Annotated in this window: 37 protein-coding genes and 3 pseudogenes; 16 read left to right on the top strand and 24 right to left on the bottom strand. The window is 70.1% G+C overall.

Annotation, left to right across the window (positions count from 1 at the left end; all coding sequences use genetic code 11):
* Window positions 1–320: 320 nt before the first annotated feature.
* The 5 genes and pseudogenes from QWM81_RS25890 to QWM81_RS25910 all read right to left on the bottom strand — a co-directional run.
* Window positions 321–2,006: a ribonuclease J gene (locus QWM81_RS25890; RefSeq protein ID WP_290114769.1), complete on the bottom strand. Its 1,686-nt coding sequence runs from the start codon at window positions 2,004–2,006 to the stop codon at window positions 321–323.
* A 112-nt stretch (window positions 2,007–2,118) separates the two neighbouring features.
* The gene (gene dapA, locus QWM81_RS25895; protein WP_290114770.1) at window positions 2,119–3,018 is read right to left on the bottom strand and encodes a 4-hydroxy-tetrahydrodipicolinate synthase; all 900 of its coding nucleotides are present in this window, start codon (window positions 3,016–3,018) and stop codon (window positions 2,119–2,121) included.
* 199 nt (window positions 3,019–3,217) lie between these two features.
* Window positions 3,218–3,667 (bottom strand): annotated as a pseudogene (gene thyX, locus QWM81_RS25900) (FAD-dependent thymidylate synthase); the annotation flags it as partial.
* A gap of 3 nt (window positions 3,668–3,670) precedes the next feature.
* Window positions 3,671–4,597, bottom strand: a pseudogene (locus tag QWM81_RS25905) (HNH endonuclease); the annotation flags it as partial.
* A pseudogene (locus QWM81_RS25910) lies at window positions 4,577–4,867 on the bottom strand (FAD-dependent thymidylate synthase); the annotation flags it as partial. The pseudogenes QWM81_RS25910 and QWM81_RS25905, both read right to left, overlap by 21 nt.
* A gap of 186 nt (window positions 4,868–5,053) precedes the next feature.
* Here QWM81_RS25910 and QWM81_RS25915 point away from each other — a divergent pair.
* Window positions 5,054–5,296, top strand: coding sequence for a hypothetical protein (locus QWM81_RS25915; RefSeq protein WP_290114771.1), 243 nt, complete (start codon window positions 5,054–5,056; stop codon window positions 5,294–5,296).
* A gap of 117 nt (window positions 5,297–5,413) precedes the next feature.
* Entirely contained in the window at window positions 5,414–5,962 is a 549-nt protein-coding gene (locus QWM81_RS25920) for an SCO5741 family PH domain-containing membrane protein (protein ID WP_290114772.1), read from the top strand.
* Between the two features lie 61 nt (window positions 5,963–6,023).
* Here QWM81_RS25920 and QWM81_RS25925 read toward each other — a convergent pair whose 3' ends face one another.
* From QWM81_RS25925 to eccD, 6 genes are all read right to left on the bottom strand, one after another.
* Window positions 6,024–6,479, bottom strand: a complete 456-nt coding sequence (locus QWM81_RS25925) for a tetratricopeptide repeat protein (RefSeq protein WP_290114773.1) — start codon at window positions 6,477–6,479, stop codon at window positions 6,024–6,026.
* Window positions 6,479–7,234, bottom strand: coding sequence for a 4-hydroxy-tetrahydrodipicolinate reductase (gene dapB / locus QWM81_RS25930; protein ID WP_290114775.1), 756 nt, complete (start codon window positions 7,232–7,234; stop codon window positions 6,479–6,481). The genes QWM81_RS25925 and dapB overlap by 1 nt, the downstream gene beginning before the upstream one ends.
* 23 nt (window positions 7,235–7,257) lie before the next feature.
* Window positions 7,258–8,637, bottom strand: coding sequence for a M16 family metallopeptidase (locus QWM81_RS25935; protein WP_290114776.1), 1,380 nt, complete (start codon window positions 8,635–8,637; stop codon window positions 7,258–7,260).
* Window positions 8,634–10,853, bottom strand: coding sequence for a polyribonucleotide nucleotidyltransferase (locus tag QWM81_RS25940; protein ID WP_290114777.1), 2,220 nt, complete (start codon window positions 10,851–10,853; stop codon window positions 8,634–8,636). The genes QWM81_RS25935 and QWM81_RS25940 overlap by 4 nt, the downstream gene beginning before the upstream one ends.
* 299 nt (window positions 10,854–11,152) lie before the next feature.
* A complete protein-coding gene (gene rpsO / locus QWM81_RS25945; protein ID WP_006346214.1) occupies window positions 11,153–11,443 on the bottom strand; it encodes a 30S ribosomal protein S15 in 291 nt (96 codons plus the stop codon).
* A gap of 156 nt (window positions 11,444–11,599) precedes the next feature.
* Window positions 11,600–13,084 (bottom strand): type VII secretion integral membrane protein EccD, encoded by a 1,485-nt coding sequence (gene eccD / locus QWM81_RS25950; protein ID WP_290114778.1) that lies wholly within the window; start codon window positions 13,082–13,084, stop codon window positions 11,600–11,602.
* A gap of 248 nt (window positions 13,085–13,332) precedes the next feature.
* On the opposite strand from eccD, the gene eccCa reads away from it, so the two are divergent.
* The 5 genes from eccCa (at window position 13,333) to QWM81_RS25975 (ending at window position 21,474) form a co-directional block, all read left to right on the top strand.
* Complete coding sequence (gene eccCa, locus QWM81_RS25955) at window positions 13,333–17,307, top strand: type VII secretion protein EccCa (protein WP_290114780.1); 3,975 nt, start codon at window positions 13,333–13,335, stop codon at window positions 17,305–17,307.
* Window positions 17,304–17,951 carry a hypothetical protein gene (locus tag QWM81_RS25960; RefSeq protein ID WP_290114782.1) on the top strand — a complete coding sequence of 216 codons (648 nt, stop codon included), beginning with the start codon at window positions 17,304–17,306 and terminating at the stop codon, window positions 17,949–17,951. Before eccCa ends, QWM81_RS25960 begins: the two co-directional genes overlap by 4 nt.
* A 66-nt stretch (window positions 17,952–18,017) precedes the next feature.
* The gene (locus tag QWM81_RS25965; protein WP_290114783.1) at window positions 18,018–18,515 is read left to right on the top strand and encodes a hypothetical protein; all 498 of its coding nucleotides are present in this window, start codon (window positions 18,018–18,020) and stop codon (window positions 18,513–18,515) included.
* 6 nt (window positions 18,516–18,521) lie between these two features.
* Window positions 18,522–20,825 (top strand): DUF6571 family protein, encoded by a 2,304-nt coding sequence (locus QWM81_RS25970; RefSeq protein ID WP_290114784.1) that lies wholly within the window; start codon window positions 18,522–18,524, stop codon window positions 20,823–20,825.
* Between the two features lie 85 nt (window positions 20,826–20,910).
* Entirely contained in the window at window positions 20,911–21,474 is a 564-nt protein-coding gene (locus tag QWM81_RS25975; RefSeq protein ID WP_290114785.1) for a hypothetical protein, read from the top strand.
* 626 nt (window positions 21,475–22,100) lie between these two features.
* On the opposite strand, the gene QWM81_RS25980 is transcribed toward QWM81_RS25975, so the two are convergent.
* The 7 genes from QWM81_RS25980 to eccB all read right to left on the bottom strand — a co-directional run bounded on the left by QWM81_RS25980 (window position 22,101) and on the right by eccB (window position 29,279).
* Window positions 22,101–22,403, bottom strand: coding sequence for a WXG100 family type VII secretion target (locus QWM81_RS25980; protein WP_290114786.1), 303 nt, complete (start codon window positions 22,401–22,403; stop codon window positions 22,101–22,103).
* Window positions 22,404–22,472: 69 nt separating this feature from the next.
* On the bottom strand, window positions 22,473–22,829 hold the full coding sequence (locus tag QWM81_RS25985; RefSeq protein ID WP_290114787.1) for a WXG100 family type VII secretion target: 357 nt from the start codon (window positions 22,827–22,829) through the stop codon (window positions 22,473–22,475).
* A 104-nt stretch (window positions 22,830–22,933) separates the two neighbouring features.
* Window positions 22,934–24,064, bottom strand: a complete 1,131-nt coding sequence (locus QWM81_RS25990; protein WP_353938348.1) for a S8 family serine peptidase — start codon at window positions 24,062–24,064, stop codon at window positions 22,934–22,936.
* 163 nt (window positions 24,065–24,227) lie between these two features.
* A complete protein-coding gene (locus QWM81_RS25995; protein WP_290114790.1) occupies window positions 24,228–25,919 on the bottom strand; it encodes a hypothetical protein in 1,692 nt (563 codons plus the stop codon).
* Complete coding sequence (locus tag QWM81_RS26000; RefSeq protein WP_290114792.1) at window positions 25,916–26,359, bottom strand: DUF2563 family protein; 444 nt, start codon at window positions 26,357–26,359, stop codon at window positions 25,916–25,918. The genes QWM81_RS25995 and QWM81_RS26000 overlap by 4 nt, the downstream gene beginning before the upstream one ends.
* A gap of 139 nt (window positions 26,360–26,498) precedes the next feature.
* Window positions 26,499–27,740 carry a type VII secretion-associated serine protease mycosin gene (gene mycP / locus QWM81_RS26005; RefSeq protein WP_290114793.1) on the bottom strand — a complete coding sequence of 414 codons (1,242 nt, stop codon included), beginning with the start codon at window positions 27,738–27,740 and terminating at the stop codon, window positions 26,499–26,501.
* Window positions 27,741–27,752: 12 nt separating this feature from the next.
* On the bottom strand, window positions 27,753–29,279 hold the full coding sequence (gene eccB, locus QWM81_RS26010) for a type VII secretion protein EccB (RefSeq protein ID WP_290114795.1): 1,527 nt from the start codon (window positions 29,277–29,279) through the stop codon (window positions 27,753–27,755).
* Between the two features lie 180 nt (window positions 29,280–29,459).
* On the opposite strand from eccB, the gene eccE reads away from it, so the two are divergent.
* The 9 genes from eccE (at window position 29,460) to QWM81_RS26055 (ending at window position 41,116) form a co-directional block, all read left to right on the top strand.
* The gene (eccE, locus tag QWM81_RS26015; protein ID WP_290114797.1) at window positions 29,460–30,794 is read left to right on the top strand and encodes a type VII secretion protein EccE; all 1,335 of its coding nucleotides are present in this window, start codon (window positions 29,460–29,462) and stop codon (window positions 30,792–30,794) included.
* The gene (locus QWM81_RS26020; protein WP_290114799.1) at window positions 30,794–31,510 is read left to right on the top strand and encodes a hypothetical protein; all 717 of its coding nucleotides are present in this window, start codon (window positions 30,794–30,796) and stop codon (window positions 31,508–31,510) included. The genes eccE and QWM81_RS26020 overlap by 1 nt, the downstream gene beginning before the upstream one ends.
* A 216-nt stretch (window positions 31,511–31,726) precedes the next feature.
* Entirely contained in the window at window positions 31,727–31,960 is a 234-nt protein-coding gene (locus QWM81_RS26025) for a DUF397 domain-containing protein (RefSeq protein WP_290114800.1), read from the top strand.
* 410 nt (window positions 31,961–32,370) lie between these two features.
* Window positions 32,371–35,289 (top strand): SCO5717 family growth-regulating ATPase, encoded by a 2,919-nt coding sequence (locus tag QWM81_RS26030; RefSeq protein WP_290114801.1) that lies wholly within the window; start codon window positions 32,371–32,373, stop codon window positions 35,287–35,289.
* A gap of 169 nt (window positions 35,290–35,458) precedes the next feature.
* Window positions 35,459–37,276, top strand: a complete 1,818-nt coding sequence (locus QWM81_RS26035) for an ABC transporter substrate-binding protein (protein ID WP_290114802.1) — start codon at window positions 35,459–35,461, stop codon at window positions 37,274–37,276.
* Window positions 37,277–37,279: 3 nt separating this feature from the next.
* A complete protein-coding gene (locus QWM81_RS26040; RefSeq protein WP_290114804.1) occupies window positions 37,280–38,308 on the top strand; it encodes an ABC transporter permease in 1,029 nt (342 codons plus the stop codon).
* The gene (locus QWM81_RS26045; RefSeq protein WP_290114805.1) at window positions 38,305–39,195 is read left to right on the top strand and encodes an ABC transporter permease; all 891 of its coding nucleotides are present in this window, start codon (window positions 38,305–38,307) and stop codon (window positions 39,193–39,195) included. Before QWM81_RS26040 ends, QWM81_RS26045 begins: the two co-directional genes overlap by 4 nt.
* Window positions 39,192–40,151 carry an ABC transporter ATP-binding protein gene (locus QWM81_RS26050; protein WP_290114806.1) on the top strand — a complete coding sequence of 320 codons (960 nt, stop codon included), beginning with the start codon at window positions 39,192–39,194 and terminating at the stop codon, window positions 40,149–40,151. The genes QWM81_RS26045 and QWM81_RS26050 overlap by 4 nt, the downstream gene beginning before the upstream one ends.
* Window positions 40,148–41,116: an ABC transporter ATP-binding protein gene (locus QWM81_RS26055; protein WP_290114807.1), complete on the top strand. Its 969-nt coding sequence runs from the start codon at window positions 40,148–40,150 to the stop codon at window positions 41,114–41,116. The genes QWM81_RS26050 and QWM81_RS26055 overlap by 4 nt, the downstream gene beginning before the upstream one ends.
* Window positions 41,117–41,587: 471 nt before the next feature.
* Here the strand turns inward: QWM81_RS26055 and QWM81_RS26060 are convergent, their stop codons facing one another.
* From QWM81_RS26060 to infB, 6 genes are all read right to left on the bottom strand, one after another.
* Window positions 41,588–42,532 (bottom strand): bifunctional riboflavin kinase/FAD synthetase, encoded by a 945-nt coding sequence (locus QWM81_RS26060; RefSeq protein WP_290114809.1) that lies wholly within the window; start codon window positions 42,530–42,532, stop codon window positions 41,588–41,590.
* Between the two features lie 41 nt (window positions 42,533–42,573).
* Window positions 42,574–46,272 (bottom strand): S1 family peptidase, encoded by a 3,699-nt coding sequence (locus QWM81_RS26065; protein WP_290114810.1) that lies wholly within the window; start codon window positions 46,270–46,272, stop codon window positions 42,574–42,576.
* A 425-nt stretch (window positions 46,273–46,697) separates the two neighbouring features.
* The gene (gene truB / locus QWM81_RS26070) at window positions 46,698–47,597 is read right to left on the bottom strand and encodes a tRNA pseudouridine(55) synthase TruB (protein ID WP_290114812.1); all 900 of its coding nucleotides are present in this window, start codon (window positions 47,595–47,597) and stop codon (window positions 46,698–46,700) included.
* Window positions 47,594–48,046, bottom strand: coding sequence for a 30S ribosome-binding factor RbfA (gene rbfA, locus QWM81_RS26075; protein ID WP_290114813.1), 453 nt, complete (start codon window positions 48,044–48,046; stop codon window positions 47,594–47,596). Before rbfA ends, truB begins: the two co-directional genes overlap by 4 nt.
* A 51-nt stretch (window positions 48,047–48,097) precedes the next feature.
* The gene (locus tag QWM81_RS26080) at window positions 48,098–48,391 is read right to left on the bottom strand and encodes a DUF503 domain-containing protein (protein ID WP_290114814.1); all 294 of its coding nucleotides are present in this window, start codon (window positions 48,389–48,391) and stop codon (window positions 48,098–48,100) included.
* A gap of 139 nt (window positions 48,392–48,530) precedes the next feature.
* A partial coding sequence (gene infB, locus QWM81_RS26085) for a translation initiation factor IF-2 (protein ID WP_290114815.1) occupies window positions 48,531–51,219 on the bottom strand: 2,689 nt, incomplete at its 5' end.

Raw genomic sequence — 51,219 nt, forward strand, 5'->3', positions numbered from 1 at the left:
GGACGCTTCCTTTGTACTCACCCTCTCGGGCTTTCCTCCGGGCGCTTCCCTTCGGTATTTCGTGTTTCCAACCCTACCAGATCCGTTTTCCGTTCCGTTTCCGGTCGGATTTTGTTTCCGGTGGCCGTTGGAGGGCCCTTTGCCTTTCGGCTGATCCCGACTTTATCAGAGTTCCTGAGTCGGATTTTCCGGTCTTCCTGGGCACCCTGTCAGGCACACAGTGGTGCCGGGTTCCCGTCAGGCGGAGCCGTAAACGTACTGGAGCGGGGCGCCCCGATGCAAATCGAGGAGCCCCGCCCCGTAAGGAAGCTGGTGGAGCGTCAGACTTCGACGACCACCGGGAGGATCATCGGGCGCCGGCGGTAGGTGTCCGAGACCCACTTGCCGATCGTGCGGCGGATCAGCTGCTGGAGCTGGTGCGGCTCCGCGACGCCGTCCGCGGCCGACTTGGCCAGGGCCTCGTGGACCTTCGGGATGACCGCGTCGAACGCGGCGTCCTCGATGCCGGAGCCGCGGGCCTGGATGTGCGGGCCGCCGGTGATCTTGCCGGTCGTGGAGTCGACGACCACGAACACCGAGATGATGCCCTCCTCGCCGAGGATGCGCCGGTCCTTCAGGGAGGTCTCGGTGACATCGCCGACGGACAGGCCGTCGACGTACACGTACCCCGCCTGGACCTTGCCGACGATCTTGGCCTTGCCGCCGACGAGGTCGACCACGACACCGTCCTCGGCGATGACGATGCGGTCCTTGGGGACCCCCGTCAGCGCGCCGAGCTCGGCGTTGGCGCGCAGGTGGCGCCATTCGCCGTGGACCGGCATGAGGTTCCTCGGCTTGCAGATGTTGTAGAAGTACAGCAGCTCGCCGGCCGAGGCGTGGCCCGAGACGTGGACCTTGGCGTTGCCCTTGTGGACGACGTTGGCGCCCCAGCGCGTGAGCCCGTTGATCACGCGGTAGACCGCGTTCTCGTTGCCCGGGATCAGGGACGACGCCAGGATGACGGTGTCGCCCTGCACGATCCGGATCTGGTGGTCGCGGTTGGCCATCCTGGACAGGGCGGCCATCGGCTCGCCCTGCGAGCCCGTACAGACGAGCACGACCTCTTCGTCCGGAAGGTCGTCGAGGGTCTTGACGTCGACGACCAGGCCGGGCGGGACGCGCAGATAGCCCAGGTCGCGGGCGATGCCCATGTTCCGGACCATCGAGCGGCCGACGAAGGCGACGCGGCGGCCGAACTCGTGGGCCGCGTCGAGGATCTGCTGGATGCGGTGCACATGGCTGGCGAAGCTGGCCACGATGATCCGCTTCTGGGCGCCCGCGAAGACCGTGCGCATGACGTTGGAGATGTCACGCTCGTGCGGGGTGAAGCCCGGGACCTCGGCGTTCGTGGAGTCCGACAGGAGGAGGTCGATGCCCTCCTCGCTGAGGCGCGCGAAAGCGTGCAGGTCGGTGAGGCGGTTGTCCAGCGGGAGCTGGTCCATCTTGAAGTCGCCCGTGTGCACGACCATGCCCGCGGGGGTGCGGATGGCGACGGCCAGGGCGTCCGGGATGGAGTGGTTGACCGCGACGAATTCGCAGTCGAAGGGGCCCAGGCGCTCGCGGTCGCCTTCCGACACCTCAAGGGTGTACGGGCGGATGCGGTGCTCCTGGAGCTTGGCCTCGATCAGGGCGAGGGTGAGCTTGGAGCCGATGAGCGGGATGTCGGGCTTCAGCCGGAGCAGGAAGGGGACGCCGCCGATGTGGTCCTCGTGGCCGTGCGTGAGCACGATGCCCTCGACGTCGTTCAGGCGGTCCCTGATGCTGGTGAAGTCCGGCAGGATCAGGTCGATGCCGGGCTGCTCCTCCTCGGGGAAGAGCACGCCGCAGTCGACGATCAGCAGGCGGCCGTCGTACTCGAAGACGGTCATGTTGCGGCCGATCTCGCCGAGGCCACCGAGCGGGGTGACGCGCAGGCCGCCCTGGGGCAGCTTCGGGGGCGCGCCCAGTTCAGGATGCGGATGACTCAAAAGACTCTCCTCACCACACGCGCCACGTACCAGTGAGGCACGTGGCGCGCATGACATTCGTGCACTTGCTGTCGTCGGATGTTTCGTTCGTATTCAGTTATGAAGTCCGTGGCTACAGCTGTACCCCGCCCGCGGCGAGGTCGATCTTGAGCTGAGCGGTTTCCTCCGGTGAGAGCTCCACCAGCGGCAGGCGCAGGGGCCCCGCGGGAAGGCCCTGGAGGGCGAGGGCGGCCTTGGTGGTGATCACGCCCTGCGTACGGAACATGCCGGTGAAGACCGGCAGCAGCCGCTGGTGGACCTCAGTTGCCTTCTGGACGTCACCGGTGAGGTGGGCGTCGAGCAGGGCGCGGAGCTCCGGGGTGACGACGTGGCCGACGACGGAGACGAAGCCGACCGCGCCGACGGAGAGCAGCGGCAGGTTGAGCATGTCGTCGCCGGAGTACCAGGCGAGGCCGCTGCGGGCGATGGCCCAGCTGGCGCGGCCGAGGTCGCCCTTGGCGTCCTTGTTGGCGACGATGCGCGGGTGGGCGGCGAGACGGACGATCGTCTCGGTGTCGATCGGGACGCCACTGCGGCCGGGAATGTCGTACAGCATCACCGGCAGGCCGGTGGCGTCCGCGATCGCGGTGAAGTGCCGGTACAGGCCCTCCTGAGGGGGCTTGTTGTAGTACGGCGTCACCGCGAGCAGGCCGTGTGCGCCGGCGCGCTCGGCGCTGCGGGCCAGTTCGATGGAGTGGTGGGTGTCGTTGGTGCCGATGCCGGCGACGACGTGGGCGCGGTCGCCGACCGCCTCCAGGACCGCCCGTACGAGCTGGTCTTTCTCCGCGTCGCTGGTGGTCGGGGACTCGCCGGTGGTGCCGTTGACGACCAGGCCGTCGTTGCCTGCGTCCACCAGGTGGGCGGCGAGCCGCTGGGCGCCGTCGAGGTCGAGTGCGCCGTCCGCCGTGAAGGGCGTGACCATCGCGGTGAGCACCCGCCCGAAGGGGGTCTGCGGAGTGGAGATCGGAGCCATGGGTAACACGCTACTCGTTGCACAGCGCGTGCGGTCCCCTCGGGGGACGCTGAGGGAGGTGGAGCCCGGCACTGCCTGCTCGGGGGTTCAAGCAGTGCCGGGTCCGTCTGATCAGCCTAGATGAACTTCTCGAAACGTCGCAATACGGACACTTCGGGCGGGCGATCCGGACATCTGTGCCTGCCCGTGCTCGTACGGCTCAGGGCGCTACGCGACCGTTGGCGTTGAAGGCGGCGTACGTGAGCGGCATCAGGCGCGCCCAGTGCTCCTCCATTTTCTCGCCGACCATCTCGATCTCCCGCTGCGGGAAGGACGGGACCTTGGCCAGCTCATGCTGCGTACGAAGGCCCAGGAAGTGCATCAGCGAGCGCGCGTTGCAGGTGGCGTACATCGAGGAGAAGAGGCCGACGGGGAGCACCGCGCGGGCGACCTCGCGGGCGACGCCGGCGGCGAGCATCTCCTGGTACGCCTCGTACGCCTGGACGTAGGAGGCCTCCATCGTGCGCTCGACGAGCTTTTGCTGGTCCTCGGTGCCCTCCACGAAGATGTACTTGCCCGGGCGGCCCTCTTGGACCAGTTTGCGCGAGGCGTCCGGGACGTAGAAGAAGGGCTGGAGTTCCCGGTAGCGGCCGGACTCCTCGTTGTACGAGTTGTGTACGACGATCCCGTTGGCCAGGAAGTTGTGCCACGGTCCCTCGACGGAGAGGTCGTACGTCATTTCCTCGCCGTCCTCGACGATCGAGACAATCGCGTCGGGTCGGGCGACGGCGATCTTGCCTCCACGCCGCGCGAGCGCCTGTTCCTGTGCGCTCTTCTCCGCGTGGCAGCTCTCACACGCCGGCGCCAGGTTGCTCTCGTCGAGAGCACGGGACATGTCCCCGGCCACCGGAACCACGTGGTCAAGGGCGAGTTCCGACCGGGGGAAGCCACCGCCACACAGATGGCAGACGTCAACGTCCTTGATCAGCCGTTCGCGCTGCATGGACGTCCATACGCCGATGCCGCGCCGCAGGCTCGGCGGGACCAGGGCTTCGGAGGGCCGCGCAGCGGTGGCCGCCGCCATCACCGCGTCCTCGACGGTCAGCTCCCCGGCTTTGCGCCAGCCCTCCGGGGTCAGCACCGCATGGTCGACGGTGGAGCGGAGCACCTTCCCGCTCTCCGTGGTGATCTTGATGAGCGGCTTCACGCCCGACTGGATGACGTCGACGATGCGGGCTCGGCTCGCCACGAGGGTGTCCTCGTCGTAACACCGGACGTGGTTGCGCCGGACGGACTCCAGCTTGCGGATCCGCGTGCTCGGGTGCAGGGCCCGGAACTCGACGACGGCGGACTCAGCTGCTTCCCGTTCCTCGTAGAGCCCCAGGTAGTGGTTCTCGTCACCCCGACGGACCTGGGCCATCCACTTTCCGGCCCGCGCGTGCCAGGTTACGCCGCCGGCGGAGGCCGGAAGGCGGTCCTCGACGCCCAGGTGCCACAGCTTGTACAGCTCGGCGATCGTCCTGCGTCGGAGGTTGCCCGCCTCGCTCTCCAGCGTGATCTCCGTGTCGCCGGCGATGCACCAGCCCACCCGGTGCCGCATGAACTCGCGGAAGACGAAGATCGGGGCGCTGATGAAGAACGTCATCGAGTTGTGCTCGAACGGGCTGCCGTGCCGGTCCCGCATCAGATAGTTGATCAGCCCCTTGGAGCGCTCCGGGTCCTTCGTCAGCTCCTCGAGGGACTGCTCGCCGGCCGTGGAGACACGGGCGGCCCACAGGACGTCGGAATCCGCGGCGCTGTGCTTCACCAGCTCGACGGTCACATCGCTGCGGAAGCTGGGCTTGAGGTCTTCGGAGGGGGTGTCGGACACCGGCGGGGCCTTCCAATCGCATCACTCGGGCGGCGCCCACTCTACGGCCCGGCACTGACAGCGCTTGACCGGACGAGGGCCGGAGACATTGTTCGATCATTCCGGGGAATTCGGGCACCAATCCGTTGCTTCGTGCGTCTGTCCCGTTAGCAGCGTCCACCACGAGATTCCAAGGAGGGTTCTCACATGTTCCGCCGGCGTGAGGCAGTCCCGTTCGCGTTCGTCGCCGAGGCCGACCGCTTCCGCAGTAACGTCACTCCCCCAGCTCGGCAGCGTCCCAGCGTTTCCGAGGTCGCGGGCCGTACGCTGGTCGGGCTGACCGTCGTGGCCGGACTGGTCGGGTCGCTGCTCTTCGGCCTTCCGGCGATGGAGTCGGGCCCCGCCACCTCGGGTCACAGTCAGCAGTCCGAGGCATCCAACGGGCGTTGACGCCCCGAGGGGTGCAAGGCCACCCCGATGGCCACCCTGGGGTGGCCGGTCGTCGAACCGCTGGGTAGCCTCACCCGGCACAGCCCTGTCGAGCGTGCGTATGAGTGAGGTTCTGTCGTGCCCCTGCCCTTCCTGACGGCCGACCGCGGTTTCGACACCAGCGAGGACGTCGCTCTGCCATTCGACGACCACGACCAGTGGCGCCGTCCGTACCGTCCCGGCCCCTGGCGGGTCGGGGCGGCGGCGCTGGTGCTGCTGCTCGCCTCCTTCGTGCTCCTGGCCGCCATGGTCACCGCGCTGGCGGGAACGGCGTCGGGTGCCGGGCTGTGTCTGGCGCTGGCCGTGCTGATGATCGTCGCCGCGCTGCGGCTGCTGCGCGCCGGGGCGTGGGTGAGCCGGCACGGTGTGCGCCGCGCCGGGTTCCTCCGGACGGCCACGCTGCCGTGGGCGCAGATCAAGGACGTACGCACGGTGCAGCAGCCCGTGCGGTGGCTCGGGCTGCCGCGCACCGTGCAGGGGCAGGCTCTGGTCCTCGTACGCCGGGGTGGCGGGCAGCTGGTGCTGCTCACCGACCGCAACGCGGACTTCCTGGCGCGGGTGGAGGCCTTCGACCGGGCGGCCGATGCGGTGGAGGCGTGGAGCGCGGAGTACGCGGCCGGTTCCTGACCGCTTCCAGGGCCTGTCGTTTGGATCAGGCCGGAGCTCGGCAAGATCCGAACGACAGGCGCTAGTTCCCGACCGGTTGGCGGCCCTCGTGGAGGGCGATCGCGCGCTGCATGGCCTTGCGGGCGCGCGGGGTGTCGCGGGCGTCGTGGTAGGCGACCGCGAGCCGGAACCAGCAGCGCCAGTCGTCCGGTGTGTCCTCGGTCTCCTCGCGCCGCTTGGCGAAGACGGCGTCGGCCGAGTCGCGGTCGATGCGGCCGCCGGGGGTGCGCTTCAACTCGTCGACCGGCAGGCCGCCTTCGGCTTCCAGCTCGGCGGCGAGGCGGTTGGCCTTGGTGACGAACCGGGTGTTCTTCCAGAGGAACCAGACGCCGATGACCGGCAGGATGAGGACCGCGCCGCCGAAGGTCACGGTGAGCGCGGTGCCGTGCTGGATCAGCATCACCCCACGGCTGCCGACCAGGACGAAGTAGACGACCAGGACGGCTGCCGTGATGACGTAGGTGACCTTCGCGCGCATCAGCCCAGGTCCAGGAAGTTTTCCAGGCCGAAGGTGAGGCCCGGGGTGGTCACCACACGGCGCACGCCCAGCAGGATCCCCGGCATGAAGCTGCTGTGGTGCAGCGAGTCGTGGCGGATCGTGAGCGTTTCGCCCTCGCCACCGAGCAGCACCTCCTGGTGGGCCAGCAGGCCCCTCAGGCGCACGGCGTGGACGGGCACGCCCTGGACGTCCGCGCCGCGCGCGCCGTCCAGGGCCGTCGTCGTCGCGTCGGGCTGCGGGGCGCAGCCGGCTTCGGCGCGGGCGGCGGCGATCAGCTGGGCGGTGCGGGTGGCGGTGCCGGAGGGGGCGTCCACCTTGTTGGGGTGGTGGAGCTCGACCACCTCGACCGACTCGAAGTACGGCGCGGCGATCTGGGCGAACTTCATGGTGAGGACGGCGCCGATGGAGAAGTTCGGCGCGATGAGGACGCCCGTGTCGGGCGAGTCGTCCAGCCAGGTGGTGAGCTGGGTGAGGCGGTCCTCGGTCCAGCCGGTGGTGCCGACGACCGCGTGGATGCCATGGCGTACGCAGAAGTCGAGGTTGCCCATCACGGAGGCGGGCGTCGTCAGTTCGACGGCGACCTGGGCGCCGGCCTCGGCGAGGGTCTCCAGCTTGTCGCCCCGGCCGATCGCCGCGACCAGTTCCATGTCGTCGGCGGCCTCGATGGCGCGTACGGCTTCGGAGCCGATGCGTCCCTTGGCGCCGATGACCGCGACCCGCAGCTTGCTGCTCATGCTCGTACTTCCTTCGGTTCCGATCACGCGACCGTTTCGTGGAGGCGGTCCGCCTGCTTGTCCTTCAGGGGGCCGATCACCGACAGCGACGGGCGCTGTCCAAGGAGCTCGCCGGCCACTTCTCGTACGTCGTCGGGGGTGACCGCCGCCATGTGGGCGAGCATGTCGTCGACCGACATCTGGTCGCCCCAGCACAGCTCGCTCTTGCCGATGCGGTTCATCAGGGCGCCGGTGTCCTCCAGGCCGAGGACGGTGGAGCCGGCGAGCTGGCCGATCGCGCGCCGGACCTCGTCGTCGGTGAGGCCTTCGCGCGCGACGCGGTCCAGCTCGTCCCGGCAGATCTTCAGCACGTCGTGGACCTGGCTGGGGCGGCAGCCCGCGTAGACGCCGAACAGGCCGCAGTCGGCGAAGCCGGACGTGTAGGAGTACACGCTGTAGGCCAGGCCGCGCTTCTCCCGGACCTCCTGGAAGAGGCGCGAGGACATACCCCCGCCGAGGGCCGTGTTGAGGACGCCCAGCGCCCAGCGGCGGTCGTCGGTGCGGGCGAGGCCCGGCACGCCGAGGACGACGTGGGCCTGCTCGGTCCTGCGGCTTTGCAGCTCGACGCGGCCGGCCGTACGGATGGTCCGGCGGCCCTCGCGCGGGGCGACGGGGACCGCGTCCGTACGCGTGAGGGCGCCGGCCTTGTCGAAGGCGCGGCGGACCTGGCGTACGACCGTGGCGTGGTCGACGTTGCCCGCGGCGGCGACGACCAGGTGCGTCGGGTCGTAGTGCTTCTTGTAGAAGCGGCGGACGCGGTCGGCGGAGAGCGCCTCGATGGTGTCGACGGTGCCGAGGACCGGGCGGCCCAGGGGGGTGTCGCCGAACATGGTCTTGGCGAAGAGGTCATGGACGACGTCGCCCGGGTCGTCCTCGGTCATCGCGATCTCTTCGAGGATGACGCCGCGCTCGGCGTCGACGTCCTCCTGGCGGATCAGCGAGCCGGTGAGCATGTCGCACACCACGTCGATGGCGAGCGGCAGGTCGGTGTCGAGCACGCGCGCGTAGTAGCAGGTGTACTCCTTCGCCGTGAAGGCGTTCATCTCGCCGCCGACCGCGTCGATGGCGGAGGAGATGTCGAGGGCGGACCGCTTGTGGGTGCCCTTGAAGAGGAGGTGCTCCAGGTAGTGCGTGGCGCCGTTGAGGGCGGGCGTCTCGTCGCGGGAGCCGACATGCGCCCAGATGCCGAAGGTGGCGGAGCGTACGGAGGGCAGGGTCTCGGTGACGACGCGCAGCCCGCCGGGCAGGGTCGTGCGGCGGACGGTGCCGATGCCGTCCTTGCCCGTGAGGAGCGTTTGGGTACGGGCGACGGCCCGCGCCTCCGAGGAGGTGCGGGCCGTCGCCTGCGAACTACGGGACGTCACTGGTCGGTGTCGTCCTTCTCGCCCTCGGCAGCGTCCTCGTCCGCCATCACGGGGATGAGGGAGAGCTTGCCGCGCTGGTCGATCTCGGCGATCTCGACCTGGACCTTGGCGCCGACCGCGAGCACGTCCTCGACGTTCTCCACGCGCTTGCCACCGGCGAGCTTGCGGATCTGCGAGATGTGCAGCAGGCCGTCCTTGCCGGGCATCAGGGAGACGAACGCGCCGAAGGTGGTGGTCTTGACGACCGTACCCAGGTAGCGCTCGCCGACCTCCGGCATGGTCGGGTTGGCGATGCTGTTGATCGTGGCGCGGGCGGCCTCGGCCTGCGAGCCGACCTGGGCACCGATGTAGATGGTGCCGTCGTCCTCGATCGTGATCTCGGCGCCGGTGTCCTCCTGGATCTGGTTGATCATCTTGCCCTTGGGGCCGATGACCTCACCGATCTTGTCCACGGGGATCTTGACGGTGATGATCCGCGGGGCGTTGGGGGACATCTCGTCCGGCGTGTCGATCGCTTCCATCATCACATCGAGGATGTGGAGGCGGGCGTCGCGGGCCTGCTTGAGGGCCGCGGCCAGGACGGAGGCCGGGATGCCGTCCAGCTTGGTGTCGAGCTGGAGGGCGGTGACGAACTCCTTCGTACCGGCGACCTTGAAGTCCATGTCGCCGAAGGCGTCCTCGGCACCGAGGATGTCGGTGAGCGCGACGTAGTGCGTCTTGCCGTCGACCTCCTCGGAGATCAGGCCCATGGCGATGCCGGCGACGGGGGCCTTCAGCGGCACACCGGCGTTCAGCAGCGACATGGTCGAGGCGCAGACCGAACCCATGGACGTCGAGCCGTTGGAGCCGAGGGCCTCGGACACCTGACGGATCGCGTACGGGAACTCCTCGCGCGTCGGCAGAACCGGCACGATCGCGCGCTCGGCGAGCGCGCCATGGCCGATCTCGCGGCGCTTCGGCGAACCGACGCGGCCGGTCTCACCGACGGAGTACGGCGGGAAGTTGTAGTTGTGCATGTAGCGCTTGCGGGTCACCGGGGAGAGGGTGTCCAGCTGCTGCTCCATGCGGAGCATGTTGAGGGTGGTGACGCCCAGGATCTGGGTCTCGCCACGCTCGAAGAGCGCCGAGCCGTGCACGCGCGGGATGGCCTCGACCTCGGCCGCGAGCGTACGGATGTCGGTCAGGCCACGGCCGTCGATGCGGACCTTGTCCTTGATGACGCGCTCGCGGACCAGCTTCTTGGTCAGCGCCCGGTACGCGGCGGAGATCTCCTTCTCGCGGCCCTCGAACTGCGGGAGCAGCTTCTCGGCGGCGATCTCCTTGACGCGGTCCAGCTCGGCCTCGCGCTCCTGCTTGCCGGCGATGGTGAGCGCGGCGGAGAGCTCGGTCTTGACCGCGGTCGTCAGCGCCTCCAGGACGTCGTCCTGGTAGTCGAGGAAGACCGGGAACTCGCCGACCGGCTTGGCGGCCTTGGCGGCGAGGTCCGACTGGGCCTTGCAGAGGACCTTGATGAAGGGCTTCGCGGCCTCGAGACCGGCGGCGACGACCTCCTCGGTGGGGGCCTCGGCGCCGTCCTTGACGAGCTGGATGGTCTTCTCGGTGGCCTCGGCCTCGACCATCATGATCGCGACGTCGCCGTCCTCCAGGACGCGGCCGGCGACCACCATGTCGAAGACGGCGTCCTCGAGCTCGGTGTGCGTCGGGAACGCGACCCACTGGCCCTTGATCAGCGCGACACGGGTGCCGCCGATGGGGCCGGAGAAGGGCAGGCCGGCCAGCTGCGTGGAGCAGGAGGCGGCGTTGATCGCGACCACGTCGTACAGGTGGTCGGGGTTGAGCGCCATGATCGTCTCGACGATCTGGATCTCGTTGCGCAGGCCCTTCTTGAAGGAGGGGCGCAGCGGCCGGTCGATCAGGCGGCAGGTGAGGACGGCGTCCTCGGAGGGGCGGCCCTCACGGCGGAAGAAGGAGCCGGGGATCTTTCCGGCCGCGTACATCCGCTCCTCGACGTCCACCGTCAGGGGGAAGAAGTCGAGCTGGTCCTTGGGCTTCTTGGAAGCGGTGGTGGCCGACAGCACCATGGTGTCGTCGTCCAGGTACGCCACGGCGGAGCCGGCGGCCTGCTTGGCCAGGCGGCCCGTCTCGAAGCGAATGGTGCGGGTGCCGAAGGAGCCGTTGTCGATGACGGCCTCGGCGTAGTGGGTCTCGTTCTCCACCAAAGGAATTCTCCGTTGCTTGTCGTCTTTGCGTCCCGTTGCGCCCGTGTGGCGAGGGGACGGGGCGGAGAAGTGCACCGTGTGTGCGGGGCCGGTCTTCGATCGAAGCGCCCGGGGTGGTCTCTCCCGGGGGCCACTACCGAGGACCGGCGGCGGCGCCGGGGCACCTCTCCAGTATGTGATTGTCGCTTTTCCGTTATTGCGTTGTGTAAGCCAGCCTACAAAGGGGAGGCAACACTGCGCATGTACAGCAAAGGGAGCGGCCCCCTGGTTGTGGGAACCGCTCCCTTCACGGCGTCTTACTTGGCGCCGCCGGCCGCACCGCGGCGGATGCCGAGGCGGTCGACCAGCGTACGGAAGCGCTGGATGTCCTTCTTGGCCAGGTACTGCAGCAGGCGGCGGCGCTGGCCGACCAGGATCAGCAGACCACGGCGGGAGTGGTGGTCGTGCTTGTGGGTCTTGAGGTGCTCGGTCAGGTCCGAGATGCGGCGGGAGAGCATCGCGACCTGGACCTCGGGGGAGCCGGTGTCGCCCTCCTTGGTGCCGAACTCGGCCATGATCTGCTTCTTCGTAGCGGCGTCGAGAGACACTCGGTACTCCTCTTGGTGTTCGATGCGCCCGCGAGTGCCCCTGGTCTTGTTCTCAGGGGAGCTTCCGTGACTCGGAGGCGAAGGCGCGATGGGCGCTGCTCCCAGATGCTCCGGGAGCGCGTACACAAACGGCCGTTACACAGCGTACCAGTCCGCTCAGGAGGTCAGCGCACGGATTGAGTGGTACACGTCGAAGACGGCGAGGCACAGAGGGATGAGTGTCAAGAGGACGAACGTCTCGGCGATCTCCAGGAAGCGGCCCCAGAAGGGGGTGACGCCCTTGCGCGGCACGATCAGGCCGATGGCGGTGAGCAGCGCCGCGACGCCGGCGACCGCGGCGGCGAGCCACACCGTACGGATGTCGAGGGCCGTGGCGTCGCGCCACAGCTCCGGCGGAGGGTTGAGGCACAGGCCGAGCCCGAGCAGGACGAGGGCGCCGAGGCCGGCGGCGAGCGAGCAGCCGACCTGGGCGGTGTAGCGGAAGAGGTGGGCGCGCATGAGCATGGCGATGCCCGTGGCCAGGGCGAGCAGCTGCCCCCATACGTTGTCGGAGAACCCGAGCACGGCCGCGGCGCCCACCGCCACCAGTGCGCAGCCGCCGACGAGGCCGACCAGCAGCTCGTGGCCCCGCCTGGTCTGGGCGGCGATGCGCTCGGCGTCCACCGGTCCTTGCGGCTCGTGGTCGGTCCCGTAGTCACCGATGGTGGTGCGGGGCGGCTCGAAACCGATGGGCAGCCGGGCGAAGCGGGTGGAGAGGCCCGGAAGGAAGGCGAGTGCGCCCACGGCGAGCGGGGCACACACGGCGGCCGTCTCGGCCGGATCCATCCTCGTGGTGATGGCGACGAACGACACCAGCAGACCGGTACCGGCGGCGAAGAGGAAGGCGACGAAGGGGCCGTCGCCGCTGGGGGCGACGATCGTCAGGACCACCGAGGTGACCAGCACGGCGGCGCAGGCGAGCAGGAACTGCAGCTTGCCGGTGCCCTGCCCCTCGGCCAGCGGCAGCAGGCCGGTACCGGCGACCGCGGCGTTCGCCATCGCACCGATGCCCAGCGCGACGGACGAGCCACGGTCGTCGTACACACGGGCGCGCACGCCCGCCAGCGCGAGCAGCAGGACACCGCTGACGGCGGCCAGGACGCCCGGCAGGCCGTGCATGTCGTGCCGGGGGTCGGCCGTCCACAGCACGAATGCGAGCAGTACCAGCAGGACCGAGCCGCCGAAGAGGCCGGCGCCGCGCATCAGCTCGTCGGTCCACAGGGTGCGGTCACGCACGACGGCCGAGGCGACGGCGTCGGAGACGTCGTCGAAGACGGCCGGGGGCAGCGACTCGGCGAACGGCCGCAGCGACAGCAGCTCGCCGTCGAGGATGCGCTGGGCGGCCAGGGAGCGTGCCCCGTCGAGCACGGTGCCGTCGCGGCGTACCAGGTGATAGCCGACCGGAGCACCGGGTGCCGGGCTCTGCCCGGACAGGCGCAGGATCTCGGGGTAGAGGTCGGCGACGGGAATGTCCTCGGGCAGCGCCACGTCGACGCGGCCGTCGGGCGCGACGACGGTGACCCGGCAGAAGCCCGTTCCGCCAGTGGACGGAGTCGCGGGAGCCGGGTGGCCGGTTCCGGTGGCCGCGGCTGAGGCCGTCATACTCACCTGCTGCTTCCCCTCGTGAATGCTCATGGATCGTCGGCCTGGCGCAGCGCTCCGAATGACCCCGTCAAGCGCTCCGAATGACCCGTTTATTTGCGCTGGTTCACGGGTGCGCCAACACGTCGCGCCACCCTACCGCCCGCCCGTCACCCCCTACGCAAGTAGGATCCCTCACCGCGGATGGAGCCCGTCGCCACGGGGGCGCCGATAGGAACATTTCCGTCCGGCAAGGGAATTGGTGAGCTGTGAGTCAGATCGTCGTCAAGCGCCCACCACGGGCCCTGCCGTCACATGTACCGGGCGATCCGGTCCAGCTACAGCCTCCGCCCGAGCTCCCGAGAGGGCAGCAGGAGGGCGTTCTGATGCAGTTGCTGCCGACACTCGGCATGGGTGGTTCGGTCGTCTTCTTCTTCATGACCCCGAACCCCGCGATGCGCATCATGGGCATGGTGATGATCGCGTCGACGGTCGCCATGGCCATCGCGATGATCGTGCGGTACCGGCGCGGGACCCAGGGACAACTGGCCGACCTGCGGCGCGACTACCTCAAGTACCTGACTCAGACCAGGCGCGCGGTGCTGAGGACCGCGCGCCTTCAGCGTGACGCGCAGTTCTATCTCCACCCGTCCCCGGAGCAGCTGTGGGCCCTGGTCGCCGAGGGCAGCCGGGTGTGGGAGCGGCGCGTCGGTGACGACGACTTCGGGCAGGTACGCATCGGGCTGGGCAGCCAGCAGCTCGCCACACCGCTCATCGCCCCCGACACCGCACCGGTCGACGAGCTGGAGCCGCTCACCGCCGGGGCGATGCAGCAGTTCCTCACGGCCCACGGCACGCTGGAAGGCCTGCCCATGGCGGTGTCCCTGCGCGCCTTTTACCACGTGACCGTGGGTGGTGACGAGGAGTCCGCCCGTTCCGCCACCCGCGCGATGGTCGGTTCGCTGGCGTCGCTGCACTCCCCCGAGGACCTGGTCATCGCCGTCGCCACCGGGAGCGGCACAGCCCCGCAGTGGGAATGGGCGAAGTGGCTTCCGCACGTCCAGGCTCCGGGTGCCGGCGACGGGGCGGGGAGCCGGCGTCTGATCACCACGGACGCACGGGACCTGCAGGACATGCTGGCCGGGCGCCTCGAAGGCCGTCCCCGCTTCCAGGGCGGCGGGCATCCGCTGCTGGACCAGCCGCACATCGTTGTCGTACTCGACGGGCAGTCCATCCCTCCGATGTCGGCGCTCGCCGCGGCCGAGGGCATCCAAGGCGTGACGATCATCGAGCTGGTGCCGGGTCAGATCGCCGGGGCGCGCGGTGGCCTGTCCATGACCGTGCACCCCGACAGCCTGCGGCTGGAGGCGAGCCACGGCATGGTGTACGACGGGGCGCCGGACCGGCTGAGTATCGAAGCCGCCGAAGCCCTCGCCCGCCAGCTGGCTCCGCTGCGCGTCGCCTCGGGCGCGGATGACGACGAACCGCTGCTCGCGAACCTGGACTTCACCGACCTGCTCAACCTGGGCGACGCCGCATCGGTCGACGTCAGCCGCACCTGGCGGCCCAGGTCGCAGTCGGAGCGGCTGCGGGTGCCGATCGGTGTCGGCGAGGACGGCTCTCCGGTGATGCTGGACCTCAAGGAGGCGGCGCAGGAGGGCATGGGCCCGCACGGTCTGTGCGTGGGCGCCACCGGTTCCGGTAAGTCCGAGCTCCTGCGCACGCTCGTGCTCGGCCTGGCCGTCACGCACTCCTCCGAGACCCTGAACTTCGTCCTCGCGGACTTCAAGGGCGGTGCCACCTTCGCGGGCATGTCCCAGATGCCGCACGTCGCCGCGGTGATCACCAACCTCGCGGACGACCTGACGCTGGTGGACCGCATGGGCGACTCCATCCGCGGTGAGCTCAACCGCCGCCAGGAGATGCTGCGCGACGCGGGCAATTACGCCAACATCCACGACTACGAGAAGGCGCGTGCCGCTGGGGCTCCGCTGCAGCCGATCCCGTCACTGGTTCTGGTCATCGACGAGTTCAGCGAACTCCTCACCGCCATGCCGGACTTCATCGAGATGTTCGTGCAGATCGGCCGTATCGGCCGTTCGCTCGGGGTCCATCTGCTGCTGGCCTCGCAGCGTCTGGAAGAGGGGCGGCTGCGCGGCCTGGAGACGTATCTGTCGTACCGGATCGGCCTGCGGACCTTCTCCGCTGCCGAGTCCCGTGCGGCGATCGGCGTCCCGGACGCCTACTCGCTGCCCAATGTCCCCGGCTCCGGATATCTGAAGTTCGGTACGGACGAGATGGTGCGGTTCAAGGCGGCTTACGTCTCGGGGGTGTACCGCTCGAACCAGCGGGCCACCGTGTCCGGTGGTCCGCTCCCCGTGGACCGCAGGCCGGTGCCGTTCACCGCGGCGCCCGTGCCGGTCCGTTACGCCGAGCCGGCCGCCCAGTCGCGCGTCCCCGAGGCCCGGGCCGCGGAGGACGACGCGCTGGCCGACTCCGTACTCGACGTCATCGTGCGGCGGCTGGAGGGCCGCGGCGCGGAGGCCCATCAGGTGTGGCTGCCGCCGCTGGACAACCCGCCGCCGCTGGACGAGATCCTGCCCGGCCTCGCGGGCGTGGAGGGCCGCGGGCTGACGCAGCCGGGGTACGAGGGCGCGGGCCGCCTCGTCGTCCCGCTGGGCGTGGTCGACAAGCCCTTCGAGCAGCGCCGGGACGTGCTGTACCGGGACTTCTCCGGTGCGGCCGGCCATATGCAGATCGTCGGCGGCCCGCAGTCGGGCAAGTCGACGCTGCTGCGTACCCTCATCGCGGGTTTCGCACTGACCCACACGCCACTGGAGGTGCAGTTCTACGGCCTCGACTTCGGTGGTGGCGGCCTGTCGGCGATCGCCGACCTGCCGCACGTGGGCGGGGTGGCGTCGCGCCTCGATCCGGAGAAGGTGCGGCGTACGGTCGCCGAGGTGTACGGCATCCTGTCGCGGCGCGAGGAGTTCTTCCGCAGCGCCGGCATCGACTCCATCGCCACGTACCGCAGGCTCCGCGCCCGCGGCGAAATCTCGGTGACGGACCAGCCCTGGGGCGACGTCTTCCTCGTCATCGACGGCTGGGGCAACTTCCGCGCGGATTACGAAGGCCTCGAACCGGCGGTCCTGGACATGGCGGCGCGCGGCCTCGGCTACGGCATCCACGTGATCCTGACGGCGTCGCGTTCGATGGAGGTGCGCTCCAACATCAAGGACCACCTGATGAACCGGCTGGAGCTGCGTCTGGGCGACACCATGGACTCGGAGGTGGACCGCAAGATCGCCGTCAATGTTCCGAGCGGTGTACCGGGCCGCGGTCTCATCCCGGAGAAGCTGCACTTCATGGCTGCTGTGCCGCGCATCGACAGTATCAACTCCGACAGCGACCTGGCCGAGGCCACGGCCTCGATGGTGCAGGAGATCAGCCGCCACTGGACCGGCCCGGCTGCCCCGAAGGTACGTCTGCTGCCCCGCGACCTGCCGGTGCAGCACCTTCCCGCGGGGTTCGCGGAACCGCAGCGGGGCGTGGCGTTCGCCATCGACGAGAACAACCTGGAGCCGGTCTTCGTCAACTTCGACCGCGACCCGTTCTTCCTGGTGTTCGGTGAGAGCGAGTCGGGCAAGTCGAACATGCTGCGGCTGCTCATCAAGCAGGTGTGCGAGCGGTACGACGGGGACTCCGCGAAGTTCTTCGTGATCGACAACCGGCGTGCGCTGCTGGACGTGACGCCGCCCTCGCATCTGGCGGAGTACGTCCCCATGTCCAACAACATGGATCACCATGTGGACGCGCTCGCCGATCTGATGCAGCGCCGCACCCCCTCCGCCGACGTCACGGCCCAGCAACTGCGGGACCGCAGCTGGTGGCGCGGCCCCTCGGTGTACGTGGTGGTCGACGACTACGACCTGGTGTCCACGTCGAGCGGCAACCCGCTGGCCAAGCTCACGGAGCACCTGCCGTTCGCGCGTGACGTGGGCGTCCGCTTCATCATCGCCCGCAGTTCGGCGGGGGCGAGCCGCGCCTCGTACGAACCGTTCATGCAGCGGATGATGGAGCTCGGCGCGCAAGGCGTACTCCTCTCCGGTGACCCGCAGGAAGGCGACGTACTCGGCGGCGTGCGGATGCGGCCGATGCCGGCGGGGCGGGGCTTCTTCGTCTCACGGCAGCGGGGCAACCCGCTGGTGCAGACGGGCCTCATGCCGACGGAGCTGTACGGATGATCGGCGCGGCGGTCTTCGCAGGGGCGTTCGCGGTGGCGTTCCTCGCGTTCGCACTGTTCGTCGACCCGCGCAAGCTGTGGTGGCGCTTCCGGGCGCGGCACTTCGACAACCCCGAGGCGCACGAGCCGTCGGCGGCGTCGTTCATGTGGCGCCGGGTGACGCTGGCGGCGCTCGGTGTGTTCCTGGGCTGGCAGGTGATCGGCATGCTGCGGCTCGCGGGCGTCTTCGAGACGGGCCCGGATCACGCGGAGGTCCTGGATCGGGTGGAGTACGCGGCGCTGAACCTGGAGACGGAGGACGGCGAAGGGCGCCACAAGTGGCCCGGCGGTGGCGAGGGCGCGTGGGACGAGTTCATCAATCCGAGGCTCAAGGGTCCGGAGCGCGAGGACCCGGTCGCGTCGCTGGTGGACGGCGAGGACGCTGGCGGCGACGGGCACTCGGAGGCGAGCCGGGAAGGCGGAACCGGGTCGCAGTCCGGCAGCGAGCCGGACACCAGGGGCTCGTTCGTCGAGCGGTATGACATCGACGGGATCTGCCTCACAGTGACGGCGACGCCGCTGCCGGGGCAGTCCGAGATGGATCACGCGATCGACAACCTGAGGTACAGCGTGAGAACCGACGTGGTGGACAGCCCTTGCGAATAGTCACGGTGCATCGCCTAGGTTGATGCGGCATTGAATCCATCGGTATACGGGGGAGGAGCCCTGCGGATGGCTTGGGACGAATGGGAGCAGTTGAAGGCGTCGGCGGCCGAGAAGGACTCGGCGCGGATGCAGTTGAACGGGCTGCCGCCCGAGGACAGGCCCAACGCGGGCGGCCCGCAGGGCGATCTCCAGGTGCATCAGAAGGATCTGGCAGCGATCGGTGACCATGCCTTCAAGCTGTACAACCGGCTGTGGAAGGAGGCCCGCGTCACCAGTACGGACTCCGCGGGAACCGATCTGCACTCACAAGGCTTCGCCCTCGGCAAGGCGCTGCAACACGTGTCGACGCGATGGGACAGGCAGCTCGGTTCGGTGATGGACGCGTGCGCGCTGATCTCGAACCATATGGACTTCACCAAGAACGCGCATGCCGGCGACGAAATCTTCATCGAGCGGCATGTGAGCAGCATCCACACGCTCGACGCGGGCTTCGACGACAACTGGGCGAAGCCGGGCGAGAAGAACAAAATTTACGGGCCGAAGGACAAGAAGGACAAGGACTGACTCCTGATGGACTTCGAAGCCCTGCACTCCGCCAACTTCAAGCTGCTCGACGACACGGTCAGTGACTGGTCGAGCATGCTGACCAAACTGGAAGAACTGAAAAAGGACGCCGAAGAGGGCCTTCACGGACAGGCCAGAAGAGCGAGCTGGGCCGGCTACAACGCCACTGTCTCGCGAGAGTTCATCGGCAAGACCGCCGGGGAGTTCGGTGACGCCGTCACCCAGGCGACGTCCATCCGGAACATCATGCAGGACACCCGCGACGAGCTGAAGACGCAGCAGCGCCTGCTCAAGGAGGCCATCGAGCGCGGGCGGGGCAAGAACCTCACCGTGTCGCCGAACGGCGGTGGCTTCACCGTCCGCGAGAACCCTGACAAGAAGGCTCCCAACGGGCAGGCGGACGTGGACGCCCTGCGTAACGAGCTGCAGGGGATCCTCGACAAGGCGACCGAGATCGACAGCACCGCGTCGACCTCCCTCAAGGCGCTGGTGGACCTCACGGACCACGGCTTCTCGGACGCCACGTACAAGGACCGTGACCAGGCGGCCAACGCCGTGAAGGAAGCCGAACGCCTGGCCGCCCTGGCGAAAAAGAAGCCGGAGGACCTGACGCCGGAGGACTTCGACGCTCTGAAGTCGGGCCTGGAGAAGCACTCGGGCGATGCGATCTTCGCGGAGCACTTCGCGACCACGCTCGGGCCGAAGGGGACGCTCAACTTCTGGGCAGGGATCAACGATCCTCATGCCGCGTACCAGGTCGGCCACGAGCGTGTGGACCAGTACGACGACCTCCAGAAGCACCTGAGCCTCACGCTTGCGACGGCTACTCAAGCGGACTCGCCCGAGATGTCGAGGTGGAAGTACGACATGGTCAACCTCGGCGACCAGCCCGTCTCCAGGAACAGCACCAGTATGGGCTTTCAGGTCATGAGCAACCTGATGCGGTGGGGCAACTACGACGACCAGTTCCTGACAAGCTACGGCTCCAAGCTGATCGAGACCGAGAAGAAGCTCAGCGACAACGGGCGCCAGGTACCGATGGCCTGGCAGCCCATGGGCATGGACCCGTACCTGAACCGGACGGGCACCGATTCCGGCTCCGACCCCATGACCGGCTTCATGAAGGCCCTCGCCAACAGCCCGGGTGCCGCCACCGAATTCTTCAACGCGGACTTCGTCACCAAGGACGAGGACCACGACTTCGAGCGCGACACGGACGGCAACGGCAAGAACGGCAAGGTGGGTCTGAGTAACTTCCAGTACCTCTTCGAGGAGCGCGACTGGCCCCAGGAGCTGGATGGCAAGGGCAAGGACAGCATCGAGGGCCGCAACAACTTGGCTATGGCGCTGGAGGCGGCGACGACCGGCCATCCTGCAGGGGAACTGCCCACGGCGGACACGCCGCCGCACAACAGCCAGCAGAGCGCTCTGATGGAGAGCCTGGTGCAATCCATTTCCGACAACAACAAGCGGCTGACAGACCACGGCTACATGTCCGACAGCATCGGTCAGATCGCTTCCGAGTATCTACCGGACATCAACAGGGCAACGACAGAGACAAATGCCAGCCCAGACGCCACTGATTCCGAGAAGGCGGCCCGCGGCAGGATCGAGAGGCTGTTCCCCATTGCCGGCACCGAAGCCGTCATGGACCACCGAGACGTCACGCGTTTCTTGCTCACGGTGGGCCAGGATCCCGGAGGATACGCGGCCGTCGAAGTCGGCCAGAAAGCCTATATGGCGAACCTGATGGACTATCACCTGAATCCTGGTCTCCCTGAGTCGCAGCGTTTCTCCAACGATCACCAACTTGTGGTGAGGGAGATCTCCCACGCGTCGGGCGAGGTCTCCGCGACCCTGAACGTCGGTCGCCAAGAGGCGACTGCCGGACCCGCGGCGGAAGCCGACAAGAAGTACGAGCAGTCCGTGGCTCAGTGGAAGAATGGAATCTCGGGTGGGGTCGGAACCGGTATCGGTGTCGGCGTTTCTTTCATTGCCAGCCCCGTTGTGGGTGCCGCCGTCGGAGGCGCTACGACAACCGTGAGCAGCTTGATTCTCGAGGAGTTGTTCCAGGACGCCGAAGGCAACGCCAAGGACGCCGCCGGCGGTCAGATGGGCAAGGACTGGGAGAACGGACTCGAGAAGAACATCAAGCACACCGCCGGGGCCGCCGACGCAGCCGCGAAGGCCCACGGTCTCCCCAATCAGGGAGACATTGCGGAATACGCCCGTGCAGGAGTCCGTGACGGCTACGACTTTGGCGGCAACTTCGCCGACCGGGTAGCTCCGGAGCTTCAAACCAACATCTGATCCGGCCGGAGTCGATGAGCGGCATCGCGTCGTCCTCCCTGTCGGCAGGACGACGCGTTTTTTCGATGTGATTCAGGAGACCTCGGTGAAAGACACGTTGCCAATGCGCAGTACACGCTTCTTGAGAGCCGCCCCCGTTGCGATCGCCGCATTCGTGGCGACCGGCATCCTGACCGGATGCTCACAGGAACAGGGAGGAGAAGCAAGGGAATACACGGTTCCGTCCTCGCTGTGCGGCGTCCCGGTAGCGGCTGATCTGCTGTCTCCCTTCCTACCACCGGGCTCGGCCGTATCAGCAAATGAGGAAGACCCCGTCGGAGGGGTCAAGCGCTGCGAGATCACCGTCGACGACGAACCGGCGGTGACGGCTAGCATGGAGTGGAGAGAGAAGAACGAGAGACTGTCAGAGGTGGCACTCGATCACGAGCGAGTGGACTTGACCAAGTACGAATCAAGCGGCACGTACCTGTACTCAGCCACCGGTGCCGTCGGCAGGGTCGACGGATGCAGAAATCCAAAGTTCACGGGCGATATGTTCACCGTAGTGGAGACCCACGGGGCCGAGTACAAGGACAAGGAAGCGATGAGAAAACTCATCGTCGCCTATACGGGTTCGGTGCAGAAGGGCGATGAATGCCATCGCGCCTGAGACACGTTCCCGTTCCCTAGCCTCTGCGCGGCACGCACGGCCCGAACGCTCGTGCTGGGTGGGATGGCGGCGTCCACCAAGGCTGGTCCATCTGCGCTGCGGAGCAGACGAGCAACACCCATGCGACGCTCTGGGCCAGCGATCCCCACAGCCGCGAAACGGCCCACAGCAGCCGTGCTCGCGCCCGAGGAAGAAATCAATCCCTTGCGGGCTGACGGACGCGGCAGACGTCAGGACACCGGCTCCGCTGGCGGTCCGGGACGTGGTGGTCTTCGGCTCGGCGGCCGGCGGACTGGCCGCCCTCCGTGTGACGGACGGAAAGCAGAAGTGGACGACTTCCCTCTACTCGCCGCCGATGCCGCTCCGGCCAACACATCTTCACGTACTCGGAAAAGGACTTCGGCTCGTACACGTACTCGGGAGACGGCAATCGCGTCTTCGTCGCGCACGCCGGCTCCGTCGCCGCCCTCCCCGCCAGGCCCTGATCCGGCCCAGCGGTGTACGGAACCCGGCGTGGGAAGTTGGACCGCCAGCCTTGGCCTTCGCGAAAGTGCCGAGCATGAGAGAAAGGGTGGGCACCCCTCGCGCGTGCCCACCCCCGAACTCCTTCGTACGGCTTTCGGTGCCTAGGCGAAGTAGCTGGCGGCCTTCTTGTCGCCACCCATGTAGTCGCCGCCTGCCCTCGCAACGACTTGGCCGATCTGCATGAGGGCCTGGTGGATGTCGGCAGCCTCCTTGTCCCACTTCGCCTGTTCCTGGACATAGGCAGTGTGCGCCTCGCCCTCCCAGCCGGCGGCAACGCTGGCCATGGCCGTCTTGATGTCCCGCAGGTCCTCCTCCAGCTTCTTGGCCTGGTTACCGAGTGTGGTCGCCGCCATGTCGAGGCCGTCGTACTTGACGACGAGCTCGTCTCCCGAGTTCATGCCCATGATTTCCTCATCTCACCTGTCGTTGTCATTCGGCTTTTCGCTTGCCGGGATCGAGTGCGCCCAGTGGCTCTAAAGCCTGCTGATGCTCGACTGCGGAGCAGCGGCACTGGTGCCGGCACCGAGGTCGACGTTGATGCTCTGCACAGCGGCACGGACGTCATCCTCCGTGCCGTCCTTGATCTTCCTTGAGGTGCTCATCGCCTCGAGGAACTTCGCCAGGATGTTGCCGAGACGCACCATTGAGGTGTTGATTTCCTGCTGCTTCGTGTTGAAGGCTCCGGCGCCGATACCCTTCCACTGGCCCTCAAGGCTGTCGATCGTGCCCTGAATCTGCTGGAGCTGGCCCTTGATCGAGTTGAACTTCTCGAAGAGGTGCTTCTCGAGCTGGATTACCTGCTGGTCTGAAAGCCGCTGGCCCTGTGACACGGTTGCGTTTCCCTTCTGAACTACTGTGGTGGCTTGCTGAGTTGTGATTCACCAAGTGGTGAGAGGTGGAGGTCTGAACGGGCTTTGGGAGCCGGGCCGTTTGGTCAGGCGCTGCGACGCTTCCGTACGGCAGCGAAGGCTCCACCACCGATCACCACCGCGGCGGCGATGGCGCCCAATACCCATCCGGGCAGGCCGCTGTGGTCCATGGACTTCGAGCTGGAGCCTGCCACGATGGCGCCGGAGTCGGGCTTGCCCTGGGGGGCTTGTGACGAAGCTGGTGCAGAGGAGGTGGGGGTTCCGTTGGCAGGGATGTCGCCCCCCGTCTTCTCGTTGGTGAGCGGGCTGACGTCGGGTGCGCCAGGGTCGCCCTTCTTGTCCAGAATGATCTGGCCGGGGCGGATGAGACCGTGGCCGAGGTAGACACTCCGGGTGCCCTTCGCCCAGTCCCGGCCAGCTGTGTCAATCATCGTGCGAAGAACCTGGTTGGCGGTCCAATCAGGGTGCGCAGACCAGATGAGCGCAGCGGACGCGGAGGCGATGGCGGTAGCCGAACTCGTTCCTCCGTCGCCACCGCAGTACTTCGCGAATGTCTCGTCGCACCAACCGGGAATGTCGTCACCCGGGGCAGCAAGGTCCACGTTGTCGCCGTGCTGGGAGTAGTGGGAAACCGTGCCCTTGTTGTCGGCGGAGGCAACACCTACTACATCATCATACGCCGCAGGGTACTGCGGCTTGTTGCCTTGTTCGGCATTGTTGCCGGCAGCCGCAAAGAACAGTTTGCCCTTCTTATGGGCGTACTTGACGGCTGCCCGCTCTTCCATGCTCGAGTAGTCGCTGCCCATCGACATGCTGATGATCTGGGCGTCGCTGTCCGCTGCAGCTCTGATCGCCTCCGCGACGTCCTGCCCGTTCACACGGCGGTTCTTCTGGTAGTCCGCGTTGGAAACACGCATCGGGACGATTTTCACCCCCGGTGCCAGTCCTTGCAGGCCCTTGCCGTGTCCCGCGCCGGCGATCAACTCCGCCATGGTGGTCCCGTGGCCGCTGTAGTCGTCTGTTTCCTCGCCCTCGGTCTCCGTGGTGTCAAGGCCCTTGAGAATCCGACCCTTAAGGGAAGGAATGGAAGGGTTCACGCCGCTGTCAATGACAACAACCTTGATGCCTTCGCCTGTGGTCACCTTCCACAGTTCATCGGCGTGCATCGCATCCAGGTACCACTGCTTCGGTCGCATGTCATCAGCGACTGCTACCGGCGTCATGCCCCACAGGCCCATAGACGAGATACAGGCCGCTACCACCGAGCCGACACCCCCTCGTCGCACGGCAGGAGACCCCCTGCGCTTCCACGCTTGGCCCACTACTGACGCCATCCCGGCTTCCGAACCTTCCCTGTACCTAGTCGATCACGGGAGGAACAGCGTTGCGGCGCCGTGCTTCCCAGGTCTCTTTTTCTTCCGTCAGGTAGTCAGGACGCGACGAATCCGCGCGCTCCTGCTCCTCGTTCTCGGGTGTGTCACGCCCCTTCGATCCGTTTACGAAACCAGAGCCTCCCTGTGTGAAGCCACCAGCGCCGGGACGGGAACCGGTCACGCTGGCACGAGGCATCCCCACCACTCCGTTCGACCCAGCGGTGACCCGGGCGCCGGGACGGGAATCGGTCTCCGCCGGGTTCGCCCCGATGACGCCCCGCTGACCGACCCGGCTCCCCGAGGTGTGGCCCGCCGTCGTCGCGTCCGAACCGATGACCTTCCCCTGCGGGACCCGGGGGCCGGACGTCTGGCCTGTATGACGCTGCGGCTTGCCACCAAAGATGCCGTCCACCCGGCCCGCACGCGACGTTCCTGTGGACCTTCCGGCGTCGGCCCGGCCGGCAAGGGGCGACGCGCCACTGGTGCGGCCTGCGACTGGGCCCGTGCCCGTTGTGACGGGGCCCGTCGCACCCGCGCGGCCCATCGGAGGCTGGCCACCCTGGCCACCTGGACGCCCCGTGGCAGGGCTGGTTCGTGACGTATCCGCACGGCCTACCGGGGGGGATCCACTCGGGCCAGTCGTTCGTGGTGCACCAGGCTTTCCCAGGGCACGCGACGCCGCTTCCCGGACAGGAGGCAAACCGGTTACGGGCGGCACAGGAGCAGTCGGAGTCGGAGCCGGCCCGGTGGGGGACGGGACCGGCGTGGGGGCGGGGGGCGTGGTGGTCGGCGGGGGCTGGAGTGTGACGCTGTCGATCTTCACAGACGTGCTCGGTTGCGGAGTCGGGGCCACGGTGCCGATGGATTCGTTGCGAGCCGAACCGTCCGTCCCATGGGAGGCGACAACGGACTCCGGAGCGAATGCCCGGGCCGATCTCTCCACCGGTACCGCGCCCGAGGAAGCCTCGCCTTGCGGTGGCCGATAGCTCGCCGACGGCGCCGGCACGTCCGCCTTCAACGTGCGGTTGAACTTCGGCGGTTCCGCCGCCGCCAAGGACTGCTCCGACACCGCGTAGTACGACGCCAGTTTGTACATCTGGTTGATGGCTTCCTGGCGGTCCTTCTCGACCTGCACCGCCTTGTCGTACTCCGCCTTGTTGGCGGCACGCTCCTCCGGCGGGATGGTCTCGGGCTTCCGCTTGACCGCCCGGTCGTCGCGCGGTGGCATCTTCACGGAGGCAAGACCGGTGCCGGCCACGGTGATCTGGGTGCCGGCCACGTCAGCGAACGTGGCGAGGTCCCGTGCGTGTTTGGCGAGTTCCCGGCCGAACGACCGGAACTCCTCGCCCGACTCTCCCTGCCAGTCCACCTTGTCGACGTAGGACTGCAGCTCTCGCGCGGCGTCCTTGAGCGCGTCGCGGGCGTTCCACAGGGCCGTTCCCGCGTTTTCCAGGTCCGCCGGGTTGGTGTTCTCGACGAGGCCGATCAGCTCGTTGAGCTCTTTGTGTTCGAAGTTGCTGCTCGCGTAAATCCCGGGTCCCTTGGAGTCCCCGAAAAAGCTGCTCATGGCCGACGTGACCTTCCTGGTCAGGTCGGTCACCCCGAGCTGCACGTGCACGCGCGCCAGGTCCTGCTCGTGCTGTTTGTTGGGGCTCGCCTCCGGCGCGTTCTCGGTCATCGGTATACCCCGCCGTCTGAAGAGTGGTCATGGGAGCTCGGCGCCTGCGGTTTGTCGGTCGGCTTCTCGCGCGCTTCCTCGGCCGCATGCCGCTGGTCGACACGCGCCTTGATCTCCGCGAACCGGCGCCTCACGTCCTCGTCCACGTTGTCGAAGCCGACGTCGGCAGCGTGCACAGCGATGGTGAGCATCTCAATCTGATCACCGAGGGACTGAGACAGCGAGACGAGCGACTGATGGACGCGGTGGTACTGCGTGTACAGCGCGTGCGCCTCCGGGAACTCCTTGGATCCTCCGTTGGTCAGCGACGCGGGAGAGATCGTCTGGGCCGACACCTTGGTCTTGCCCGCCGCCCCGTTCTCCAACTCGGTCAGCAGCGTGTTCACACGCTGCTGGAACCGCCTCAGGGCGCCCACTCCGCGCTCGAGGTCACTCGCCATAGCCGCCCCCGTAACCCACTACCTCGAGCACGATGCTCAGTCCTCCCCGTTTGCTTTAGCCGACACGCAGTGTCGCAGTCACTTTAGTCACTGGCCATGACAGTCCCAAGCGCCTTACCTGTCACGTCATTTCCCTGTCCTACGGTTGCGAGCGCGCGAGCCGTCTTGCGCGGCGGCGGGAGTCGCGCAGGGCGACTGCGGTGCCGGTGATCACCGCCGCCAGGACTCCGGCGCCCATCACCACGTACGTCGCGAGGCGGGCGTTGCGCTCGTCCGGGGTTTCGCCGAGGTGGAGTTCGGCCGGGGTGGGGGCCTCGGCGCGGCTGAGGCCCTCGTGGGGGACCGGCGCTTCGATGGGTTTGTCGTCCTCGGTCAGGGCGCGGACGGGGTCGACGACGCCCCAGCCCACGAGGCGGTCGTGCCCGGCCACCGACCGCTCGGCGGTCTGCTGGATCTGGGCGACGATCTGCTCCTGCGTCCAGTTCTTGTGCTTGCTCTTGATGAGGGCCGCGATGCCGGCGACGTACGGAGCGGAGAAGCTGGTGCCGTTGTCGGCGCAGTGGCCTCCCCCGGGCACGGTGGAGACCATGTCCACGCCCGGCGCCGCGATACCGACGAATTCGCCCGACTGGGAGAAGGGCGCTCGCTCGTTGTTGCGGTCGGAGGAGGCCACGGCGAGGACGCCGTCGAACGAGGCGGGGTAGGTCTCCTTGACGTTGCCGCCCAGCCCGTCGTTGCCCGCCGAGGCCACGACCACGATCTCCGCCGCCAGGGCCTCGTTCACGGCCTGCTTCAGCGCGGGCGCGGGCTCCACGGCGTTGGCCGTGTCCTGCGAGATGTTGATGACGTCGGCTTCTTCGTCGATCGCGTGCCTGATGGCTGTCGCGAGGGTCTCGGCGGTGCCGTGTCCCTCCGCGTCGTTCTGCTGGATGGGAATGATCGTGGCGTCGGGGGCCAGGCCCACGAAACCGGTGCCCTTGGCGGGGCGGGCGGCGATGATGCCGGCGACCTTGGTGCCGTGGCCCACGGTGTCCGTGGTGCCGTTCTCCTTGCCGCGCTCGATCTTGTTGCCGCTGTCGTCCTTGATGTCCTTGGGGAGCAGGTTCACGCCGCTCTCGGTGTCCACCGCTCTGGTCAACTGCGGGTTCTTGATGTCGACACCGGTGTCGATGACCGCGACCCGCACACCCTTGCCGGTGGACTGCTTCCAGAGCTCGTCCAGCAGGACCCGTTGCAGCGACCAGGGGCGGCCTTCGTACGGCTTGCCCGGGAAGGTGCACTGGGTGCTTCCGTCCGCGGCGGCGGGCGTCGCGGAGAGGGTGACGAGGGTGAGGGCGGTGACGGCCGTGGTGGTGAGCAGGCGTCGGTAGGTGTGGTTCATTTCGTCCGGCCCTCAGGAGCCCTGCGGCTGGCGCGCCGCACCGGTCGACAGGCGCGGCCCGGTCGGCAGGAAGGTGGACCAGGCGGCGGGGATGGGCTGCGGATCGACGTCCTTGTAGCCGAGCCGGTTCTGGGCCTGCTGCGCCTCCTGCTGCCGTGCCCGCTTCTCCTCCTTGGAGCCGGAGGAGCCGATTCCGGAGTCGTCCGTGGCGCTGTCGCCGTTGGACTGCATGGCGTAGCGCAGTCCGGTGTCGGTGACCAGGAAGAGGAACCCGGTGTCCGTCGTGGATCCCTTGAACTGGCGGAACAGCTGCCCTGATCCCGGGCTGACGTAGGCGCTGCTCGACCCGGTCGGCAGGGGGGCGGGGAAGTCCCTGCCCGCCCACGTACTGAGCGTCGTGGACCCGTTGTCCCCGTCGACCTCGCGCAGGACGTTGCACACGGTGTTGCGGCTTCCCTCCGCGGTGCCGGCGTCGTTGACGGGCTTCGGCGCGGACCGGGGCCACTTCTTGTCCTGCCCGAAGGCCTCGCCCGGCTCGAAGGCTCCGGCGCTGACGGACGTCGCCTGGCCGGCTTGCCCGAGCCCGATCAGCTCCCGGCTGTTGAGCAGGAGTTTCGCCGTGAAGTCGGACACGGGGGCGACCCGGCCCCGCAGCACGACGTACTGCTGCTTCCTGGTCCCGTCCGTCGCGGTGAGGACCATGCCCACCTTGTTGTCCGAGGGTTCCAGGAGTCCCGGCACGTTGGCGGGCGCCCCGACCTCGCCGGGGATGGTGGGGAAGGAGATGGTGTCGCCCTCGTGGAGGGTGTCCAGCCAGCCGGCGGACACCCGCTGCGCGGCGCGGCCCTGGCCGACGAGCTGGCGCAGGAGCAGTTCGTCCTTCTCCACCGGGTACGCCGTGCCCTCGGCGTCGATCACGTAACGGGTCTTGTCCGGACCCTCGACGTAAAGGAGCTCTCCGCCACGCAGGCGGTTGGCGCCCTCGGTCTTGTCCTCCTCGCGCTCGGCGAGGACGAACGCGGCCTTCTGGATGGCGCGGCCACCCTCCCCCGGGCGCTCGCAGACCGCCCACCGCTTGGTGGAGCCGGCTTCCTTGGGGTCGGGCAGCCGGTCGGGGGCGTAGGGGATACCGAGAGTCGCGCCGTGCGGAATCTTGCCGCTGTCGAGCACCGACTCGTCGACATTGATCACTTTGCCCTTGTCGGGGTTCAGCAGGAGTTTCGCCGACGACATGTTGAGAACCGGGTGGAGCTGCGTCTTGCCGCCGGTCTTCAGAACCACATACCGGGTGGTGGATTTGCTGGCGATGATGACGTTCTCGCCAGGCGTGTCCCACTTCTGCGGCGCTACCGGCTTGAACATGCCCCAGGCCGCGAAGACCGCGAGAACCACCACCCCCACGATGGCTCCGGGCACCACCGCGCGCAGAGGGCGAGGCGCACCCTCCTCCGAGCCGGTGGCATTCGGCTGCACGAACTGCGCGATCAGTCTCCGCTTTGCGAAGGTGTAGGCGTTGAGTTCGTCCCGTCGTGATGCCATTTGTCCGCTGCCCCTCATCCCCTCTGAGCGACCAGGTTCCCACACGCCTCACAACGCCCTGTGGTCGCGCCGCCCCTACTATGCCTGCCGGCGCCCGCTTCCCTCCGCTCAGGTAGGGTGATCGCCCGATCAACGCCCATGGATATTTGGTGATTGCGGACTCGAGGGGGCAACGCGGCGATGGGTACGGCGACGCGCGCGCGAAATGGGCGTAGATCCGAAGGAGCCTCTGACACTTCCCGGCGGCAACGCGGTAACGCCCGTGTGACACCCCAGGTACAGGGACCGCCCGCAACGACGACCCTGCGTCCGCTGTCGCGTACCAGCCACATCGGCCCCTTCCAACTACGGCAATTGGTGGCCGTGGAGGTGGCGTTGGCGCTGGCCGCGGTCGGTCTCGTCCTCGGGGGCCTCTGGGTGGTCCCGGCGTGCGCCGTGGCCTGCGTGCTGCTGGTCCTCGCCGTCGTTCGCCGCCGGGGGCAGGCGTTGCAGGACTGGCTTTCCACGGCGCTCGCGCTCCGTGCGCGCAAGCGCAACTCGACCGCTTCGGCTCCGGACGTTGACCCGTCGCTGGCCGCCGTGACGGAGAGCCTGCCGGGCTTCCGGCCCTTCCCCTGCGTCGACCGCAACCGCCGCACCGTCGGAATGCTCGGCGACGGCACCTTTCTGACGGCGGTGGTACGGATCGAGGCCAGCGGCTCCGCGCTGCGCCCCGCGTCCGGCGCCCGCGCGCTGCCGCTGTCGTTGTTGGGCGGCGCCCTGGCGGTGGACGACATCGTCCTGGAGTCGGTGCAGTTGGTCCAGCAGGTGCGACCGGCCCCCGCGCCGCATCTGCCCCAGCAGGCCGTGGCCCGGCTCTCGTACGCCCCGCTCCAGGAGCGGTCCGCAGCGCCCGCGCTGCGCATGACGTGGGTGGCGGTGAAGCTCGATCCGGAGCTGTGCCCCGAAGCCATCGCGGCACGCGGCGGAGGGATCGAGGGTGCGCAGCGCTGTCTGGTACGGATGGCCGACCATATCGCCAGCCGTATGACCGGGGCCGGTTTCCAGGCCGTGGTCCTGGACCAGGAGGAGCTGAACTCCACCGTGGCGACCGCGGCGTGCGCGAGTCCGCGGCTGGCCGCCCGAGCACCGCGGTCAGGGGCGACGCCGCAGCGACGTACCACCGAGACCTCACGGGTCTGGCGGTGTGACGACCGCTGGCACACCACGTACGCCGTCGGCCGCTGGCCGGAATTGGGACGAGCGGCGTCTCCCCTCCCCAAGCTGGTCTCCCTGCTCACCTCGGTCCCCGCGTACGCGACCACCGTCAGCTTCACACTGCGGCGCGGAACGCATCAAGGAGCCATGAACCTGCTCAGTCACATACGGATCACCGGTGGCTCCGACACCGAACTCGTCGGCGTGCGGCACGCGTTGGAGCAGGCCGCCCGGTCGGCCAAGGTCGGCCTGGTGCGACTGGACCGTGAGCAATTGCCCGGTGTGCTGGCGACACTGCCGCTGGGGGGTGCGCGCTGATGGCTCCGCTCACCGCCGCAGGGGGCCTGCGCGGCCTGTTCGGTCCCGGCCACGCGGGCCATACCGTGATCACGGACGATCTGGGTGCCCTGTCGCTGCCGGTCGGGGACGACGGCGTGGTGATCGGCGAGGACGCGGAGGGCCGTCCGCAGCTGGTGGGCTTTCACCGCTCGACGCCGTACGACGTGCTCCTGATCGGCGGCCTGTGGACGGCTCAGGTGCTGGCGCTGCGTGCGGCGGCCACCGGGGCGCGGGTCGCGGTGGAGACGGGGCGCGCGCAGGAGTGGAGTGTGCTCGCGCAGTCCGCCGGCGCCGGCCTGGAGTGCGTCACCCTGCACGACGTGGGCCGCGTACCGCCCATGGGGGCGACCGTGGGCAGCCCGGTCGTCGTGGTACGGGACTGCGGCATGCGGCCGCCCCGTGGCCGCGTGGTGTCGTCGCCATGGCAGTCGGTACTGACGCTGCTGCCCTATCTGAGCCCGGTGGCGCCCCGGTTGATGCGGACGTCGACGCTGGTGGGTGTCCAGCGCGTGTCGCCTCAGGAGGCGCAGCAGATCGGCCGGATCCTGGGGCTGTCGCACGTCGAGACGGAGGCACTGCCGACGCTGGCGGACGGTGTCACGCTGTGGTGTGCCGGGCGTGAGCGGCAGTGGGTGATGACGAGTGCCACGGACGCGGAGTCGGGTCTGCTGGGCATGCCCCGACGGATGGACTGACCTCTCCCGCGTATCACTCCCACGGGTGGCCTGGCGTACGCCGCGGAGGCGCGGGCGCGCGCGCCCCAAGGGCGTACAGCTCGGCCGAAGTGCCCCACGTACCGGGGCTGAGCTGGCCTAGGATGCTGTGGTGACGCCGAGCGACGTACAACTACGCGGCGCCACGGGGCGTTTGGCCCACGCCCGTACATCGAGCTGCGATCGAAGGGAACCGTCATGGGGAGCGCACAGGAGAAGGACGAGCTGTACGCGCTCGACATTTCCGATGTCGAGTGGCACGGCGCCCCTGGCACCAGCGCCGACGAGGAGCGTGTCGAGATCGCGTATCTCCCGGGTGGAGCCGTCGCGATGCGCTCCTCCCTGGATCCGGACACCGTTCTGCGGTACACGGAAGCGGAGTGGCGGGCGTTCGTGCTCGGGGCGCGTGACGGCGAGTTCGACCTGCGCTGAGGTGTCCGGAGCGCTGCCCGAGCGCTGACACCGTGCGGTCCAGCGGGCCTTGGGGTCCGCCTTCGAGCCCCGGTCATGGCACTGCCGGGTCGTGTCCGGATTGTTGGGCAGCACCCTCCGGGCCCACATCGCACCCTTCTTCGTGCCGACTTGTACGGAATTGCACAGCCGGAGTTTTCACGCTCCGCCGCACCTGTGTCACCTCAGGGCAGGGCGTGACGTACGGGACAGCCGACGACCACAGGCGGGCCTGCCGGACCGGCGGTGTTGGCGATTAGGGTGGGTGGAGGGCACGGCAAAACCCGCGGGCGTGTTCGCCGCGCCCTTACGGGGCAGAGCCGGGCCGATCGGAACAAACGGTGGCCCCACCCATGACGGCACAAGGGTGCTCGACCACACCAGGAGGCAAAGTGAACGGCGATCGGGACGACATCCACGGGAACTGGAACATTCCCGTCGACGAGTCCGACGCGGAGCCCGCCGAGCTGACGGGTGAGTTCACCATCGACTACACCCCGCCTGCCTGGTACACGCAGAACGCGTCGGCCGACACGTCGGCCGACACGTCGGGCAACACCGGTCAGCACATGCCTCCGCCTCCGCAGGGGCCGCCGGTGGTGCCCGCGCAGCCGGTCGCCGACAACGCTCCGGTGCCGCCCGTACCCGCGCCCGCCCCTGCACCCGCTCCTGCCCAGCCGGTCGCGCCCGCGCCGCCCGAAGCGCCCGCGCCGCTCAGCGGGAGCGCGGCCGGTGACGGTCCCGACGCGTCGCAGCCCTTCGGGGGCGGTGACGTGGAGAGCGGGGCCACCATGCGGTTCTCTCCCGCCGCGCTGAAGCGTGAGATGGCGGAGGTCGCGCAGCGGGAGGCGGCGAAGTCCGCGGAGGCTTCCGAGACTCCGGCCGGGGAGTCCGAGGGAGGCGACGAGGCCAACGGCGCTGCCCCCGCCGAGACCGCCCAGCAGTCCGTCGAGGGTGCCCAGGCCGACGACGTGGATTCCGGTGCGTCGGCCGTCGACGGGGATGCCGCCGCCGGGGACGGGTCCGAGGGGCCCGAGGGCGCCGAAGCGCGAACGGACGGCGACACCGCCTCCGTTACGCAGGACGAGTCGCCCGAGTCGGTGGGCGCGGCTGCCGACGCGGACGCGGTGGCTGACGCGGCGCCCCAGGACGGCACGCCGCAGGACGCCACGCCCCAGGACGCCGCGTCCACGGGCGGGGCGGCTCAGCCCTGGGGGCCGGCGCCGGGGGCGGGCTTGCCCCCGTTGCCGCCCGCGTTCCAGCCGGCCACGCCGCCGGCGGCGTCGCAGTGGTCCGCCCCTGGTCCGGCACCGGAGCAGTCGGCTCCGCCCGCGCCCGCGTGGCCCGCGCAGGGCGCGCCGCTGCCTCCGCAGGCGGCGGACCCGAACTCCGCGCCACAGGGCGGGTACGGCTTCCCGCACCCCGGCCAGCCCGCGCAGCAGCAGCCTCCACAGCAGCCGCAGCCGCAGCCCCAGCCGGGCCCCCAGCACGGCGGATACGGGTTCCCGCACCCCCAAACCCAGCCCGGCCCCGGTGGCGCGCTGCCGCCGCAGGCACCCGCGCCGCAGGGCGGGTACGGCTTCCCCCAGCCCCAGCCCGGTCAGCCGCAGGGCGGGTACGGCTTCCCGCACCCCGGCCAGCCGGCGCAGCTGCAGCCTCCACAGCAGCCGCAGCCGCAGCCCCAGCCGGGCCCCCAGCCCGGCGGGTACGGCTTCCCGCAGCAGTCCCAGCCGCAGCAGCCGCCCCACCCGCAGCCCCCGCACCCCCAGCAGCCCCAGCCGCCCGTCGATCCGCGCGTCGGCGGTGCGTGGCCCACGTCGGTCACGCACGACCAGCGTGAGCGTTCCGTGCCGGGCGCGCCGCTCGGTTACACGGCGGCCGTCGAGCTGTCCTCCGACCGCCTCCTGCGCAACAACAAGCAGAAGGCCAAGTCCAGCCGGAACCCCTCCCCCGCCGCCCGCTTCAAGCTCGGCGGCAAGAAGGAGGAGGCCGAGCGGCAGCGCAAGCTGGAGCTGATCCGTACGCCGGTGCTGTCCTGTTACCGCATCGCGGTCATCTCCCTCAAGGGCGGCGTCGGCAAGACCACGACGACCACCGCCCTGGGCGCCACCCTGGCCACCGAGCGGCAGGACAAGATCCTGGCGATCGACGCCAACCCGGACGCCGGTACGCTCGGCCGCCGCGTGCGCCGCGAGACCGGCGCCACCATCCGTGACCTCGTCCAGGCGATCCCGTACCTCAACTCGTACATGGACATCCGCCGCTTCACCTCGCAGGCGCCCTCCGGTCTGGAGATCATCGCCAACGACGTGGACCCGGCCGTCTCGACCACGTTCAACGACGAGGACTACCGGCGGGCGATCGACGTCCTGGGCAAGCAGTACCCGATCATCCTCACCGACTCCGGCACCGGTCTCCTCTACAGCGCCATGCGCGGTGTGCTGGACCTCGCCGACCAGCTCATCATCATCTCCACGCCGTCCGTGGACGGTGCGTCCAGTGCGTCCACGACGCTCGACTGGCTGTCGGCCCACGGGTACGCCCAGCTGGTGCAGCGCTCGATCACGGTGATCTCGGGTGTCCGCGAGACGGGCAAGATGATCAAGGTCGAGGACATCGTGCAGCACTTCGAGACCCGCTGCCGCGGGGTCGTGGTGGTGCCGTTCGACGAGCACCTGGCGGCGGGCGCCGAGGTGGACCTCGACATGATGCGGCCCAAGACGCGCGAGGCGTACTTCAACCTCTCCGCGATGGTGGCCGAGGACTTCGTACGGGCGCAGCAGGCGCAGGGGCTGTGGACCGGCGACGGGCACGGCGGCATGCCGCCGCAGATGGCGCCCCCGGTGCCGGGCCAGCATATGCCGGGCCAGCAGCCGGTGCCTGGCCAGCCGATGCCCGGTCAGCAGCCGATGCCGGGTCAGCAGCCGTACCCGCCCCAGCAGGCCCCGGCGCCGTACCCGCAGCAGCCCCAGCACCCGCATGTTCCTCAGCAGCCCGTGCCGGGCCAGCCGTACCCGCCGCAGGCAGCCCCCGGCCAGCCCGGCGTACCGCCGCAGGGGTGGCACCAGCAGCAGCCCGGCCAGCCCCTACAGCCGGGCCAGTCCCCGCAACCGGCACAGCCAGCACAGCCCGCACCGCCCGGCCAGCCCATGCCCCCCGCGGCACAGCCCGGCCAGCCCGCACAGCCCCCGTACCCCGGCCAGCCCGCACAGCCCCCGCAGCCCGGCCGGCCCGATCCGCAGGCCCCCGCCCCGCCCCCCGGCTGGCCTCAGCAGCAGCCTCCGCAGGCACCGCCGGCCTCTCAGCAGTAACGCGACAGAGGACTGGACCAATGAGGGCCCGCACCGCCACCACGGTGCGGGCCTTCGGCGTATTCCCGCAGCACACAACGGGTTTGACGCATCGTTGACGGGGCCCGCCACCGCTGATAAACCTTCGCTTCACCAGCTGGCGCCCCAAGATCGACGCGAGGTCAACCTCATGGTCACCATGGCTCCACACCGCTCCCTCCGCCTGCTTCTCGCCTCAGCCATCGCCTCAGGTATCGCTGCCACCTCCCTGACCGCCGGCCACCCGGCACAGGCGGACGAGGGTGACAAGGCCGTCCTCACCGTCGCCGTCTCGCAGAGCGTGGACTCCCTGAGCCCCTTCCTCGCGCAGCGGCTGGTCTCCACCAGCATCCACCGGCTCACCTACGAGTACCTGACGAACTACGACGTCAAGGACGCCCGTCCCATCCCCGGCCTCGCCACCGCGTGGAAGGCGTCCCCGGACAAGCTGACGTGGACGTACACCATCCGTACGAACTCCACCTGGTCCGACGGCAAGAAGGCCACGGCCGAGGACGCCGCCTGGACCTTCAACAAGATGATGACGGACGACAACGCCGCCACCGCCAACGGCAGCTACACCGCCAACTTCGAGAAGGTCACCGCGCCCGACCCCCGGACGCTGGTCATCAAGCTGAAGAAGCCGCAGGCGACCATGACGGCGCTCGACGTGCCGATCGTGCCCAAGCACATCTGGGAGACGGTCGGGGACTTCTCCAAGTTCAACAACGACAAGCAGTTCCCGATCGTCGGCAACGGCCCGTTCATCATCACCGACTACAGGGTCGACCAGTATGTGAGGCTCAAGCCGAACAAGACCTTCTGGCGCGGGGCGCCGAAGTTCGACGAGCTGGTGCTCAGGTACTACAAGGACGGTGACGCGGCGGTCGCCGCCCTCCGCAAGGGTGAGGTGTCCTTCGTACCGAACCTGACCCCCGCCCAGGCCGCGTCCCTCAAGTCCGCCGAGGACATCAAGGTCAATGACGCGCCCGGCCGCCGTTTCTACGCCCTCGCCACCAACCCGGGGGCACGCTCCAAGGACGGCAAGAAGTTCGGCAACGGGCACCCCGCGCTGCTCGACCCGGCGGTGCGCAAGGCGCTCTTCCTCGCCGTCGACCGCAAGACGATCGTCGACAAGGTCTTCCAGGGCCACGCCGTTGAGGGCGAGGGCTACATCCCGCCGCGCTTCGCGTCGTACTTCTGGAAGCCGCAGGGGGCGCAAAAGCTCGCCCACGACCCCGCGAGGGCCGAACGGATGCTGGACGAGGCCGGATACCGGAAAAACAGCGGTGGCAAGCGCGTCGGCAAGGACGGCAGGCCGCTGGACTTCCGCATCCTGTGCCACGCCACCGACCCCAACGACAAGGCGGTCGGCAAGTACCTCCAGGAGTGGTGGGGCAAGCTCGGCATCGGACTGAAGGTCGAGTGCCTCGACAACGTCTCCGACCCCTGGCTCAAGGGCGACTACGACCTGGCCTTCGACGGCTGGTCGGTCAACCCGGACCCCGATTACGTCCTGTCCATCCACACCTGCGCGGCCCTTCCGGCCACCCCCAAGGACACCGGCGCGACGGACAACTTCATCTGCGACAAGCGGTACGACGAGCTGTACGCCAAGCAGGCGGTCGAGTACGACCCCGCCAAGCGCGCCCAACTCGTCAAGCAGCTGCAATCGCGGTTGTACGACACCGGGTACATGAATGTCATGGCGTACCCCAACGCGGTCGAGGCGTACCGCACCGACCACATCAGGTCCATCACGACCATGCCGCAGGCCGCCGGCAACCTGTGGGGCCAGGACGGCTACTGGAGCTGGTGGTCCGCGCAGCCGGCCGCGTCCGGTGACGACCAGGACTCCGGCTCGTCGGCGGGCCTGCTGATCGGCGCCGGCTCGGCCGCGGCCCTCCTCCTCGCGGCCGGCATCGCATTCGCCGTACGCCGCCGCTCGACCGCCGACGACCGCGAGTAGGCGATGACCACAGCAAGCGCGAGTGCCGGAGCGGTCGTTGAGCGCTCCGGCACGGCGACCGCGTATCCGCGCTACCTGGCGGGCAAGCTGGGCGGCGCGGCCGTGTCCCTGTTCGCCGTGCTCGTCACCAGCTTTTTCCTCTTCCGGATCATCCCCGGCGACCCCGTCAAGGCCATGACACAGGGCGTACCGACGTCCGCCGAGCAACTTGCCACCCTGCGGCGTCAGTTCGGGCTCGACCTGCCGCTGTGGCAGCAGTTCACGGACTACTGCGCCAAGGCGCTGACCGGTGATCTGGGCATGTCGTACCAGTTCCGCGCGCCGGTCGGCGAACTGGTCGCCCAGAAGCTTCCGGCGACCCTCCTCCTCACCGGTGTCGCCGTCGTCATCTACTCGGCGCTCGGGCTGTGGCTCGGCACCCGCTCGGCCTGGCGCCACGGCGGCCTCGGCGACAGGCTCAACACCGGCATCGCGCTGACCCTGTGGTCCGTGCCGTCGTTCTGGCTCGGACTGCTGCTCATCATCGTCTTCTCGGTCGGCATCGGCCCGGTCCCCGGCATGTTCCCGACCGGCGGCATGGAGTCGGGTGACGAGACGGGACTGGCGTACGTGATCGACGTGGCCCACCACATGGTGCTGCCCGTCCTCACGCTGGTCGCCGTCGGGTACGCGCAGACGCTGCTGGTGATGCGCGCCTCGCTGCTGGACGAGATGGGCGGCGACTACCTGACGACCGCGCGGGCGAAGGGGCTGCGGGACGATCTCGTACGCCGCAGGCACGCCGTGCCCAACGCGCTGCTGCCCACCATCACCATGATCTTCATCAACCTCGGCCATGTGGCGGCCGGTTCGATCCTGGTCGAGACGGTGTTCTCCTGGCCGGGGCTCGGCGGGCTGTTCTACCAGGCGCTGTCCGTCCCCGATCTCCCGCTCGTCCAGGGCCTGTTCGTCGTCTTCGCGGGCGCGATGATCCTGATGAACCTCCTCGCCGACCTGCTGTATCCGCTCCTCGATCCCCGGGTGGGCCGATGACGACGAGATCGCTGCTGTGGCGCCGCCGCCGGGACTCGGTGGCGCGTTTCTGGCGCCGGTTCCGTACGCACCGGGCGGGGCTGTACGGGCTCGGTGCCCTCGCCCTGATCGCCCTGGTCGCGCTCGGCGCGCCGCTGCTCGTCGGCGGTGACGTGCAGAGCGTGACCAACGCGCCCGGTACGGCGCTGGAGTCGCCGAGCGCCCGATTCCCGCTGGGCACCGACCAGTTCGGGCGCTCGCTGCTCGGGCTGCTGGTCTGGGGCGCCCGCGTCTCGCTCGCCGTCGGGCTGCTCGCGGCGGCGCTCTCCGTCGCCATCGGCACACTCGTGGGCATCCTCGCGGGCCACTACGGCGGCTGGTTCTCCACGATCGTCATGCGGATCACCGACTGGTTCCTGGTGATGCCGTCGCTGGTACTGGCGATCGTGCTGGCCACGGTGATGTCGCGGTCGATGTGGACGGTGATCCTGGCGATCGGCATCACCAGCTGGCCCACCACGGCGCGCCTGGTCCGCGCCCAGACCATCGCGGTCGAGTCCCGCCCCTACATCGAGCGTGCCACGGCGCTCGGCGGCGGGCACGGGCACATCATGAGCCGCCATGTCCTGCCCAATGTGATGCCGCTGGTGCTGTCGCAGACCACCCTGTGCATCTCCACCGCGATCCTCACCGAGGCGACCCTCGCCTTCCTCGGCCTCGGCGATCCGACGGTCGTCTCCTGGGGCGGCATGCTCCAGGACGCCCGCGAGGCCGGCGCGGTCTCCTCCGGCCACTGGTGGTACCTGGCGCCGCCCGGCATCGCCATCGCGGTCGTCGCGCTCGCCTTCACACTCTGCGGGCGGGCGATCGAGTCGGTGCTCAACCCACGACTCGGAGCGGGCCGTTGAACCTCCTCGACATCAGGAACCTGAGCGTCACCTACGGGACCGACACGGCCGCCGTGCGCGGCGTCGACCTCACCGTGGAAGCAGGCCGGAAGCTCGGCATCGCGGGAGAGTCCGGCTGCGGCAAATCCACCCTCGCCCTCGCCCTCCTGCGCCTTCTGCCCGCGTCCGCCCGCCTGAGCGGGCAGATCCTGCTGGACGGCGAGGACGTCCTGACCATGAAGTGGGGCCGGCTCCGCGCGGTCCGGTGGGCCGGGGCGTCGATCGTGTTCCAGGGGGCGATGCACTCGCTCAACGCCGTGCACCGGATCGGCGACCAGATCGCCGAACCCCTCCTCGTACACCGGCAGGCCACCCCGCCCGCGGCCCGCAGGCGGGTGGGTGAACTCCTCGAACACGTGGGTCTGCCGACCGCCCGCGCCGACGCCTACCCGCACGAGCTGTCCGGCGGGCAGCGCCAGCGCGTGATGATCGCGATGGCGCTGGCCTGCGACCCGCGGCTGATCGTCGCCGATGAGCCGACCACCGCGCTCGACGTGATGATCCAGGCGCAGATCCTGCGGCTGATCGAGCAGTTGGTCAGCGAGCAGAACATCGCTCTGGTGATGATCAGCCATGACCTGGCCGTGCTGGCCGACACGTGCGACCGGCTGGCGGTGATGTACGCGGGGCGGATCGTCGAGGAGGGCCCGGCACGGGCCGTGTACGACGCTGCCCAGCACCCGTACGGGCGGGCCCTGTCGGCCGCCTTCCCGCGCATCGGCGACCCGGCCTCCCGGCGCGCCCCGCGCGGCCTGCCCGGCGACCCGCCGGACCCGGCCGCGCTGCCGTCCGGCTGTACGTTCCACCCGCGCTGCCCGGTCGCGCTGGAGGTGTGCGCGTCCGAGGACCCGCCGCTCGCCGAGGCGGCACCCGGCCACCGCTCGGCCTGCGTCCTGACCACCGGGAGCCGCCCATGACCCCCCTGCTGTCCGCCACGGGCCTGCACGTCACCTTCCCGGGGCGGCGCGGCGGCCCCCCGGCCCGCGCAGTGGACGGGGTCGACCTGGACGTCGGGGCCGGCGAGATCGTCGCCCTGGTCGGCGAGTCCGGCTGCGGCAAGACGACCCTGGCGCGCTCGCTGCTGGGCCTGGTGCGGCCGGCCTCGGGCTCCGTCACCTTCGGCGGCACGCCGCTCTCGTACGCCTCCCGTGACCTGAAGGCCTACCGGCGGCGCGTGCAGCTGGTGCTCCAGGACCCGAGCGGCTCGCTCAACCCCCGGCACACGGTGTACGACGCGGTCGCCGAGGGCCTGCGGATCCACGCGTACGAGGGCGACGAGCGCGCCGCGGTCGCCTCGGCCCTCTCTCGCGCCGGGCTACGGCCGCCGGAGCGCTTCTTCCTGCGCTACCCGCACGAGCTGTCGGGCGGGCAGCGCCAGCGCGTGGTCATCGCCGGGGCGCTGGTCCTGGAGCCCGAACTCATCGTCGCGGACGAGCCGGTCGCGTCCCTCGACGCGTCGGTACGCGGCGAGATTCTGGCGCTGCTGCTGCGCCTGCGCGACGAACTGGGCCTGTCCGCACTGGTCGTGACGCACGACCTGGGCCTCGCCTGGAACATCGCCGACCGGGTGGCGGTGATGTACCTGGGGCGGATCGTGGAGACGGGCACGGTGGAGGAAGTCCTCTCGGCGCCGCGGCACCCGTACACCCAAGCGCTGCTCTCCGTCCTTCCGGAGTCGCCCACGGCCCCGGTCGTCCTGTCGGGCGAACCCCCGGACCCGTCCCGCGTGCCGGCCGGTTGCCGCTTCCACGCGCGGTGCCAGGTGCTGGCGTCGGGCGAGGCGGAACGGGTGGGGGTAGCGGCCCGGTGCCGCACGGAGGATCTGCCGGTGCTGGCCGGCCACGGCCGGGGCGCGGCGTGCCACTGGGCAGACCGCGAGTAGTCCCCACCCCGCCCCTTCCCGAAACCGGGGCTGCGCCCCGGGCCCCCGTTCGTCTGCGGACGTTCCGCCCAGCGGAATGACTGCCCACAACCAGTGGCGACCCGCAGTCGGCATCCGAGCCCGGGTGGGGCCGTGCAGGGTCGGCCCCGCAGGGGCTGGGGGTCCCCCCTGCTCGAGCGAAGCCGAGAGCTTGGGGGAGGCGATGGAAGGGTTCCCATGCGTCGTACCCAAGGCCGCCGGCCCCGAGGAGTCGAGCCCGGAGGGGCCCCGCCCCCACCCACCCGCAGACACCGCCCCACGGGCCACGGGCCACGGGCCACGGGGCACGGGGCACGGGGCACGGGGCACGGGGCACGGGGCAAGGGCACCCTCCCGTTGTGCCCACCCATGCCGCCCTGCGGCACGACTGCCCACAACGGGGAGCGTGGCGCCCGCCACGGGAGCCGAGGCGCACCGCCCCCGAAGGGGGGCCTACCGGCCGGAGGTGAGTTCGCGGCAGCGCTTCACGTCGTCCGCGATCGCCTCCAGCAGCGCGTCGATCGACTCGAACTTCTGCTGGCCGCGCACGTACGCGAGGAAGTCGACCGCCACGTGCAGCCCGTACAGGTCCAGGCCCACGCGGTCGATCGCGTACGCCTCGACCGTCCGCTCCGTGCCGTCGAACTGCGGGTTCGTGCCGACCGAGATGGCCGCCGGCATGCGCTCCCCCGCCGCCGTCAGCCACCCGGCGTAGACCCCGTCCGCCGGGATCGCCGTGTGCGGGAGCGTCTCGACGTTCGCCGTCGGGTAGCCCAGCTCGCGGCCGCGCTGCGCGCCCCGCACCACCACGCCCTCGACCCGGTGCGGGCGGCCCAGGATCTCGGCGGCGCCCTCGACGTCGCCCTCGGCGACCAGCCGCCGCGTCAGGGTGGACGAGAACGGCTCGCCGCCGCCCGCCTCCCCGGTGACGTACAGGTCGACGACCTCGACCTCGTAGTCGTACGTCGCGCCCAGCTCCGCGAGGAAGGCGACGTCACCCGCCGCCTTGTGGCCGAAGCGGAAGTTGGGGCCCTCGATGACCACGCGCGCGTGCAACTTGTCGACCAGGACCTTCACGATGAAGTCGGCGGGCGACAGCTTCGAGAACTCGGCGGTGAACGGCAGGATGAGCACCGCGTCGACGCCCAGTTCGGCCATCAGCTCGGCGCGCCGGTGGTGCGGCGCCAGCAGCGGCGGATGGCTGCCGGGGCGGACGACCTCGGAGGGGTGCGGGTCGAAGGTGACGACGACCGAGGGGATGCCGAGCTCACGAGCCCGCTCCACCGCCCGCCCGATGATCAGCTGGTGTCCGCGGTGGACCCCGTCGTAGGAGCCGATGGTGACGACGCTGCGCCCCCAGTCCTGGGGGATGTCCTCCAAGCCACGCCAGCGCTGCACTGTGACCGCTCCTCGCCCGAACCTGTGTACGTCATGACCGATTACGCAGGTCTAAGACTGCCATGCCCGCAGCTCTCGACCCGCATCGGTGTCGGACCGGCGCTGCCCAGGAGCGTGCGGCGCGTGCTCGGCCCGACGACCGTCGCCCATGCGTGCGGTTCCTGGGCCAGCCATCGCGCGACCAGGGCGCCGAAGCCGGGGAACTCGCGGGCCAGCTCCACGAGCCGCCGGTCGAAGCAGGTGGCTCCCTCGGGCGTACGGATGAGGAGGCGCCCGGTGCGGTGCACCAGCTCCCGGGTGCGCGGCTCGGGCCGACGCGACCAGCCGAGCGCGGCGGCTCGCAGCAGCGCGTCGGGCACGGCCACGTCGCGGCTGCCGTACGCCTCGTACGCGTCGTACTCCTCGTGCTCCTCCGACTCCAGCAGTACGTCGAGGAGCTCGGCCCGCAGCGCGGCGGACGCGCGCGTGCCCGGCGCCGCGAGGACGGGGGCCAGCGCCCTGCGCACCTCAAGGGGGCGCCCCCGCAGCAGCGCGCTGACCAGCGGGAACAGCACGGCGCGGGCGGCCGGGCCCTGTTCCAGGCGCCGGTCGACGTACGCGGCGGCGTGGACGGCGCCCCGCGGGTGGCGGTCGACGTACTCGACGACGAGCGTGGCCGCGCGCCGGGCGAGCGCGGGCGTGGTGACCGCGGCGAGGGCGGTCAGTACGTCCTCGGCCCACGGCCCGGGGCCCGCCGCCAGCCGGGTCCGGAACGCGGCGAGGACCGGCTCGGGGTGGGTGTTCAGGGCGGTGGCCAGCGCGCTCGCGGGCAGTCCGGGCGCGCCGGCGCGGAAGGCGGTCAGGGCCTGTGGGAGGTGGCGGGCGCGGGTCTGCGGGTCGCGTACGAGGAGGGAGAGGGCCGGCCCGTGCAGGGCGAGGTCGCCGGGGCGGGCGAGCAGCGCGAGGGCGGCGTAGCGGAGGAGTTCGCGGTCGGCGTCGTCGGTGACGTGCCGGGCGACGAGCGGCCCGTGCGCGGCGGCGGCCGTGCGCCGGCCGGGTCGTGCGTCGTCGTGGGCCCAGTGGTCGACGGCCCGGCACAGCGCGGACGGCTCGTCCTCGGCGAGGGCGGTGAGCAGCTCGTGGGCGCGCGGGTGGGCGGTGGTGATGAGCGCTTCGCACAGGTCGTCGACGGCCAGGTGACGGTGGGCATACAGCAGGGCCTGCGCGGCCCCGGCGACGGTGGGGGGCACGTGGCGTGCGTGGGCACCGCCTTCGGCGGGCAGTGGCCGCTCGTCGGTGAACCAGCGGCACAGCAGGGGCTGTACGCCTCGCGGGTCGGCCGCCAGCCGAGCGGCGACGGCGTCCAGATAGCGGGTGCCTTCGTGCGTGCCCGGCGTCGCGTCGGCGGGGACCAGGCGCCGCAGCAGGTCGACGCGGTCGTCCTCGCCAAGCCGCAGCCGCTCCCAGAACCACGGCCCGAACTCGCCGAGACCGAGACCGTCCCGTCCACCGCCGTCGCATCCGCTGCCCTGTCGGGGTCCGCCCTGCCGGGGTCCGCCCTCGCGCACGGCGCGGGCGCTGACGCGGTCGGCGAGCAGCCGCAGCACGCCCAGGTACGGCCGTACGTCCGGCACTCGCAGCAGCGTCTCCCCCACCAGCTGCGCCCCCCACCAGACCGCGTCCCGCACCCGCGACGCCTCGGGTGACGCCTCGGGAGAAGCGTTCGGAGACGCCTCGGGCCACGCGGCAGCGCCCACCAGCGCGGACGCGCGGTCCGCCAGCCGGTCCAGGGCCTCGATCAGGCCGTCCAGCCGCCGGACCAGGGCCGCCGGTCCGTGGACACGGTCCAGCAGCAGGAGCGCCTGGAGCACGGGGCCGATCCGGTGGCGCGGTACGGGAAGACCGGCCGCTGCGGCTTCGGCCCCGGATCCCTCGCCGGCCGCCCGCGACGGCAGGCCGACCGGAGCGTCCTCGTGCCAGCGGTGGACCAGCGAGTGGAGCGCCGCGTCCAGGTCCAGGTGGGCGCCCTGGAGCCAGTCGGCGAGTTCCTCGTGCCCGAAGCGGTATCCGGCGCCCGCCGGGACGAGCAGGCCCTCCGTCAGGACGGCTGCCGCCCAGCCGGTGGACCACGGGAACAGTTCCTCGAACGCCTCGCGGTCCAGCTCCCCGTGCCCGGGGCCCAGGCAACGCCGCGCCGCCTCGTGAACGCGCCCCGCGACCCGCGCCGCCAGGCGCCGTACCGCCGCGCCACGTGCCGCGGGCCCGGCCGAGGCCCGGGACGCGGCGGCGACGCGGACGGCGACGCGCAGGCACATCAGGTCCAGGTGCGCGGCGAAGACCTCCTCGCGCCGAGGCCGTCCCGGCACGTCGCCGGGCAGGGCCTCCCGCACCTCGGCGAGGAGCCGCAGCGCCAGCGGGTGCCGGGCGTCGTCCGCCGCGATGGCGTCACCGGGCAGCCCGTACCGTTCCCGCGCCCGCGTCGCCTCGGGTCCCGAGAGGTCACCGATCCGCAGGGCATCGGGCATGCGCCAGGCGGGCCGTCCGGGGCGGTGCAGCGTGCCGGGCGGGTAGAGGGCGCCCGCCAGTTCCCAGTGCTCCGGTCGGCAGGCGATCACCAGACGCACGGCGTGCGAACGCAGCCAGCTCACCGTTCCGGCGGTCCACCGGGGCAGCCGGTGCGCCAGGACGGGCGGCATTTCCTCCGGGCTGTCGAGGAGGACGACGAGGGGGCGGCCCCAGTCCAGGGCGAGCCGTGCGATCCGCTCGGGTGTGGCGGTGCCCATCTCGCCCGGCGCGCCGGAGCAGGCCACGATCCGGCCGGCCTGCCGCAGCGCCCGCGCGACCGCGTCGGCCACGGAGCTGTCGTCCGCGCGCAGGTCGGCACCGCGCAGGTGGACGGTCGGGGCGGGCTCGAGGCCGGTGGCCCGGCGGGCGGCGAGCGCGCGCAGCTCGGTGCTGCGCCCCGTGCCGGGGTCGCCGACGAGGGCGAAGACCACCGCGTCGGAGGCCGCGAACCGTTCCAGCTCGCGCGCCACAGCGGGTCGTTGCACCGGGTCGGGCCAGGCGCTTGGCCCGCCGGCCGAGCCGCCCGTCGTGGTCGCGAGCTCCAGGGCGGCCGCGAGGTTGAGGTCGCGGCCGTACGCGGGGACGGTGGCGGCGTTGCGCCGCAGCAGCTCGGCCAGTGGTCCGCCGGGCGCCGCGGCGGCGGCCCGCGCGAGCGGCAGCGCGAACCCGGCCGCCCGGTGCCCGGCGTGCAGTGCCGTCCCGAGCACGCCCAGCACCGCGCCGGTCGCGGCGTCCAGGACCGGCCCGCCCGCGGCCTCGCCGCCCAGCCGCAGCGCTTCCCTGCCCTCCGTGCCGATGGCGAGTTCCAGCACGTCGTCGACCGGGTGGAACCGGTCGGCCGCGGTGTAGGTCACCGAGGCGTCGCCCAGCACCCGTGCGTCGCGCCAGCCGCGCGCGGCGAGCCGTACGTACGTGCCCGTCGCGATGCGCGCGCGGGTGGCGATCGGCAGCGGCGGTACCCCGAGGCCCTCGGTACGCACGAGCGCCAGTGCGGATTCGGGCAGCGGGGTGATGGCGTCGGCCTCGGCGAGGAAGGTGCGCCCGTCCGGCGCGTGCACCACTACCCGTACGAGCCCGTCAACGGCCTCGTGGCTGGTCACGACCGTGCCCCGGTCATCGGCGACGAAGCCGGTTCCGCGTGTCCGGCCCGCCGGATCGCACATCTTCACCAGCGTCGCCCGGTCACCGCGTTCCATGGTTCGACGGTAGGGCGGAGTTGATCACCGGGAGAAGGACGTCGGGAGAAAGCGCCCCCGAGTGCTCCCGCCCTTCACTCCGAGCGCCTGGCCAACCGGGTGAATTCGGGGCGTGGGGTGGATAGACCCTGTGGGAGGGGGATCGTGGAGCGGGCAAGGGCCCGTTGCCCGCTCCACGGTAAGCCGCGCACAGCCCGCGCAAGCCGCGCACACCCCGCCGAAGACCACCCGCGGGTCACCCGCAGCCCACCAGCCTTCAGCCGTACACCGCCGGCGCTACCTCAGCCGTACACGACCGGCGCCACCTCAGCGATACGCGCCGACGCACCTCAGCCGTACACAGCCGACGCACGTCAACCAAACACTCCCGGCGCCCCTCAGCCATACACAGCCGACGCACCTCGACCGAACACGACCGCGCTACCTCAGCCGAACACGGCCAGGCTCTTCGCCTTGCCGTTCCGCTCCTCCACCAGCGCCAGGAACCGCCCCTCCGGCCCGAAGACCGCCACCGGCGCCGAGTCGTATGCCGGCATGTCCAGCCGTACGCCGTTGAGCAGCAGTTTCGCCCGCCGCTCGTCCACGTCCCAGCGGGGGAACGCGGCCGCGGCGGCCTCGGCGATCGGCATGACGGTGAGCTCCTCCTGGAGCTGGTCCAGCGTCCGGGCCGCGTCCAGCTTGTACGGGCCGACGCGCGTGCGGCGCAGTGCCGTCAGGTGGCCTCCGACGCCCAGCCCGGCGCCCAGGTCGCGGGCGAGGGCGCGGATGTACGTACCGGAGGAGCAGACGACCGACACGACGAGGTCCACGACCGGGGTGCCGTCCTCCGCCTCGGCGTCGCGCATGTCATACACCTGGAACGACGACACCGTCACCGGCCGGGCCGGGATGTCGAACTCCTCGCCGCCGCGCACCCGTGCGTACGACCGCTTGCCGTCGATCTTGATGGCGCTGACCTTGGACGGCACCTGCATGATGGCGCCCGTCAGCTTGGCGACCTCCGCGTCGACGGCCTCGCGGGTGACCCCCGAGGCGTCGGTGGACGAGGTGATCTCGCCCTCGGCGTCGTCGGTGATGGTGTTCTGCCCGAGCCGGATGGTGCCCAGGTACTCCTTCTCGGTGAGCGCGAGGTGCCCGAGGAGCTTGGTGGCCTTCTCGACGCCGAGGACCAGGACGCCCGTCGCCATCGGGTCCAGCGTTCCGGCGTGCCCGACGCGGCGGGTCCTGGCGATCCCGCGCATCTTGGCGACGACGTCGTGCGAAGTGAAGCCCGACGGCTTGTCGACGATGACAAGCCCGTCGGGCGTCTTGTGCTGCTGCGTCATTCGGAGGCTTCGTCCTCGTCCTCGTTGTCGTCCTCCGGCTTGCGGTACGGGTCGGCTTCGCCCGCGTACGTCTTGCCGGTCGACACCTCACGCACCTCGGCGTCCTTGGCCCGCGCCTTGTGGAGGAGGTCCTCGATGGTGCGGGCGTTGTCCGGCAGGGCGTCCGGTACGAAGGACAGGGTCGGCGTGAAGCGGACGCCGGTCTGCCTGCCGACCTCGGAGCGGAGGATGCCCTTCGCGGACTCCAGCGCCGCCGCGGACGCCGCCCGCTCCTCGTCGTCGCCGTAGACCGTGTAGAAGACCGTGGCCTCCCGCAGGTCGCCGGTGACCCGGGCGTCCGTGATGGTCACGAAGCCCAGTCGCGGATCCTTGATACGCCGGTCCAGGGTCTCCGCGACCACGACCTGGATGCGATCGGCCAGCTTGCGGGCCCGCGCGTTGTCGGCCACCGGTCCTTCTCCTCTTTCGTCTTACGTTCGTCATGCCACAGTGCGGCACGTTCAGTCTTCATCGGTGTGCATCCGCCGTCGTACCGACAGCAGCTCCACCTCGGGCCGGCCGGCGACCATGCGCTCGCACCGGTCCAGTACGTCCGTGAGATGCCCGACGTCCCCCGAGACCATCGCGAGGCCGATCTCAGCCCGGCGATGGAGGTTCTGACCGCCGGTCTCCGCCACGCTCACCGCGTATTTGCGCTGGAGCTCGGCGACGATCGGCCGGACGACGGATCGCTTCTCCTTCAACGACCGTACGTCGCCGAGAAGCAGGTCGAAGGAGAGAGTCCCCACATACATGTGTGCCCGGATGTCCCGCCGGTTCGGGTTCAGGGCCCCGCCAACCACTTGGCAGGGACACCAAGAACCGTACACGGAACGGCCGGGGCCGATCGACGGAAATACTTCCGCCGACCGGCCCCGGCTGCCGTGGCTGGGATCAGCCGCGCGGCTTCTCGCGCATCTCGTACGTCGCGATGACGTCGTCGACCTTGATGTCGTTGAAGTTTCCGAGGTTGATACCACCCTCGAAGCCTTCGCGGATCTCGGTGACGTCGTCCTTGAAGCGACGCAGACCCTCGATGTTGAGGTTCTCCGCGATGACCTTGCCGTCGCGGATGAGGCGCGCCTTGGTGTTGCGGCGTACCTCGCCGGAGCGGATGAGGACACCCGCGATGTTGCCCAGCTTGGAGGAGCGGAAGACCTCGCGGATCTCCGCCGTACCGAGCTCGACCTCTTCGTACTCCGGCTTGAGCATGCCCTTGAGGGCCGCCTCGATCTCCTCGATGGCCTGGTAGATCACCGAGTAGTACCGGACGTCGACGCCCTCGCGCTCCGCCATCTGCGCGGCACGGCCGGCCGCGCGGACGTTGAAGCCGATGACGATGGCGTCGGAGCCCATGGCCAGGTCGATGTCCGACTCCGTGACCGCACCGACGCCGCGGTGCAGGACCCGGATGTCGACCTCTTCGCCGACGTCGAGCTGGAGCAGCGACGATTCGAGCGCCTCGACGGAACCGGAAGCGTCACCCTTGATGATGAGGTTGAGCTGCTGGATCTCGCCGGCCTTGAGCACCTTGTCCAGGTCCTCCAGGGAGACGCGGCGCACGCGCTTGGCGAACGCGGCGTTGCGCTCACGGGCGGCACGCTTCTCGGCGATCTGACGGGCCGTACGGTCCTCGTCCACCACCAGGAAGTTGTCGCCGGCGCCCGGGACGTTGGTGAGACCGAGGACGAGGACCGGGGTCGAGGGACCCGCCTCTTCCACGTTCTCGCCCTTGTCGTCGAGCATCGCGCGGACTCGGCCGTAGGCGTCGCCCGCGACGAGCGTGTCGCCGACCCGCAGGGTGCCTCGCTGGACCAGGACGGTCGCGACGGCGCCGCGGCCCTTGTCCAGGTGCGCCTCGATGGCGATGCCCTGCGCGTCCTGCTCCGGGTTGGCCCGCAGGTCGAGCGAGGCGTCCGCCGTCAGGACGACGGCCTCCAGCAGCGAGTCGATGTTCAGACCCTGCTTGGCGGAGATGTCGACGAACATGGTGTCGCCGCCGTACTCCTCGGCCACCAGGCCGTACTCGGTCAGCTGACCGCGCACCTTGACCGGGTCCGCACCCTCGACGTCGATCTTGTTGACCGCGACCACGATCGGCACGTCGGCCGCCTTGGCGTGGTTCAGCGCCTCGATCGTCTGGGGCATCACACCGTCGTTCGCCGCCACCACGAGGATCGCGATGTCGGTGGACTTGGCACCACGGGCACGCATGGCGGTGAACGCCTCGTGACCCGGGGTGTCGATGAAGGTGATCTTGCGCTCTTCGCCGTTGACCTCGGTGGCGACCTGGTACGCACCGATGTGCTGCGTGATGCCGCCGGCCTCGCCCGCGACGACGTTCGTCTTGCGGATCGCGTCCAGCAGTCGGGTCTTACCGTGGTCGACGTGACCCATGACGGTCACGACCGGCGGACGGGACACGAGGTTCTCCTCGCCGCCCTCGTCCTCGCCCCACTCGAGGTCGAAGGACTCGAGCAGCTCGCGGTCCTCCTCCTCCGGGCTGACGATCTGAACCTGGTAGTTCATCTCGTCGCCGAGCAGCTGCAGCGTCTCGTCGGAGACGGACTGCGTGGCGGTGACCATCTCGCCGAGGTTCATCATGACCGCGACGAGCGACGCCGGGTTGGCGTTGATCTTCTCGGCGAAGTCGGTGAGGGACGCACCGCGCGACAGGCGAACGGTCTCGCCGTTGCCGCGAGGCAGCATCACGCCGCCGACCGACGGGGCCTGCATGGCCTCGTACTCCTGGCGCCTCTGCCGCTTCGACTTACGGCCACGACGGGCCGGGCCGCCGGGACGGCCGAACGCACCCTGCGTGCCACCACGGCCACCGGGGCCGCCGGGACGGCCACCGAAGCCGGGACGACCGCCGAAGCCGCCGCCACCGCCACCGGGACCACCGGGACGACCGCCGCCGCCACCGCCACCGGGACGACCGGCGAAACCGCCGCCACCGCCACCGGGACCGGCCGGACGACCGGCGAAGCCGGGACGACCGCCGCCACCGGCACCGCCGGGACGACCGCCACCGGGACCACCGGGACCGCGACCGCCACCGGGGCCACCGCCGGGGCGGGGACCGGCAGCCGGACGCTGCGGCATCATACCCGGGTTCGGGCGGTTACCGGCGGGGCCGCCACCCGGGCGCGGGGCCTGGGGACGCGGCATGCCACCGGGAGTCGGGCGGGGACCACCGGGACCGGCCTGCGGACGGGGACCACCCTGACCGGCGCCCTGCGGACGCGGGCCACCGGGGCCGCCGGCGCCGCCGGCCGGTCGGGGCGCACCGCCGGGACGGGGCGCCTGCGGGCGCGCCATGCCGGTGGAGCCACCAGAGGTGAAGGGGTTGTTGCCCGGACGCGGACCCGCGGGACGCGGGGCACCCGGACGGGGGGCGCGCTCGCCACCGGGGCGCGGGGCACCGGGACGGCCACCGCGCTCGCCGCCCTGTCCGCGCTCGCCCTGGGGGCGACCTGCGGGACGGGGGCCGGGCGTGGCACCGGGCCGGGGACCGGCGGCCGGGGCCGACGGGGGCGCGGTGAACTCCGGGTTGGCCGGAGCCGGCGCCCGCCTCGCCGGC

It is taken from the genome of Streptomyces ficellus (assembly GCF_030406405.1).
GTDB classification, from domain to species: domain Bacteria; phylum Actinomycetota; class Actinomycetes; order Streptomycetales; family Streptomycetaceae; genus Streptomyces; species Streptomyces ficellus_B.

What these genes read in the sequence shown, in the direction of transcription:
- dapA (WP_290114770.1), bottom strand. Translation starts at nt 3,018, where the DNA reads ATGGCTCCGATCTCCACTCCGCAGACCCCCTTCGGGCGGGTGCTCACC.
- QWM81_RS25915 (WP_290114771.1), top strand. Translation starts at nt 5,054, where the DNA reads ATGTTCCGCCGGCGTGAGGCAGTCCCGTTCGCGTTCGTCGCCGAGGCC.
- QWM81_RS25925 (WP_290114773.1), bottom strand. Translation starts at nt 6,479, where the DNA reads ATGCGCGCGAAGGTCACCTACGTCATCACGGCAGCCGTCCTGGTCGTC.
- dapB (WP_290114775.1), bottom strand. Translation starts at nt 7,234, where the DNA reads ATGAGCAGCAAGCTGCGGGTCGCGGTCATCGGCGCCAAGGGACGCATC.
- eccD (WP_290114778.1), bottom strand. Translation starts at nt 13,084, where the DNA reads ATGACGGCCTCAGCCGCGGCCACCGGAACCGGCCACCCGGCTCCCGCG.
- QWM81_RS25960 (WP_290114782.1), top strand. Translation starts at nt 17,304, where the DNA reads ATGATCGGCGCGGCGGTCTTCGCAGGGGCGTTCGCGGTGGCGTTCCTC.
- QWM81_RS25965 (WP_290114783.1), top strand. Translation starts at nt 18,018, where the DNA reads ATGGCTTGGGACGAATGGGAGCAGTTGAAGGCGTCGGCGGCCGAGAAG.
- QWM81_RS25970 (WP_290114784.1), top strand. Translation starts at nt 18,522, where the DNA reads ATGGACTTCGAAGCCCTGCACTCCGCCAACTTCAAGCTGCTCGACGAC.
- QWM81_RS25980 (WP_290114786.1), bottom strand. Translation starts at nt 22,403, where the DNA reads ATGGGCATGAACTCGGGAGACGAGCTCGTCGTCAAGTACGACGGCCTC.
- QWM81_RS25990 (WP_353938348.1), bottom strand. Translation starts at nt 24,064, where the DNA reads ATGCGACCGAAGCAGTGGTACCTGGATGCGATGCACGCCGATGAACTG.
- QWM81_RS25995 (WP_290114790.1), bottom strand. Translation starts at nt 25,919, where the DNA reads ATGACCGAGAACGCGCCGGAGGCGAGCCCCAACAAACAGCACGAGCAG.
- QWM81_RS26000 (WP_290114792.1), bottom strand. Translation starts at nt 26,359, where the DNA reads ATGGCGAGTGACCTCGAGCGCGGAGTGGGCGCCCTGAGGCGGTTCCAG.
- mycP (WP_290114793.1), bottom strand. Translation starts at nt 27,740, where the DNA reads ATGAACCACACCTACCGACGCCTGCTCACCACCACGGCCGTCACCGCC.
- eccB (WP_290114795.1), bottom strand. Translation starts at nt 29,279, where the DNA reads ATGGCATCACGACGGGACGAACTCAACGCCTACACCTTCGCAAAGCGG.
- eccE (WP_290114797.1), top strand. Translation starts at nt 29,460, where the DNA reads ATGGGTACGGCGACGCGCGCGCGAAATGGGCGTAGATCCGAAGGAGCC.
- QWM81_RS26020 (WP_290114799.1), top strand. Translation starts at nt 30,794, where the DNA reads ATGGCTCCGCTCACCGCCGCAGGGGGCCTGCGCGGCCTGTTCGGTCCC.
- QWM81_RS26025 (WP_290114800.1), top strand. Translation starts at nt 31,727, where the DNA reads ATGGGGAGCGCACAGGAGAAGGACGAGCTGTACGCGCTCGACATTTCC.
- QWM81_RS26035 (WP_290114802.1), top strand. Translation starts at nt 35,459, where the DNA reads ATGGTCACCATGGCTCCACACCGCTCCCTCCGCCTGCTTCTCGCCTCA.
- QWM81_RS26040 (WP_290114804.1), top strand. Translation starts at nt 37,280, where the DNA reads ATGACCACAGCAAGCGCGAGTGCCGGAGCGGTCGTTGAGCGCTCCGGC.
- QWM81_RS26045 (WP_290114805.1), top strand. Translation starts at nt 38,305, where the DNA reads ATGACGACGAGATCGCTGCTGTGGCGCCGCCGCCGGGACTCGGTGGCG.
- QWM81_RS26055 (WP_290114807.1), top strand. Translation starts at nt 40,148, where the DNA reads ATGACCCCCCTGCTGTCCGCCACGGGCCTGCACGTCACCTTCCCGGGG.
- QWM81_RS26065 (WP_290114810.1), bottom strand. Translation starts at nt 46,272, where the DNA reads ATGGAACGCGGTGACCGGGCGACGCTGGTGAAGATGTGCGATCCGGCG.
- truB (WP_290114812.1), bottom strand. Translation starts at nt 47,597, where the DNA reads ATGACGCAGCAGCACAAGACGCCCGACGGGCTTGTCATCGTCGACAAG.
- QWM81_RS26080 (WP_290114814.1), bottom strand. Translation starts at nt 48,391, where the DNA reads ATGTATGTGGGGACTCTCTCCTTCGACCTGCTTCTCGGCGACGTACGG.